We start from the raw sequence: 55,196 nt of genomic DNA on the forward strand, positions 1-55,196 counted from the left end.
TCTACAAATCTTTTGGGAGAACGCTTAGATGAAAAATAGCCAGATACCTAAATCTGTATCGCTGCGGTATTTCATTCCGTTAATGCTCGCCGCGGTTTCTTCTTGTGGCGCCAGCCAGACTCAGCAAACCAATGACCCCGCTCCTGAACCGGTTGCCATCCCGGAACCGGTCAGTACCAGCCATCAGCTAACCCTGCCGGTTGAGGTGCTGGGGGATGGCAACCCTGCCACCCCGCTGGTTAAAGACGTTGCCTTAAGCCTTGACAGCACGGGCCTTGCAACGGCGGATAAGCTCTGGTTTCAGTGCCACCGCTGCGGCAGCTATGGGGCGCCGGAGTATGAACATACCGATGGCCCGGTCAGTAACGTGATTGCCAGCGTCAGGGTGCTGGGGGGGATGGATGACAGCGCCGATATTCCCTGGGTTGATGTCACCGATGCCAATCTGGAAGTGGAAGATACCGTCAAGGTGCAAGGAGGTATTAACGGCGGCTTTTACACCGTTAATATGGCGCTGATTTTAGACAGTGCCATGCGCCAACGCCTGGTGGCGAGCCCGGCACTAAACCGGGTGCAATTTCGGTTTAATGGTACCGACGGCGAGTCAAACGGATTTCGTATTCTCAATATTGAAATGACCGATGCCAATAATGAAAAGGTATCAACTGATGAAATAACCAGGATAGATCCACAGCTTGAACGATCGGCTGACAATATCAATAAAGATGACGCGGATGCCGGTAAAGCCCTGTGGTATGGCAAAGATCTTTTGACCAAATCCAGTATCGTTAACCGGACTATTCATGCCAGCTGCTCGTCTTGCCACGCCGAGGACGGTTGGGATCTGCAATATTTCAATTACTCCAACAACGCCATTGTTCAGCGCAGCCGTTTTCATGGCTTGAGTGCCGAGCAGGGCCAGCAGATCGCCGACTTCCTGCGCTATTCCCTGACCCAGGTGCCTTATGTAGACAAGGCACGGCCCTGGAACCCTCCTTACCAGCCAGGCCCGGGGCTGGACTGCGACGACCCGCAGTGCGCTGTGGGTTGGTCGGCTGGTGCCGGCCTCGAGGCGGTTGCTGCTTCTCCGGCAGCGGCAGCGGCGGCGCTGTTTGGTAAAAATGCGCTGGCAGAGATCACCCAGGATGACGTAGACCAGGTGATGGACGCCAACGCTACCCTCAATGTGCGGGAAATGCCGGTACCGATGCAGTTTCCTGATTGGAATGCCTGGCTGCCCCAGGTGCATCCCTTGGATGTGTGGCCGGTTGCCACCAACACAGAAGGGGCTTTTGACGGCAGCGCCCAATTTGTTAACGGCCACTGGGACCCGAAAGGCCGCTATCAGGGGCTGATTGATTGGTTAACCGCCCACCAAAATGCCACCAACCCGGCGAACTGGAGCCAGCTGAGCGCCCTGGAGCGCGAGCAAATCATGGCCATGTTTACCCAGTTTGGCTGGGAATCCTACAGCTTCCTTGGCGGCGGCCGTGGCGACCATATCGCGCCTTACAGCCAGTACGGCGCGCAAGTAGGGGCGGCCAACCTCAGTAGCCGTATCGACGCCAATACCATTGCCGGTAAGCCCGCCAACGCCTTTGGTACCAATGCCTTTATCGAACGGGCCATGGGTAGCCTTTTGCATTGGAACAGTGTGCGCCAATGGGACTTGGCCCAGCACTATCACCTGGAAGGTAACCAGCAATGGTTTATTGGCGAGGTTGACCAGGCAACGGGCCAGTGGAAAGGCCGGGGCGAGGCCCATGGCTGGCCCTTCAATACCCCGAGCGTGTTTTACCTGGCCCCTCATATGCTTTATCAGGCCGACAAGGACAGTGCCGATAACTTAACCCGCGAGTGGTATCAAGCCTGGGAAGCGAACAACCTGATGGGCTCGTATTACCGCTCCAACCAGTGGTATCAGCTGCAAATGACCATCAACCCCGGCGCCCAGAGTGGCTGGGTGAACTTCCCCATGGACTGGCCCTATTTGACCTTCTTTGACGAACTGGCGGCCAATACCGTGGGCTCGGCAACGCCGGCGGCAAAGGCGGCCCAGCAAGAGCACAATATTCGTCTGCTGCAAGGGCGCATTAAATCAGCCCAGTATGTTAACAACGACATCGTGCTTTATGACCCTTCACAGAGCGACTTGATTGCCAACCAGGGGCGTTATGGCCGGGCTCAGGTCGTTAAACACCTGGCAGTAAATAACTTTATCGATAGCGACAGTGAGTTCGGCCACGGCGGATCGCCCTTTGCCTTCCTCGATGAGTTGACGCCGGGGTTGTATCTGAAGGTCGTGAACGGCGCCATCAACCAGTTCAACAGTCTCTATGCCGACACCAAGGCCGAAGACTGGCGCCGCTGTGACCCGAACAATACCCAACTGGGAGAGAGTGAACCTATTGCCGGGTTCCGCTACTGTCTCGACAGTGCCCGCACCCCGCTTGGGGTAAGGAGCGACGGCAGCCGCTACATGCACACCACGTCTTATGGCATCACCACCGAGCAGATTGAGCAGTATGGTCTGTGGCGGGCCACCGCCATGGGGGCCGAGCCGGTGCGTCTTGGTCTCTGGCAAGGCTGGATTGATGCAATGTGGCCAGCACCTGCTGCCCAATAATCCTCACTAACCGCGGCTGGCCAGAAACAGGCCGGCTGCGGCCATCAAGCTGGCAGCCCCCCGGTTAAGTCCCTTCATGGCTCGGTCCGAGCGAAACCAGAGCCTTGCTTTGGCAGCAAAAAGCGCCACTGTAAAGACCCCCAGCAGCAGGCCGCAAAAGGTCAGTGCCACCACCAGCGCGATACCTTGGTCGGTGAGGCTGGATAAATCCATAAAGGTGGGCAGAAAGGCCATATAAAAAAGGATGACTTTGGGGTTGGACAGCGAAATCGCCATCCCTTGCACGAAGCTCATCACCCCTTGGGTTTTGTTGTCGTCGGCATTGTCATCTAGGGCACTGACTGGCGCCGACCACATTTTATAAGCGAGATACAACAGATAAGCGGCGCCGGCAAAGCGGATAACCAGAAACAGGCTGGAAAAGTGTGTGGCAATGGCGGCCAGCCCAAAACAGGCAGCCAGCAGGTAAAGAATATCGGAGCTGATCATGCCAAGGCCCAGCCAGAAACAGGCGCCAGCGCCGCGGCTAAGGGCCCGAGACAAAATGGCAAAGACGCCGGGCCCTGGGGTCAGGCAGAATACATAAATAGCCAAAAAGAACGACAAAGCGCTGTGAAAGGTCATGAAGGGCTCCTTACTGAAGGCGCCAGTGTAAGGAAGGCCCGGGCGATAAAAAAGCGCCCTTAGGCGCTTTTTTGTGCTCAGTGCAGCGGCCCAGCTTTAGCTTCAACCTGACGTTTTAGCTCTTGGCGCAAGCCAGCGGCAAACAGCAGTTCGGCGACCACAAACAGCGGCCCGACAATCAGGCCGGCAATGTCGTCGACAAAGGCCGGCTTGCGGCCCTCAAAGTAATGGCCAATAAATTGAAAGGCCCAGCCAATAACAAAAAGCCCTATGCCCCAACCAAGCCAGGCGGCGGTATTAAGGGCGGCAAGGCGCTCACCACAAAAAAGGGCAAGGACCATCAGCACCGTCATTAAACTGCCCAGGCGCCATTCAAGGCGCAGATAGAAAAGGCAAGCCAGCAGGGTCAGCAAGCTGGCAGGGCTTATCGGCAATGGGCCTAGCCAAAGGGCAGGGCGGCTTAATAAGGCGTTGAGAGCTATCACAATCAAAGGAATTCCCACCAAATGGGTGAGGATGTTGCGTTTATCCCGGTGGTAACCTGCATATTGGGCTAGGTGCTGGGTTAAGGTTTTCATGGCGCTGCCTGCTGTCAATTGTTCTAAGGGATTAGTGACTTATCTTTATGAGTCAAAATAATGGAGAATAGATTTAAGTCCAGCCTGCATCGGGACGCTTTGCTAGATGCAGGGGAGCTCTTTTTCGTGAGTTTGGGAAGTAAATGCATGCAGGATAAAACCCTGGGCGGTCAGGGTAAGCGCTTTATAAAAGGCGCCGAGGCCGCACAATACCCACAGTTTGACCTGCTTGGTGAAAACCGGCGGGTGGCCGCGCTGTGCGCCACCCTCAACAGGTTAAATACCCACGTGGCCGATGCACTGAGTGTGCATTGCCGTCATCTCTTTAACGACACCGGTGTTCAAATCACCCTGTCGCCCTGGACAAACCAGGGCCAGGACGCCGAATGTTGGCTGGGCGCAGCCCCGGATCATAAAAGCGAACCACTGGTATCCATGGGCTTTGCTCATAGCGATTTATTCAGTCTTTCCGAGCTCTTTTTTGGCGGCCAGCTTGCACCGGTTAAAAAAATTGAAGGGCGTCAGGTATCGGAAACCGAAGAAAGGCTTGCCCAGAAAATACTGCACAGTATGCTTGGCGCCTTCTTTGGCAAGCTGGGTATCAAGCTCGAAGGCTGGCAAAGCCAATGGCACAACCGCTCGCCCCAGCAGCATCAAGTGCGCACTGAACTCACCATCAAGGTGGGGGAGGGGCAGCTTCGCTGGCAGTGCAGTTGGTCAACCGATTTTGACCCCAATCCCCAACCCCTGGCGGTAATGCCGTCTGCCCTCAAACCCCAGCTTGAGCAATGTGCCCATGCTATACCGGTGAAACTCAAGGTCACGGTGGCGCAGCTTTCCTTAAGTCTTGGCGAGCTTGGCAAGCTCAAGGCCGGCGATATTCTGCCTATCGAGATGGGTGAAACCGTTTCGGCTCGGATTGGCAAAGTCAGCTGCCTGCGTGGCCAGTTGGCAGAGCAGGGCGATCAACTGGTACTTCGTATTGGCGACGGCATTGGAGAAACAAAATGAGCGATAAGAAAAACGACATCCTGGACGACCTGAATTTCGACGACGACCACCTCGACGGTCTGCTGGAAGACAAAGCGCAGCCGGCCAAGGCCGCTGCCGAGCTTTCCTTGCTGCGCAACATCCCGGTCAAACTGACCCTGGAAGTGGACAGCGTGGAAATCAGCCTTGGCGAACTTTTAGGCCTTGGCAGCGGCGAAGTGCTGCCGTTGGATAAAAGCGCTGGTGCCCCTTTGGATGTGCGAGTCAACGGCACCTTGCTGGCCAAGGCCGAAGTGGTGGTGGTTGACGGTAAATACGGCCTTCGCCTCACCGAAGTTCTGGACGAACTCAGCCTCAAGCAACTGTCCAGCGGCTCATGAAAAAACTGTTCTGGCTTTTAGTCAGTTTGCTGCCGGTACCGGTACTGGCGGCAGACCTGCCTATTTTTAGCGTCAAGCACGGCTCGGACGCCGACGATTACAGCCTGAACGTACAGATTTTGCTGCTGATGACGGCGCTGTCGTTCCTGCCGGCCATGCTGCTGATGCTGACCAGCTTTACCCGCATCATCATTGTGCTGTCGGTGCTGCGCCAGGCCCTTGGCCTGCAGCAAAGCCCGCCGAATAGGGTGCTGGTGGGCATTGCTCTTACCCTCACCATCCTTATCATGCGCCCGGTCTGGACCGACATTTACGACAACGCCTTCGTGCCGTTTGATAATGACCAGATCACCCTCAAGGACGCCTTTGCCCGGGCCGAGGTGCCGCTTCGCACCTTTATGCTCAAGCAGACCAAGGAGCCCGAACTTGAGCAGATGCTGCGCATCGCCGATGAACCGCTGACCTTAAAACCGGGTGAAATCCCTTTCACGGTGCTGATGCCGGCCTATGTATTGTCCGAGCTTAAAACCGCTTTTCAAATCGGCTTTATGCTGTTTATTCCCTTTCTTATCATCGATTTGGTGGTGGCCTCGGTATTGATGGCCATGGGGATGATGATGCTGTCGCCGCTGGTTATTTCGCTGCCTTTTAAGCTGATGATCTTCGTGCTGGTGGACGGCTGGGCCATGACGGTCGGCAGCCTCACGGCCAGTTTCGGGTAGCGCCGCCATGACTCCTGAAATGGCGGTTTCGCTGATTTACGACGCTGTACTGAACATCATCCTCATCGTGTCGGTACTGGTGGTGCCGAGCCTTATCGTTGGCCTGTTGGTCAGCATTTTCCAGGCCGCCACCCAAATCAACGAACAGACCCTGTCGTTCCTGCCCCGTTTGCTGGTCACCCTTGGCATGCTGGTGTTTGCCGGCAACTGGATGCTCGAGCGCATTATGGATGTGTTTCATAACCTGTTTGTTGCTATTCCGGTGGCCCTGGGATGAGTTACATGACCTTGTCTGCCCCTGAACTGGTGGCTTGGCTTGGCAAGGTCTGGTGGCCTTTTTTGCGGATAAGCGCGCTGCTGTGGGCCATGCCTATCTTCGGCGATTACCTGCAAACGCCTCAGGTGCGTATCCTGCTGGCCTTTTTGCTGGCAGCGCTTTTGGCGCCTATGATGCCGGCCATGCCGGCGGTGGACCCCTTCTCCCTACAAGCCCTGGTGCTGGCCGGGCAGCAAATTCTGTTTGGCGGCCTGCTGGGGTTGATGGTGCAGATGCTGTTCACGGTAATGACCATGCTCGGGCAGATATTGTCCATGCAGATGAGCTTGTCGGCGGCGGTGATGAACGACCCCACCCACGGCGACTCGGTGCCATTGATGAGCCAGTTGATGTTTTTGCTGGCGGGCTTTTTGTTCTTCAGCCTCGATGGCCACCTGGTGGTGACTGACGTGCTGGTAGAGAGCTTTGTCACCTGGCCGCCGGGGGAGAGCGTTTTTTCCCTGGATCTCAACCGTATTCTCGGCCTCTTTGGCTGGATGTTCGGTAGCGCCCTTATCCTTGCCATGCCCGCGGTGATTGCCATGTTGATGGTCAACCTGTGCTTTGGCGTGATGAACCGCTCAGCGCCGTCCCTTAACATTTTTGCCCTGGGTTTCCCTCTCGGCCTGTTGCTGGGCTTGCTGTGTGTGTTGCTGACGGTGTCCGGCATTCCCGGCCGCTTTGCCGATTTTGCCAGCCAGGCCATGGACCAGATGCGGCTGATGGTGGCCGGAGGCGTGCGATGAGCGAAAGCAGCAGCCAGGACAAAACAGAAGCCCCCTCGGCGCGCCGCCTTGAAAAGGCCCGCGAAGAAGGGCAGGTCGCCCGTTCCCGTGAGCTGCAAAGCGCGGCTCTGGTGCTGCTGGGCGGAGTATTGTTGCTGTCGCTCTCCAAAGGTTTTGGCCACTTTGCCGATGCGATAATGCACCTGCAGTTTGAGCTCGAATACAGCGACAGTAACGACCCGGCGATGATGCTTAAACACCTCGGCGAAGCCGGGCGGCTTGCCATCAGCGCTTTTGCTCCGCTTTTTGTGATCATTTGGCTGGCATCGCTGGTCAGCGGCATGTTGCCCGGTGGCTGGTTGCTGTCCATCAAGGCCCTGGCTCCTAAATTCAGCAAGCTAAATCCGCTCACCGGTATCAAGCGGATGTTTTCGTCTCAGAGCCTGGTGGAGCTGCTCAAATCCATGCTCAAGGTGTCCCTGCTGCTGCTGGTGCTGGCCTGGATGCTGTGGGACAACTGGCTGGTGCTGATGGGGCTTAATCGCCAGCCGCTAGGCATGGGTTTGGAAAGCGGCCTTCGCCTGCTGGCGCTGGTTTTTATCTGGCTGGGGTTGGTGCTGCTGTTTGTCGCTATTTTGGACGTGCCCTTCCAGCGTTGGTCGATGCTCAAAAAACTGCGCATGAGCAAGCAGGAAATCAAAGACGAGCACAAGCAGAACGAAGGCAGCCCGGAAGTGAAAAACCGCATCCGCCAATTGCAGATGCAGATCTCGCGCCAGCGTATCGACCAGCGTGTGCCCAAGGCCGACGTTATCCTCACTAACCCCACCCATTACGCGGTGGCCATCAAATATGACCCGGATGCCGCCGAGGCGCCTTACCTGGTAGCCAAAGGCTCCGATCAGCTGGCCCTTCGCATCCGCGAAGTCGCCGGCCAGCACGATAAAACCATTCTTGAGCTGCCGGAGCTGACCCGGGCGCTCTATCATTCAACGCGGATAGACCAAGAAGTGCCGGCAGGGCTTTATAACGCCGTGGCCCACGTGCTGATGTACGTTATTCAGCTCAATGCCTTTAAGGCCAATGGCGGGCGCAAGCCGGCGCCGTTGCCGCAATTTAAAATTCCCGCTTCATTAAGACGAGATAGGTAAACCAAGGTGAAGTTGCCCTTTATCAGTTCTTACGCCGCTATTCCGCTGGTACTGCTGTCCGTACTGGCGATGATGATTTTGCCGCTGCCACCTTGGCTTATCGACACCCTTTTTACCTTCAACATTGTGCTGGCGGTGCTGGTGCTGCTGGTGGCGGTATCGGCCAAGCGGCCATTGGACTTCTCGGTGTTCCCGAGCATTCTGCTGATTGCTACCCTGATGCGCCTGACCCTGAACGTGGCCTCCACCCGGGTGGTGCTGCTAAACGGCCATAACGGCTCGGACGCGGCCGGTAAGGTGATCCAGTCCTTCGGGGAAGTGGTCATCGGCGGCAACTATGTGGTGGGGATGGTAGTGTTCGTCATCTTGATGATCATCAACTTCGTGGTGATCACCAAGGGCGGCGAGCGGATCTCCGAAGTGGCGGCCCGCTTTACTCTGGACGCCTTGCCTGGCAAGCAGATGGCCATCGATGCTGACCTCAACGCCGGGGTTATCGACCAAGGCCAGGCCAAGCAGCGCCGCCAGGACGTGGCCAGCGAGGCTGACTTCTACGGCGCTATGGACGGGGCCTCCAAGTTTGTGCGCGGCGATGCCATCGCCGGCTTGATGATCCTGGTGATTAACCTTCTTGGCGGCTTGGCCATCGGGGTGTTCCAGCATCATTTGTCAGGCAGCGATGCCTTCAAGCTTTATGCCTTGCTGACCATAGGTGACGGCCTGGTGGCCCAGATCCCCTCACTGCTGCTGGCAACCGCCGCCGCCATCATCGTGACCCGGGTCAACGACGAGTCGGAAATGTCCGACCAGGTGCACCAGCAACTGCTGGCCTCGCCACGGGTGATTTGGACCGCGGCGGCGGTAATGGTGATGCTGGGTATCATTCCCGGTATGCCCACCGCAGTTTTCCTCGGCTTTGGCGCGGTGCTGGCCTTTGCCGGCTGGCGCCAGGGTTTGGTCAAACCCGAGCAAACGCCGGCCCAAGACCTTGAAGAGCTGTCCGACAAGCTCACCCGTGAGCAGCCTCTGGCCTGGGGCGACTTGCCCTATGTCGATACCCTCTCTATCGACCTGGGGTATCGCCTGGTCACCTTGGTGGACAAAAGCCAGGGCGCCGAGCTCTTGGCCAGGGTCCGAGGCGTGCGCAAAATTCTCTCCGAGCAAATGGGCTTTTTGGTGCCGGAAGTGCGTATCCGCGACAACCTGCAACTGGGGGCCAGCGAGTATCGCATCAAGCTCGGCGGGGTGATGGTTAGCCAAGGCGAGGTGGACCCGGAGCGGCTGATGGCCATCCAGAACGGCGACGTTTACGGCAAACTCGATGGTGAACTGACCATAGAACCGGCCTACCAGATGGATGCAGTGCTGATCGCGGTGGACCAAAAAGCCAAGGCGTTGAACCTCGGCTACTCGGTGGTGGATAGTGCCACCGTGATTGCTACCCACCTTGGCAAGGTGATGCGCGAGCACTTAGAAGAAATCTTCAGCCATGACGATGTCATTGCCCTTGGCGACAGGCTCAAATCCCACTCCGAGAAGCTTTTTGACAGCCTCAATGCCCAGTTAACCCCTATCCAGCAGCTGCGGGTGTATCGCCAGTTGCTGGCCGACCAGGTCAGCCTGATGGACATTCGCACCATCGCCACCACGTTGGTAGACAGCTGCGAGCTCACCAAAGATCCCATCTTGCTGGCCGCCGATGTGCGTTATGCACTGCGCCGCAGCCTGATCAAGGCCGCCGTGGGCGACAAAGAGCAACTGGTGACCATGACCCTTGACGACAAGCTGGAACAGACCCTGCTCAAGGCCCTGAACCAAGCCCAAGCCGGTGGCAAGGTAGCGCTGGACAGCTTCCCCATCGAGCCGAGTCTGCTTGGCAAGCTGCAGCAGGTGATGCCGCAGCTCAAGGATGAAATGCAGCGCCAGGGCCATTCACCGGTACTGCTGGTGACGCCGCAATTAAGGCCCTTGCTGGCCCGTTACGCCCGCACTTTTGCCCGTGGGCTCAAGGTGCTTTCTTACAACGAAGTGCCAGAAAAGATGCATATTGATGTGGTCGGAACACTTGGGTAAGCCCCGGCTGGCGTGGGAGTTTCCGATTTAACCATTTGATTTTATGAGTCAATTTTGTTGCAAGAAGAAACATTAAATTTTTCATAATTTTGAAGGTAGGCACTTTACGCAGCCAGGATGTAAATATATGCTTACCCCGTGACGTTAATGTTCCGTTCAAGTTTTGGAAAATTGATGTCTCGACTTGGCTGCCGATAAGGGCAAACCATGGCGAAAGCCTGGGACGCAAAGCCTCCGGTCTAAGGAAGTTCACTTCTAAGATAGCGGGGTTGCCAGAGCTAAGGTGTTGTCGACAGTGGCAGACATGACGTTGCCGCTCTGTTCTAACGGGCAATCCTTTCTCGTAATAGTGCAAGAATTTGATTTTCAAGCGCTATTTCCTTATCCAGCTACTCATTTTAAAACTTTGAGTAGGCACGATCGATATGTACGCTGCAACTGGAACCAAGCTTTCCTCGACCCCCCCAGGTGGGTGATCAAGCTGCAGGTAGTGGGCTTTAGGCACTGCTTCACTTGTTTTTTGCTGGTTGAGGAAAGAAATGCACAGATCATTTCTGGCAATGCTAATGCTGGGTGGCTTGGCTTTTTCGTCCGCTGCTGCGGTTGAAACCTTCAGGCCACAAATGGACAACGTTGCGTGGCAATTTTCCGGGGATCATTTTGCTTGCACCCTGGCACTGCCCATCACCAATTTTGGTGAAGTGCGTTTTGTCCGTTATGCCGGTGAACCGCTTACCCTGGTGGTGGAGCCCAGTATTCATTTGTCATCAACCAAGGACATCGCGTTGTCATGGCATAACCCGCCTTGGCTTACGCCGCTGCAAAGTCCCCGTTATGACTCCACAGGCAAGCTGCCGCTGAACTTCGGTGAAGCGGAAAGCAAAGCACTGCTGGAAGCCATGGACAAGGGACTGTGGGGCAAGGTGTCCTTTCCTGCAGAAATCGTGGAGCTACCCAGTGTTAAATGGCAGCAGGCGGCCACCGCCTTTCGCCATTGCCTGGACGTGCTGGCCCCTATGTCTTACCGCCAGGCCAGGGACATGTCCCTGTTTTATGCTTCTGGCGCACGGGCTTTGACTTTGGAGCAGCGTCAGCAGCTTCGTAGCCTGAGCCGTTACGTGGCCCTTGATAAGGGCGTAGACAAAGTGTTGGTGGACGCTTTTACCGATGATACCGGTGACCACCTTGCCAACCTGCAACTGGCCAGAGAAAGAGCCGCGGATGTTAAAGCGGCCCTCCTTGAAGCCGGGATGTCCGCAAAGCTTATCCAGACCCGCGCCCATGGCGATCGTTATCCATCCACCAACAATCAGACTGCCCAGGCCCGTGAGCAAAATCGGCGGGTGACCATCCGGGTGATCAGGAACCGGTTAGGGAAACGATGATGGAAAAGACCATATTGCTTGTAGATCCGCGAGGGTCTGAAGATCCGGTATACCAAGAAATAAAACAAGCCGGCTATCGGCTGCTGGTGGCCGAGGATTGCGCCACGGCGCTGGTTTGCCTGCATCAGGGCAACCCGGCGCTGGTGTTGGTGGATGCGGATCTGGATACGCCCATCAGTGAGTTTGTGGCTCGTATCCGCCGCTCCCACCCCAAGAGCCCGGTAGTGGCGCTGGTGAGGGGCAACCAAAGCGCCAAGGCCAGCGATGCCATGCGCCAGGGCGCAATCGATTATCTGCTAAAGCCTTTCACCCGCCAGCAGCTGCTGGGCATGATTGACCATGTGGTGGATTTGCACGAGCCCATCCCCAACATGGTGGTAGCTTCCCAGGCCGGGCGTCAGGTGCTGCTGCTGGCCAAAAAAGCGGCCCAGACCAGCGCCTCTATCCTTATCAGCGGCGAGTCCGGCACCGGCAAGGAATGCCTGGCTCGTTACATTCACGAGCAATCGCCCCGCGCTGCCCAGCCCTATGTGGCGGTGAACTGCGCAGCCATTCCCGACACCATGCTCGAGTCCACCCTTTTTGGCCATGCCAAGGGCGCTTTTACCGGCGCGGTACAGTCGCAAACCGGTAAATTCGAACTGGCCAACGGCGGCACCTTGATGCTGGATGAAATTTCCGAGATGCCGCTGGACTTGCAAGCCAAGCTGCTGCGGGTATTGCAAGAGCGCGAGCTGGAAAAGCTCGGCTCCAACCAGAAGGTTAAGCTCAACGTTCGCATCATCGCCGCCTCCAACAAAGATCTGCGCGAAGAAGTGGCCAAGGGCCGTTTTCGTGAAGACCTTTTCTACCGCCTCGATGTGCTGCCCCTTTGCTGGCCGGCGCTTCGGGAACGGCCTGACGACATCCTGCCCCTGGCCCGGTACTTCTTGCAAAAGTACGGCGAAGGCACCGCCTTTGAACTGCACCCTGAAGCGGCCCGCAGCCTGGTTTCGCACCCTTGGCCCGGCAACGTGCGGGAGCTGGAGAACGTCATCCAGCGCGCCCTTATTTTGGCCCGGGGCCTGATGCTCCAACCTGAGGACTTGATGCTGCCACGGGCCCAGGAATCGGTGTTTGATATTCCGGTTACCTCCTTGCAGGCCTCCAAGAAATGCGCCGAGTTCCAGCATGTGCTGGATACCCTGCGCCGCTTCAACGGCCACCGCCAACGCACCGCCAACGCCTTAGGAGTAACCACCCGGGCCCTTCGTTACAAGCTTGCTGCCATGCGTGAGCAGGGCATCGACATCAACCAACTTGTCGTCACTGGCTAAGGACACAACATGAAGATCGATACCATCAGTACCCAGGCCAGTCTGCTGCAACAGCTCAGTAAAATGAGCGCAGAAGCCGACGGCATTGCCCCCAACAGCCTGAACATCGGCTCGGACTCCCAAGGCAGCTTTGTTGATGCCATGAAAGCCGCCGTCAATAAGGTGGACTTTGACCAGAAGACCGCCGGTAGCTTAATCACCGCCGTGGAAACCGGGCAAAGCGACGATTTGGTTGGCGCCATGGTGGCCAGCCAAAAGGCGGGCCTGAGCTTCTCGGCCCTGGTGCAGGTTCGCAACAAGCTGGCGTCGGCTTTTGACGACGTCATGCGCATGCCGCTGTAAGGAAGAGGGACATGGCTGAACTCATTAATGCCGCCCCTGGCGGCTTTACCCTGAACTCGGGGTTTAAATCCATTGCCGGGCGCTGGCGCCGGCTGTCCGGCGACTCGCGCTCGGTACTGGTGATTGCCCTGCTGGCTGCCATTGTTGCCGCCGCCATCGTGGTAATGCTGTGGACCAGCACCCGCCACTACGTGCCGCTCTACGGCAAACAGGAGCTGTACGACAAGGCCACCATCATCGACACCCTCGAGAAGGAAAACATCGATTTTCGCCTCGACGGCAGCAGCGGTAACGTGCTGGTGCCGGAAGACCGCCTGGCTGATGCGCGCATGCGCCTGGCCGCCAAAGGGGTCAAGGCGTCACTGCCAGCCGGTTTTGACGAGCTGAACAACATGTCCACCCTCGGCACCAGCCAGTTCATGGAGTCGGCCCGTTACCTGCACGCCCTGGAAGGCGAGCTGGCCCGCACTATTATTGCCCTCGACCAAGTGCGTAGCGCCCGGGTGCACCTGGCGGTGCCCAAGCGTACTCTCTTTGTGGGCCGTGAAGAGCAAAAGCCCAGCGCGGCGGTGATGGTGGACCTGGCGTCTCCCTTAACCCCCAGCCAGGTGGAAGCCATTATCAACCTGGTGTCCGGTTCGGTGCCGGGCATGAGCACCGGCGCGGTGTCGGTGGTAGACCAAAAAGGCGAGCTGCTGTCGGCCGGTATCGGTGACATGAACGACCCGGCCCGTCTTTCCGGCAAGCAGATGGATTACACCAGCAAACTGGAAGACCGCATGACCCAGCGCGCCAGCAGCATGCTGCAACCGCTCTTGGGCAGCGACAACTTCCGGGTTGAAGTGGCTGCCGACGTGGATTTCTCCTCGGTCAACGAAACCCGTGAAGACTTGAACGCCAACCCGGTGGTGACCCGCGAAACCTCCAAAAAGGATAACTCCACCGACTCGGTTGCCTTGGGTATTCCCGGTGCCCTCAGCAACAGGCCGCCGGTGCCGGCCAACCAGGCCAATGGCCAGAATAACCAAAACGATCCGCAAAAAGCGGTGAGCCAGCGCGAAGAAACCAGCCGTACCTTCGAGACCGGCCGCGCCGTGACCCACACCAAATATGCCGAAGGCCGCCTGAGCCACCTGTCGGTGTCGGTGCTGCTCAACAGCGCCAAGGCCCCCGAAGGCGGCTGGACCCAAAGCGACCTCGACAAGCTCACCCAGATGGTGAAAACCGCCGTCGGTTTTGATGATAAACGTGGCGACCAGTTCAGCCTCAACAGCTTCAGCTTTGCCCCGGCGCCGGCGCCCATCCAGATGCCCGAGCTTAAATGGTGGCAAGACCCCATGTGGCAGGATTACATCCGCTACGCAGTGGGCGGCTTGATGGTGCTGCTGCTGGTGCTGTTTGGGGTGCGACCTTTGGTGCGCCATTTGGTCAGGCCCCAGGCGAGCGTCGATAAATCTGCTGCCACCGCCGAAGCCCTGGCCCTTGCCGAGCAAGCAGCCCAGGCCGAGAGCCGCCAAGGCGAGCTTGAAGAGGATGACGAAAACGCGATGCTGGCAACCTTGCCGCCGCCCGGCTCCGAGTGGGATGTCCAGCTTAAACACCTGCAGCTTTTGGTAGACAAGGAAACCGTGCGGGTAGCCGAAGTGGTCAAACAATGGGTGAGCAACAATGAGCAGCATCATGAGCCAGCGTAACGATCTCGATAAGGCAGCCATCCTGCTGCTGTCCATGGGTGAAGCCAACGCCGCCAAGGTGATGGCCCGGATGAGCCGCGACGAAGTGACCGCCGTGTCCATGCGCATGGCCAAGCTGCGTGGGGTGTCCACCCAGGAAGCCAAGGATGTGATGCAGCACTTTTTCGACCACTACCGTGAGCACAGCGGTATCAGCAGTGCCTCGCGTCACTACCTTGAGCGCACCCTGGACCTGGCCCTGGGTAAACGCCTGGCCAGAGGCATGGTCGATAGCATCTATGGCGACGCTCTGCGCCAGGAAATGATGGCCCTGCAGTGGGTGCCGGCCGACACCCTGGCCCGGTTCTTCCGCAACGAGCACCCGCAGCTGCAAGCGGTGCTACTGGCCTTCTTGCCGCCGGAAAACGCTTCGGCGGTGCTGGCCGCATTGCCGGAAAACATGCACGACGACATCCTGTTCCGGGTCGCCAACCTCAAGGAAGTGTCCGACCAGGTGCTGGACGAGCTGCGGGTTACCCTGGGCCGCTGCCTGGCCTTTGTCTCCGAGCAGTCCACCGCCAAGGTGGACGGTATCCGCCAAGCGGCTGACATCCTCAACCGCTACCAGGGCGACCGCGCTGCCTTGATGGACATGCTCAAGCTTCATGACACCGACACCGCCGGTATGGTGGCTGACAACATGTACGACTTCATGACCTTGGCTCGCCAGTCCGACGAAGTATTGCAGGCGCTGGTGCAAGAGATCCCCACCGAAACTTTGGCATTGGCCCTCAAAGGCGCCGAGCCGGAAGTGCGCGACGCCCTGTTGGCGGCGCTGCCCAAACGGATGGCCCAAGGTCTCGAAGATGCCCAACTGGCCATGGGCCAGGTGCCGCTCAGCCGTGCCAACCAGGCGCGCAGCGAGATCATGCAGCTGGTGCGCACCCTGCACGAACAGCAGCAGCTTAACTACCAGCTGTTTGAAGAAAAAACGGTAGCCTGACCATGGAAAAGCTCAGAGGAAACTACCGGCGCCATCGCTTTATTTCCCTGTCGTCCCTTAACGCCAAGGAAAGCGGCCAGACCGACCCCTTCCAGCAGGGCTATGACGACGGCTTTGTGCAAGGCCAGGAAAAGGGCCTGCACCAAGGCCTGGACGATGGCCGCCGCCAGGGCCAGGAGCAGGGCTTTAGCGAAGGTTTTAAAGACGGCAACGCCAAAGGCGAAGCCAGCGGCCGCGCCACCTTTGAAGCGGCCTTGTCGCCGCTGATGGCGGTGCAGCAGCAACTGGAAGCAGCGCGTCAGCAGCAGCTGGCCGATAACACCGACAGCCTCTGCGCCCTGGTGGAGCAGGTGGCAAGACGGGTTATTCACGCCGAGCTCAGCCTCAACCCCCGGCAAATCCTGACCCTGGTGGAAGAAGCGGTGGGGCGCCTTGATAGCACCAAAGGGCCTATCAAGGTGTACTTGAGCAGTGATGACCACCAGCGCCTGGCCAAGGTTGGGGTCAACCGCTGCGGCGACTATCCGTTGCTGGCCGACAGCGCCCTGGCCATCGGCGATTGCCGCCTGGAGAGCGACCAGCAACAGCTGGTTATTCACAGCGAAGATCGCCTGCAAAATTGCATGGAGCAGGTGCGCGGCGAGTTGGAGAGCGAGCAGTGACAGCCCTTTCCGAGCGTCTCAGCCGGGCCGCCGGCAAGCTCGGTGAGGTAGAGCTTGGGGATGTGGCCGGCCGCCTGGTTCGGGTGACCGGCCTCACCTTAGAGGTGGTGGGCTGCCGGCTGGTGATAGGCCAGCGCTGCCTGGTAGACACCAAAGGCTCTGGCCCGGTGCTGGCCGAAGTGGTGGGGTTTGACAGAGAAACCGCCTTTTTAATGCCCTATCGTACCGTCTCCGGGCTCTATTCCGGTGCCAGCGTGCGCCCTTTGGAAGACGAGTGGCGCCTGCCGGTAGGCCCGGCGCTGCTGGGCCGAGTGCTGGACGGCATGATGCAGCCCTTAGACGGCGGCCCGCCGCCGGCCGGCGAGCTTATTAGCCTTCACAGCCAGCCCCTTAACCCCCTCGTTCGTGCCCCCATCAAAGCGCCATTGGATGTGGGGGTGCGCGCCCTTAACGCCTTGTTGACCCCTGGTAAAGGCCAGCGCCTTGGCATTTTTGCCGGCCCCGGGGTCGGTAAAAGCGTGCTGATGGGGATGATGACCCGCTACACCCAGGCCCAGGTGGTGATCGTTGGCCTTATCGGCGAGCGGGGCAGGGAAGTACGCGAATTCATTGAAGACGCGCTGGGCCCCGAAGGCCTTAGCCGGGCGGTAGTCATTGCTGCGCCGGCCGACCAATCGCCGCTCCTTCGCCTGCGCGCGGCAGAAGTGTGCCATCGCCTGGCCGAGTATTATCGCGACCAGGGCCAGGACGTGCTGCTGCTGATGGACTCGTTCACCCGCTACGCCCAGGCCCAGCGTGAGCTGGCCCTTGCCATTGGTGAGCCGCCGGCAACCCGTGGTTATCCGCCGTCGGTGTTTGCGGCGCTGACTCGGCTGGCCGAGCGGGCCGGTAACGGCAGCGGCAACGGCTCCTTGTCAGCCTTTTATACGGTGCTCTCGGAAGGGGACGACCAGCAAGATCCGGTCAGCGACGCCGCCCGGGCCATCCTCGATGGCCATATCGTGCTGAGCCGAAGCCTGGCCGAAGCCGGCCACTACCCGGCTATCGACATCAACGCCTCCATCTCCCGGGTAATGCAGCAGGTTACCGATGGCGAGCACCGCCAATGGGCGCTGCGCCTGAAAAGGCTGCTCTCTCGGTACCAGCAGGTGCGGGAGCTGTTGCCCCTTGGCGGCTATCAGCCGGGCCAGGACCCGGAGCTGGACGAGTCGGTGCGCCGCTACCCGGCCATAGCTGCGTTCTTGCAACAAGATACCCATCAAGCGGCCGATTTTGCCGGCGCCGTGGCGGCCCTTAAAGAGGTGTTTAACTGATGTTTGAACGCTTTTTAGAGCGCCAGCAGGCGCTTCTGGACGAATTGGGCCAGCAGAAAAACCACAGCCGCCAGCAGCTCGAGCAGCATCGCCAGCGCTTTGAGATCCTTTGCGAGTTCGACCAGAGCCTGGGCCAGGTACAAAGCCACAGCGCCCTTTTTCACCAAAACCGCCTGGCCCTTCGTGGCCAGTTGGGGGAACTGCTGGCCAGCCAACGCCAGGAGATGGAGCTGGCCCAACTGGATTTGAACTACCAGCAGCAAATGCTGCTGCGCCAGTTCGGCAAGGTAAAGGGGCTGGAAGGGGTACAGCAGAAAAAGGACAAGGAAGTGCTAAGGCAGAACGAGCGGCGCGAGCAGCAGCAACTGGATGAGTGGATCAGCGCCCGTGGCCGTAGTCAACGAGGCCCTGGCCGCTAAGCTCGCCCAATAGCTCACGCTGGCTGGCCAGAATTTGGCCGTTACGCTCGTTAAGGGTCTTGCAGTGGGCCAGTTGGCTGCCAAGTTGCTGCCAAAGGGGCGCGGCTTTGTCAGCCATGTGCGTTGGCAGCTTGGCAATCAACTTGGCCATGCCCTGCTCGTTGGGGTCGACCCCCAAGCCTTGTAGCAAGGCGCTGCGCTCACGGGCATGTTCGCCAAGGCGGGCAAGGCTTGCCATCACCTCGGTGTTGATTGCGGCCAGCGCTTTCGCATCGGCCTGGCTCAACAGTTTTTCCTGGCGCACCAGCAGAGCTTGAAGTGCCTGACATTCCAAGGTGTCAGCCTTGATGGCTTGCAGCAGGGTCAGGACAGCTTCTTTGGCGCTCATGGCTGATGGGTTGCCAGGATAGATTCGGCCAGGCCGTCGGCGTCAAAGCGAATTTGGCCGGCTTCCAGGGCCTGGCGCACGGCGTTGACTTTATTGACGTCCACATCGGAGCTGCCCTGCATCACGGCGGCCAGATCCTGGTTGTTTATCTCGGGGGCCTGGCTCTTGGCCGGCGCCGCCTTGGTGTTGGCCACAGGGGCCTCGCTTTTAGCGCGGGGCGCCAGGTTGTAGACGTTGGTACTGGAGTCGATTTTCATAAGCGCACCATGGCGTGAGTTACCGTAACAAGGGTAAACGACCGGGGCGGAAAAAAACTTTAAAAACGCGTTTCCACCACGCCTTTTTCTACCACCCAGGCGCTTAGCTCCTTGCCTGACGACAAGTTACGCACCCGAATGCTGTCGCCTTTGCCGCCGTCGCTAAGGGCCTGGCCCTTCATGCTGGCCGTCACCCCCTTGACCCGCACCCGGATCACCACATCCTCGCCCTTACGCACCAGCATGGGCGGCGCCACCATGTTGGCCGCCAACACCTGGCCTGAGCGCAGGTTACGCCGGGCCTCATAGCCCAGTAGCTGGTTGGCGTCGGTGATAAAACCGCCGTAGATATCATCCAGCACCACAGGCCGGCGCACCAGATCCCCCTGGCTGAGGTTGTCGCCGCGGCGTACGCTGCGCCGCGCTGTCCATACCGACAAGGTGACGGTGACCTCCACCCTGGCCCGCAATTGCCACTGGGGTGACTGGCAACTGACATCGTAGGGAATGCGGCCCCAGGGCTTGTCGTTGGCATTGCTGGGCGCAAAGGCAAAGCCCGTTTCGCAAGGGGGCAGCTCCTTGGCGCTGGCTGGCAGCCAGGCGCTGGTTCTGACCTTGTAATCGCGCGGCCAGGCGGCTTGGCGGGCATAACTGGCCAAGCGGGCCCGGGCGTCGCTGCGAAGCGCTTGGCTCAAATCCCCTGCCCAGCTCAAAACCGGCAGGGTGAGCAGAAAAAGAGGAAGGGTGGCCTTCCATGGCGGAAGTTTTTGCTTCCGCCTGGCCTTCCTTTTGACAGTGTGTTGTTTGTAATTCATTGTTTTTGCTTGTCTTTAAAGTTGGCACAAGCCTTGTTTGTCAGATCGTATCGACATTGAGGAAGAGTTGCCAATTATGGGCATTAGTGTGGACAAAGCCTTGGGGGTACATCAATACGCCCTGGCCATGCAGGTGGAAAGGTCCCGGGTTATCGCCGGTAACCTGGCCAACGTCGACACCCCCGGCTATCTGGCCCGGGACTACGACTTCAAAACCGCCCTCAAGGACGTGGCCAGCGGTGTAGCCAACATGAGCAGCCAAGACCGTCTGCCGGACGCGGATTTCTCCAGCGACCTGCGCTACCGGGTGCCCATGCAGCCTTCCGAAGACGGCAATACCTCTGAACTTGGGGTGGAGCAAACCCAGTTTGCCTCCAACGCCATGGACTTTCAGACCAGCCTGACCTTTTTGAATCTTACCCTTGGCGGTATCCGCAAAGCGATAGAGGGACAGTAACGTGGCCTTTAACAGCATCTACGAGATAGCCGGTAGCGCCATGCGCGCCCAGACGGTTCGCCTGAACACCGTGGCCTCCAACCTGGCCAACGCCGACAGCGTGGCCGGCTCCGAGCAGAAGGCCTACCACGCCCTAAAGCCGGTGTTTGCCACCCTCTATCAAAGCATGGACGTGAGCGGCGGCCAAACCGGCCCGATGCTCGGCAACGCCACGGTGCGGGTAGCCGACCTGGTGCAGTCTGACCGCAATGTTGACCGCCGCTATGAGCCCAACAACCCCATCGCCGACGGCAAGGGCTTTGTTTATTACAGCAACGTCAACGTGGTGGAAGAGATGGCCGACATGATGTCTGCCTCCCGTACCTTCCAAAGCGCCGCTGATGTGATCACCCGTACCAACAGCATGCAGCAATCCTTGCTGCGTCTGGGCCAGTCATAAGGACCCCCAATGAGCGTATCCCAGGTAGACGGCAGCGCCAGCAACAGCGGTAGCGCCAGTAACGCCATCGCCAGCAACAGTGCCGCTGGCCTGCAGGACGAATTCCTGCAGCTGATGGTGGCCCAGATCAATAACCAAGACCCGTTGAACCCCATGGACGGTACCCAGTACCTGTCACAGCTGGCGCAGCTGTCCACGGTGGAAGGTATCCAGAACCTCAATACCCTGCAAAGCCAGGGCAATACCCTGCTCGATACCCAGCAAGTGCTGCAAAGCGCCCAACTGGTGGGTAAGGAAGTGAGCGTACCGGTTGAGAACATCAGCCTGGATAAAGCCGAGAGCCTGCAAGGCAAGGTGCGCCTCAGTGAGAGTGCCCAGTCGGTGACGGTCAAGGTAACCGACATTAACGGCCAGGTGGTGCAGACCCAATCTCTGGGTACCCAGGCTGCCGGTGACGTAGCGTTCAATCTCGATGAGCTGCCGGCCGGTGTTTACAAGCTCGAAGTGGTGGCTGCCAACGGCGATACCACCCAAAACTACACCCCTTATCTCAACCGCCAGGTTGAGAAGGTCAGCATTCCTGCCGACGGCAGCGATATCCAACTGCAGGTCGCCGGAGTGGGCAGCCTGTCTCTGTTCAGTGTCAGTGAATTTCTTGGAGAACCCTCATGAGTTACAACATTGGCCTGAGCGGCCTGCGTTCCACTAACCAGGCGCTGGACGTTATTTCCCAGAACATTGCCAACGTGTCTACCGCCGGTTTCAAGGCGGCCCGTGCCGAATACGCCGCGCTTTACGCCGGTGGTGAAGCAGGCGGCGTGGAAATCGCCCAGGTATCCCAGGATTTCAGCAAGGATGGCTCCAAGGAGTTCACCGGCCGTAACCTGGACATGGCCATCTCCGGCCAGGGCTTTTTCGTCACCAAAAACGCCATGGGCCAAATGGCCTATACCCGCGCCGGTACCTTTAACAAGGACGCCAACAACTTCATTGTCAGTGCCGGCGGCGACAAACTGCAAGGCTACAGCGTGGATGCCAACGGCGCGCTGGCCACCGGTGTCGTAACCGATCTGAAAGTCTCCGCCTCCAACCTGCCGGCCAAAGCCAGCACCTCGGTGGCGTTCAAGGCCAATATGCGCGCTGACGCCGCTGTGCCTACCAACCCCACTTTCGACCCTACCGACGCCAACTCCTTTAACTACTCCTACACCAGCCGGGTGTACGACTCCCTGGGTACCGAGCACACCGTGACCCAGTATTTCGTTAAAGACAGCGCCAACAACTGGACCAGCCATTACTACATGGACGGCGCCGCCATGGGCACCCCCGCTACCCAGGCCCTGAGCTTTAACACCGACGGTACCTTGGCTGCCCCGGCTACCCCCGTGACCCTGACCATGGCCCCGGCCGGTGCCGACCCGATGACCGTGACCATGGATTACACCGGCACCACCCAGTACGCCGCCGATTTTAGCGCCAGCTATGACGCCGACGGTTACAGCTCCGGTGAGCTGGCTGGGGTGCGGGTAGATGACGACGGCTCGCTGTACGCGGTATTCACCAACGGTAAAGATTTGCTGCAAGGGCAGGTGGTACTGGCCAACTTTGCCAACCCCAATGGCCTGGATAAGGGTGACAGCACCTCCTGGACCTCCACTTTTGCCTCCGGCAACGCCACCCTGGGTAACCCTGGTACTGGCGGCATGGGCAGCCTGACTGCCGGCGCCTATGAAGGCTCCAACGTCGATTTGACCGGTGAACTGGTGAACCTGATGACCGCTCAGCGTAACTACCAAGCCAACGCCAAGAGCATCAGCACCGCCGACAAGATGACTCAGGTGCTGTTTAGCTCCTGGTAAGGATTGAGCCATGGAACGTTACCTCTACACGGCGATGGGCGGTGCCCTGCACACTCTGACGGCTCAGCGGATCCACGCCAACAACCTGGCCAACGCTGCCACCACCGGCTTTCGGGCCGACATGGAGTCGGTGTCGGCCTACCAGGTGCAGGGAGCCGGGTTTGCCTCGCAGGTACTGGCCCAGGAGCAGCGCCCCACCACCGACTTTACCCCCGGTGCCATGGAAGAAACCGGCCGCTCTTTGGACGTGGCTATCCGTGGTAGCGGCTTTTTGTCGGTACTGGATGCCAACGGCAATGAGGCCTACACCCGCGCTGGCAACTTGAACGTGGATGCCGACGGCCGGCTGCTTTCTGACGGCCATGAGGTAACCGGGGTCGACGGCCCCATCCAAGTGCCTGACTACCGCTCTATCACCGTGGGCCAAGACGGCACCATCACCGTGGTGCCGGTAGGGGGCAACGCCACCTTGCAGGTGGGCCAGCTCAAATTGGTCAACCCGCCCATCAGCGGTATGGATAAGGGTGAAGACGGCCTTTTTCGCCAGCAAGGCGGCGCCGCTGCCGCCGACCCCAACGTGGTGGTGGAGTCCGGGCACCTAGAGCGTTCCAACGTCAACGCCGTGGACGAGATGGTGAACACCCTGTCGCTGTCGCGCACCTTCGAGGTGCAGATCCGGATGATGAAAACCGCCGATGAATTGTCTTCCGCCGGCAGCCGCCTAATTCGCGGCTCTTAAGGGCAAAGGAGAATAAAAGATGCAAGCAGCTCTGTGGGTCGCCAAAACCGGTCTTGCCGCGCAAGATGCCAAAATGGCCACCATTTCCAACAACCTGGCCAACGTGAACACCGTCGGTTTTAAACGTGACCGGGTTGCCTTTGAAGACTTGTTCTACCAGCTTGAGCGCCAGCCCGGTGCCCAGCAGGACCAGCAAAACCAGCTGCCTACCGGTATCCAAGTGGGTAACGGGGTGCGCATTGTCGGCACCCAGAAGGTGTTTACCGAAGGTAACTTCGAAACCACCGGCCAGGATCTGGATATGGCCATCGTTGGCGAAGGGTTCTTCCAGATTGAAATGCCGTCCGGCGAGATTGCCTATACCCGCAACGGCCAGTTCAACCGCAACAGTGACGGGCTGATGGTCAACAGCGACGGCCTGCCGCTGGTGCCGCAAATCCAAATTCCCGAAAACGCCCTGGCTATCTCCGTGGGTACCGACGGCACCGTTACCGCCCAAGTGGCTGGTGACGCCCAGCCCCAGGAGCTTGGTCAAATCACCACCGTTAACTTCACCAACCCTGCAGGCCTTGAAGCCATGGGCGGCAACCTGTACCGGGAAACCGCCGCCTCCGGCCAGCCCCAGGAAGGGGTACCTGGTGATGAAGCCCTTGGCGCCATCAAGCAAAAGACCCTGGAAGGCTCCAACGTCTCGGTGGTGGAAGAGATGGTCAACATGATCGCTACCCAACGGGCCTACGAGATGAACGCCAAGGTGGTGTCGTCCACCGATCAGATGCTCAAGTTCATCAGTCAATCTGTGTAAGGGGAAGTCCAATGCGCGCTCTGGCGGTTTTATTCATGCTGACTCTGGCCGGTTGCCAGAGTGCCCATTACGACATTGCCGTGCCCGAGCCGGGGGAATCCGAGTGGGCACCGACCCTGGTGGAAAACCATGCCGAACCGGGGGAAGACGGCAGCCTCTATTCCCAGGCGCAGATGTTTACCCTGTTCCAGGACCGGCGCGCCTACCGGGTGGGGGACATCCTCACCATCGTGCTGGACGAGCAAACCCAGTCCTCCAAGAAGGCCGATACCAGCCTTGATAAGAAATCCGGTATCGGCATTGCCGCACCGGTGTTTGGCAACAAGACCCTTAACGACGCCAGCGCTTCTGTGGATGCCAACCGCAACTTTGCCGGTGGCGCCAGTGCCAGCCAGCAAAACTCTCTGACCGGCTATATCACCGTGACCGTGGCCAAAGTGATGGCCAACGGTGTGCTGGCGGTGCGGGGCGAGAAGTGGATCAAGCTCAACCAGGGCGACGAGTTCTTGCGCCTTCGCGGTTTAGTGCGGGTCGATGACATTGACGACAAAAACCGCATCTCTTCGCAGCGGGTGGCCAATGCCCAAATCGCCTACGCCGGGCGCGGCTCTCTGGCCGAGAGCAACCAGCCCGGCTGGTTGACCCGTTTCTTCCAGAGCCCGCTGTTTCCCTTTTAACTGGAGCTGACCCATGTCTCGTTTGCTGTGTGGGCTGCTGTGCCTGCTGACCCTGACCGCTCAGGCTCAAACTCAAACCCGGCCGCTGCTGGACATCGCCGATGTTCAGGGCCTTCGGGAAAACCAACTGGTGGGCTACGGCTTGGTGGTGGGCCTGTCTGGTACCGGCGATCGCAACCAGGTGAAATTTACCAGCCAGTCCATGACCAACATGCTCAAGCAGTTTGGGGTGCAGTTGCCGGCCAATATCGACCCGAAGCTGAAAAACGTGGCGGCGGTGGCGGTGCATGCCAACCTCTCCAGCGTGGCTGGCCGTGGCCAGACCGTGGATGTAACGGTGTCGTCTATCGGTGATGCCAAAAGCTTGCTGGGCGGCTCTTTGCTGATGACCCCGCTGCGCGGCGTGGACGGTGAGATTTATGCCGTCGCCCAGGGCAACCTGGTGGTGGGCGGCGTTAATGCCAGCGGCAATGACGGCTCCTCGGTAACCGTTAACATTCCTACCGTAGGGCTTATTCCCAACGGCGCCACCATCGAGCGGGAAGTGCCCGTGGCGGCGCACGCCAAACCGCAGGTGGTGCTGAACCTCAAAGTGCCCAATTTCAAGACCGCCCGTAACGTGGAGCTGGCCATCAACAAGGTGTTCGGCCCCAAGGTGGCGGCGGCCCAGAATGCTGGCCGGGTGTTGGTGCAAGCGCCGGTGGATAACGAACAGCGGGTGGTGTTTATGTCCATGCTCCAGGACATTCGCGTCGACATGGGCCGCCAGCGCCCGAGGGTGGTGTTTAACAGCCGCACCGGCACCGTGGTAATGGGCCAGGACGTGAAAGTACACAAGGCCGCCGTGACCCATGGCAGCCTGACCGTGACCATCACCGAAGACTACAACGTCTCCCAGCCCAATGGCGGCGGCTTCCGTTCCAATAACCCAGGCCGTACCGTGGTGACCCCCGATTCCAAGGTCAATGTGGATCAGGAGCACCCGGCCATGTTTGTCTGGCCTGACGGTACCTCCCTGGAAACCATAGTGCAGGCCGTCAACAGCCTGGGGGCCTCTCCTGGCGATATCATGTCCATCCTCCAGGCCCTGGATGAAGCCGGTGCCCTGGAAGGCGACCTGGTGGTGATCTGAGGAATATGACCATGAACAGCATCAACGCAACCGACAGCCATTTCTACCAGGACACCACCAGCCTTCGAAACCTCAAGGGGAAGGAAGGGCTGGAAGCGGCCTCCGGCGAATTTGAAGCCATGTTCCTGCAAATGGTGTTAAAGGAAATGCGCCAGGCCAACCAGGCCCTGGCCGACGAAGACAGCCTCTTTAACAGCCGCCAGCAGCAGTTTTACCAGTCCATGGCCGACAGCCAGATGGCGCTGGATATGTCCCACAAGGCCCATATCGGCATTGCTGATGCCATGACCCGCCAACTGGGGGGCAAGGTCACCGATAACGCCAGCGAGGTAACGGCGGCGTTAAAGAATTCCGAGGCCAGCGTCGCTTCTGGTTCTATAAGCACGGCGGCACTTCGCCAGCCACTGATCCGCACGGGTGACGGTAACTGATATGAGCATGTTGAATAACGGGCTGTCCGGCCTGCAGGCCTCTCAATACAGCCTCAATGTGGTGAGCCAGAATATCGCCAACATCAACACCCCCGGCTACAGCCGCCAGGAAGCGCTGCTGAGCGCCCGCAATGGTGGCGGTTTTGGCACCAGCAGTGCTGGCGACGGCGTGGAAGTGTCGTCCTTGCGCCGGGTGAGCGACGGTTACCTCAATGCCGCCCTGTGGCGCGCCACCAGCCAAAGCGGCTACGACAGCCAGTTCCAGACCATGATTGGCCAGATGGAATCGGTGTTTGGTAGCGACGAGCTCAGCATCAGCAACGGCCTGGACAGTTTCTTTTCCGCCTTGTCGGCGGCTTCTTCCTCGCCGCAGTCCATTGCGCCGCGCCAGCAAATTCTGGCCACCGCTCAGGCCCTGGCCAACCGTTTTAACCAGTTGTCGAGCAACCTCGATGTGCAGGAAAAGCAGCTCGACGAGCAGGCCGACGCTACCGTGACCGACATCAACACCCAGGCCCAGAGCATCGCCAAGATCAACCAGTCCATTATCGAGGTCAAAGCCAAAGGCGGTAATACCTCGGCGCTGGAAGACCAGCGCGATGAACTGGTGTTGGCCCTTTCCAAGGAAGTGTCGGTAAAGACCAGCAACCAGGCCGATGGCTCCATTACCCTGTCTCTGGCCGGTGGGCAGCCGCTGGTTATGGGTAGCCGCAGCGCCACCCTTAGCCGCAGCGGTGACGACATCAACCTTAAATTCGTCAACGACAGCTTTACCTTAAGCGACGTCGGCGGGTCACTGGGGGCTAACCGCGATTACAAAACCGGTGAGCTTAACGACCTTCGCACCAGCCTAAACGGCCAGGCCCAAAACCTGGCCGACAGCATCAACAGCCAGTTGGCTGCCGGTTTTGACCTAAACGGCAACCCCGGTACGGCGCTGTTTAGCTACGACCCTACAAGCCCTGCCGGCTCGCTGGCTGTCGACAGCAGCATGACCCCGGAAAACCTCGCCTTTATCGGCGACGACGGCACCGGTAACCCGGTTGGCGGCAGCGGCGACAACAGTAACCTTGGGGTTATTGTCGAGATGAAGGCCGGCTTTTACGACGATTACAGCAAACTGGTTGGCGACTTGGCGGTAAGTTCTGGCCAGGCCCAATCCTTGGCTACCGCCAGCGACAGCCTGCGCCTTGATGCCCAAAGCAAGCGCGACTCGGTCAGCGGCGTAAACCAGGACGAAGAAGCGGCCAAGTTGATGCAATACATGCAGGCCTATCAGGCCAATGCCAAGGTGATCAGCACCGCCGATAACGTGTTTTCCACTTTGATGGGGATGTTCTGATGCGGGTCAGCAGCGGTCAGCTTAATCAATATGTGCTGGCGGGCCTGAGCCGCCAGGGTGATGCCTACGCCACCCTCATTCAACAAATGAGTTCGGGCAACCGCATCACCAAGCCGTCAGACGACCCACTGGGCACCGTGACCCTGCTGGGCCTTAACCGCGAGCAAAGTAACCTCGACCAGTACGGCAAAAACATCGAAAGCACCTCCAGCTCTTTGGAGCAGGCGGAAAGTTACCTCGATTCCAGTTTCAACGTATTGATGCGGGTGCAGGACCTGGTGCTCTCTGGCAACAACGGCTCGGCCACCGATGCCGATCGCCTGGCCTATGCCTCTGAGCTTAAAAGCCTGCGCGACAACCTGGTGGACTTTGCCAATGCCCAGGATGGCGACGGCCATTATCTGATGGCGGGCAGCCAGGTCGACCAGCCGCCGGTGGTGGACGATGGTAGCGGCAACCTCATCTACCAAGGCGATGGCCTTATCCGCCAGGTGCAAGTGGCCAAAGGGGTGTCCATGGGCGCCAATATCTCGGTTGAAGGCATTTACTTTGACGCCGGTGGCAGCTTCTTCCAAGACTTGGACAGCTACATCACCGCTCTGGAAACCCCGGGCACTGACATGAGCACGGTGGGCGGCACCATGACCAACAGGGTCAGCCATACCGTCGACACCATCAACCGCAACCTGACCGATGTAGGCGGCCGTATCAGCAGCTTGCAAAGCCTTGATACCGCTCGCCAGGATGTTAGCCTTGCCAATGACAAAATCATTGGTGAGATCAAAGACCTCGATTATGCTGACGCTGCCGACAGGGCCAACCAAATTCAGCTGGCCCTGACTGCTACCCAGAAAACCTATAGTCAACTGAGTCAACTGAGCCTGTTCGATTATCTCTGATGGCCATGCAGATCTCCGCCCTTAACAGCAAGGACACCCGCCCCCAGACATTGGGGGTGGCAGCCGGCTCTGGCTATGACGAAGCCCAGGCCCCGGCCAAGGTGCAAAACCGTGACAGCGGCGGCGAGATAGGGGTTAAGGTGCAGCGCCACGGCCAGTGGGCATTGATGAGCCAGGCGCAAAGCCGATTATCGATGCTGCAATCGATGGAACAGAGCATCGTCAGCACCTACCGGCAACTGGTCAACCTCGCCCGGCAGCTAGACCAAAACGGCGGACAATCCCAGGCCCTGGCCAACCAAGCCAGGGCCTTGGCACATCAGGTCAAAAGCGACGGCTGGCTGGACGGGGAGCTAAGCCCTAACAGCAAGCAGGGCCAAAGCCACTACCTGATGAACCGGGTCGATTTATTGAGCCCCCGCAATCAGGGCGAGACAGTGCGTATTGGCCTACCTGGCGGCAATCATCTGTCACTGAAATTAGGGGCCCAGGCCAGCCAAAGCCGGGCCCTTGCAGAACTTGCCCCGCAATTTGCCAGACTGGGGATCACCGCCAGCTTAAGTGGCCAGGGTAAGCTGCAACTGACCGGCCCTGAGGCATTGTTCTCATCGCCCTGGACTTTCCAGGGCCAGGGTATCCGGGTGCCGGCCGGCAACCCCATTCCCATTGGCCTCGATGCCCAGCCCCAGGTGCTGGAGCAATTGGCTGACGGTCTTGAAGGCACCAATCTCGATTATGAGAAGGCCAGGCTCAGGGCTTTGCTGGTGGCACTTGAGCAGCACCGCAAGGCGCTGCAAGCCCAGCGCCAGCAACTGATGGCCCGTATGGAGGCGCTGCGCTCCGCCGCGCAATTGGCCAGCCAGGACCCAGACGCTTTGGGGAGTGAGATAAAAAGCTATATCAAGGGGGGCGATTTTGGCGCCCAGCTTCAGGCTTTGATGGCCCAGGCCAACCTTTCCCGCCAGTCAGTTGTCAGTTTGTTGTCGCTCTGATTGCCTGAATTTTCAGCAAATTGATTTTTGCGTTTCATTTTTCCTGCCAGCCCGTCGTTTTACTTTCCTGAAGCAATCACAAAGCCGCGCAGAGGCGGCCTTTAACCCTCAGGAGAATACTCATGGCCCTGTCAATCCAGACCAACTTTGCGTCCCTGGTTGCCCAGAACTCGCTGACCAAGAACAACAACATGCTGTCTACCGCCATGCAGCGTCTTGGCACCGGCCTTCGCGTTAACAGCGCTGCCGACGATGCCGCCGGCCTGCAAATTGCCAACCGTCTGACCGCGCAAACCCGCGGCATGGCCGTTGCCCAGCGTAACTCCCAAGACGCCATCAGCATGCTGCAAACTGCTGACAGCTCCTTGGACGAAGCCTCCAGCATCGTTTTTCGTATGAAAGACCTCGCCACTCAAGCGGCTAACGGTACCAACGGTACTTCTGATATCTCCGCCATGGATTCCGAATACGGCGAGCTGAAAAACGAGCTGACCCGTATTATGACCAAAACCACCTACGGTTCCGGTCAAACCCTGCTGTCCGGCGGTAAGTTGGACGGCGCTGTGAACTTCCAGATTGGTGCATCCTCCTCCGAAACCTTGGCCTTTGATGGCTCTGCCGAAATCGGTGCCATCACCACTGCTCAAGGTAGCTTGGTTGACCTGACTACCAGCGCCACTGCGGAAATGGGTAGCCTGGACACCCTGCAGGATGCCATCGGCGCTGCCCGTGCCAAGTTCGGTGCCAACATCAACCGTCTGGACCACACCATCAATAACCTGGCTTCCATCAGTCAGAACACCGACGCAGCTAAAGGCCGCATCATGGATGCCGACTTTGCTTCCGAGACCTCCAACATGACCAAACAGCAGCTGCTGATGCAGACCGGCGTGAGCGTACTGTCCAACGCCAACTCCGTTACCAGCCTGGTTGGCTCTCTGCTGCGCTAAGCGCTTGGCAGAAAAAGCCCCGCTTCGGCGGGGCTTTTTTATGTTCAGCACCTTTCAATCGTGGCCTTTGGCCCTGGCAAGCCGCCGGTACTTTTTGCGATCTCGCCCTTAAAAAATCCCCGCAGCTGTTTTAGTTTTTACTGTCTTGCGTCGTTTTAATTTCTTGAAGCAATCACAAATGGCCGCACCGGCGGCGTTTAACCTTCAGGAGAATACTCATGGCTCTGTCAATTCAGACCAACTTTGCGTCCCTGGTTGCCCAGAACTCGCTGACCAAGAACAACAACATGCTGTCTACCGCTATGCAGCGCCTGGGTACTGGCCTGCGCGTCAACAGCGCTGCCGACGATGCCGCCGGCCTGCAAATTGCCAACCGCCTGACCGCGCAAACCCGCGGTATGGCCGTTGCCCAGCGCAACTCCCAAGACGCCATCAGCATGCTGCAAACCGCTGACAGCTCCCTGGACGAAGCCTCCAGCATCGTTTTTCGTATGAAAGACCTCGCTACCCAAGCAGCTAACGGTACCAACGGTACTTCCGACGTAGCCGCCATGAGCTCCGAGTATGGCGAGCTGAGCTCTGAACTGACCCGTATCATGACCAAAACCACCTACGGTTCCGGTCAAACCCTGCTGGCTGGCGGCAAACTGGGTACCGGCGCTGTGACCTTCCAGATCGGTGCTTCCTCCACCGAGACCCTGAGCTTTAACGCCAGTACCGAGATCACTGCCATTACCGGTGGTATCACCACCGCTGGCACTGCCATCACCGGTGCGACCGCTTCCACCGCCATGGACAACCTGGACACTCTGCAGGATGCCATCGGTGCTGCCCGTGCTAAGTTCGGTGCCAACATCAACCGTCTTGACCACACCATCAACAACCTGTCTTCCATCAGCCAGAACACCGACGCTGCTAAAGGCCGCATCATGGATGCCGACTTTGCCGCCGAAACTTCCAACATGACCAAACAACAGCTGCTGATGCAGACCGGCGTGAGCGTACTGTCCAACGCCAACTCCGTCACCAGCCTGGTTGGTTCACTGCTGCGCTAAGCGCAGTCGCAAAGGCCCCTGCACGGCGGGGGCTTTTTCCCGTTTTTCTAATAGGATGCAACAATGGCAACAGTAAGCAGCAGCTCCTTTGACGTGCAAAGTCTCGCTTCTCAGTACGTGCAGGCCGACCGGGCCAAGATGGACTCGTATTTTTCCAGCCAGCAGACCTATTACAAAAACCGGCTCAGTGCCTATAACGCCATTTCCACCCAGTTGACGGCGTTTCAAGATGCGGTATCCAAGCTCTCAGGCAGCGATGCCTTCAAGGATTACGGCGTTACCCAATCTGACGACAGCTATGCCAGCATCACTGCCGATTCCAACGCGGTCGAAGGCCAGTACCAACTGCACGTGTCGCAGCTGGCCAGCGCCGATCAATACGCTTTGGATTTTGCCTCCGAAACCTCCACTGTGGGTAACAGCGGTACTCTGACCCTGGCTCTGGGCAGCGACAGCTTCAGCATTGATATGAGCAAGCTGCCTGCCGGCGCTACCGTGGCTGACCTGCGTAACGCCATCAACGGCGCCAGTGATAACACCGGTATCAAGGCCTCTTTGGTGCGTACCGGCACCAGCGTCAAACTGATGCTGACCAGTGAGAAAACCGGCGCGGACAATGCCATGAGCATCAGCACCGATGGCGATCCGGCCCTTAGCGGCCTGGACACGGCTATTGCCGGCAAGAGCCAGCTCAGCAAAGCGCAAGACGCCATAGTGCAGTTGGGCGCCGACCAGAGCCTGACCATCAACTCGGATTCCAACACTCTGGATAACGTTATTGACGGCCTGACCATCGATTTGAAAAAGGTGCAGACCGACCCGAGCGAGACCATTACCTTCTCGGTGGGCCGCGACATGGACGCCACAAAAAAAGACCTCAACAGTTTCATTGATGCCTACAACACCCTTATCGATACCATCAAGAAGTACACCACCGCCGCTGATGGCCAGTCGCCGACCCTGTCTGGCGACAGCACCTCGCGGATGCTGCAAGGACAGGTCCGTACGCTTCTTAATGGCGCCGACCTCTCATCCATGGGCATCAAGAGTGACCGTTACGGTAAACTGAGCCTCGACGAGGACAAGCTGGGTGATTATTTGGAAGCCAACCCCTCAGGGCTGAACCAGATACTGGGTAACAAAGACGGGCTGATGGACAAGCTCGACACCATGCTCGACAGCTATGTCAATGGCAGTGACTCGGTGTTCAAGACCACCATCTCCAGTACCCAGGCGAACCTGGATAGGCTTGGCGATCGCATGGATGCCTTCGATCTGCAAATGCAGCAGCAATACAACCGCTACGTTTCGCAGTTCACCCAGATGCAGACCATCGTCAGCCAAATGCAGCAGACCTCCGGTTTGTTCGGTTAATAGCGCGCAGGAGCAAGCATGTTTGATGATTCCGGCTTTGATGCCTACAAGCACACCCAACTGGATGCCAGGGCCGCCTCTGCCGACCCGCACCACCTGGTGCTGATGCTGATTGAGGGCTTTTTAGACGAGCTGGCCCGGGTAGAAGGCCATATCGAAGCCAAACAGTTTGACCGTAAGGCCAAATCCATTGCCAAGTGCCTGGATATCTTAAGTGGCTTGGACACGGCGCTGGACAGGGAAAAAGGCGGCCAATTGGCCGAAAACCTGCACCAGCTTTACGACTTTTGCGGCCGGCGCCTGTTTGAAGTCAGTGTCAGTAACGATTTGTCCGGTTTGGAGGTTATCTACAAGGTGATGGGAGACCTCAAAGACGGATGGGAAAACATTGCGGCCAGCTAGGCCGCTTTTTTTTGCCTTAAGTTTGTCTTTTTCCTCCGCTGCCGCCTTTTCCCCTTATTTTTCCCCATGCGGAAGTAACGCTTCCGCAATGACAACGGATTGGTTTTAACTGTTTGATTTTGTTTGGTTAAATTCTTGGCTTGGCATTTGCTTTGCTCTAGCTGGAGAAATGACAGGCAATAACCGGATGGCGTCAATTTCATCGCAGCAGGTGCTGGCTTTGGCCAAGGCCTTGTTAGACAGCGCGCAGCAGGGCAACTGGCAGCAACTGGCCCAATTGGACCGGCAAGTTGCCCGCCTGATGGGCCAGCTTGGCCACGAGCCCAAAGCGCTGGCGCCAGCGGTTGCGCAACTGGCCAGCGCCCATGGCCAGGCCAGAGCACTGGCCGAGCAGCAGATGCAGCGGTTGCAGCAAACGCTCAACAAACACCAGGACCGGCAGGAAGGCCTGAGGGCCTACCAGCAGCTAGAGGACTTTTGATGAAAACCCATAATTTTGCTGCACCGGTGAGTCAATTTGCCAAGGCCAGCGATATCAAGGCCAGTGGCGACAGCGCACCTAAGGGTTTTTTTGGTCGGCAGATGGCCGCTGTCAAAGCCGGAGCCGAGGCCAAGCCACAGACTTTTGCGCAGCCGCAGGTTAAGACAACCGACCTGCAGCGCGCCGGTGAGGATGCGCTGACGCCCAAAGAGATTGCCGCCGAGGACGCATCTAAAGCCACTGCCAAAGGCAAGGATACGAGCGAGCACGCAGATAGCTCACAGGACACTCCAACGGCGCTGGCGCTGGCGCTGCGCGGTTTTCGCGATATCAAGGTACCTGCCAAAGAGCAGAGCACCGCTGAACCTGAGGCCAAGGCGCCATTGGCTTTAGAGCCTGCTCAAGCTGCGCTGACCGAGGCTACAGCGAAACCCAAAGCGGATGATAAAGATCCACACAAAAAGACTGAGGCGCCGGATAAAGGCGACAGTGCTGCTGATGCGAAGGTACTGACCCTCAACCTGCCTTTTTCGCAAATCACCCTAAAAGTACCGGCCCATCCCAGCAAGGATGCCACCACTGCGAGTGCAACCGGCGCTGTTGACGGTATTGGCGGGGCCGGTGCCAAAGAGCCGAAGCTGGCTCAAGCAGGAGGCGACGCCCTCAAGCTCGACAAGCTGGAGCTGATGAGCAGTACCGATAAGAACCTCCATCTTGGCGCCCCCAGCCAAGACAGCTTGCTGGCAAGCCAGCAAGGCGGCACTGGCAAGTTAACGGCGCTGCCGGAATGGGCGCCTATCAAAATGGCTGCGGGTAATCCTGCTCAAAGCCAGCCGGGCCAATTGCAAAACGGCCAGGAACTGGCTGCGGCCCTTGGCGATCGCTTGCAACTGCAAGTGAGCCAGCAAATCAAAGAAGCCCGGGTCAGGCTGGACCCTCCGGACATGGGCCGGGTCGATTTGACGGTGCGCATGGAAGGCGATCGCCTGAGCGTGCACCTGCAGGCCAGCCAGCCCATGGTGCGGGACATGCTGCACCAGCAGCTCGACCGGCTGCGCCTGGATTTGGTGCAGCAACATGGTACCCAGGTGGAGGTGTCGGTGGGCCAGGACCGGGGCCAGTCCGGACGCCAGGGCGGCGGTGACCCCCGTTCCCAGGAACCTCAGATCATGGCCGCGCAGGTGACTGCCAGCGGCGATGAAGAACAACGTGCTCAGCCTGATCTCCCCCAAGGCTGGGTGAGCACCACAGCCTAAGGAGTCAACGCAGTGGCGAACGAAACGGAAAAAACGCCCCCATCGGGCAAGAAAAAGCGCCTGTTGCTGGCTCTTGCCGGGGTGTCGGTACTGGTGCTGGCAGGCGCCGGTTATGCCGTTTACAGCGGCATGCTGGATGTGAAAAAGTTGTTCGCTCCGGCGCCACCGCCGGCGGTGAAAATGAGCGAAAAGGCCATATTTCACCCCCTTGGCAAGTTCGTTATCTCCATTCCCGGCGACGACGTGCAGCACTACATGATGATGGAGCTGGCCCTGGTCAGCCATGACCCTCGGGTGCCCAAGGAAAGCGATGAACTGGAGCCGGTTATTCGTAACGCCCTGATGCAGTACTTTGCCAACCGCCAATACGATCAGGTACGCAAAGACATTCAGAACATCGAGCCGCTACAACAAGCGCTCAAAGGCAAGATCCTCGAGACCGTCAAGCGTTACGGCTATCAGCTGTCGCTGGATGAAGTACTGCTTACCAAAGTGGTTGTTCAGTAGGAGAACGGCAATGGAACCGTACCGCGCAGAAAGCCTCGACCCCGTTTCCCACAGCAGTGCCAGCAACGAAGCCCTGCTGATGCGGCGCTATGCCCACTTGGTCAAAAGGGCCTGTTCGCACCTTCGCAGCCAGGTCAGCGCCTCGTTTGGCATGGACGACTTTGAACAGGTGGGCCTGATGGGCTTGCTTGAGGCCATCCGCCGTTACGGAACACCTGACGAGGCCTTTGAAAGTTTTGCTTTCAAGCGGGTGCGCGGCGCCATCTTGGACGAGCTGCGCCGCCAGGACTGGCGGCCAAGACAGGTGCGCCAGGCTGCCCATGACTTCAACCACAATCATCGCAAGCTCTATAACCGCCTGGGCCGAGAGCCCTCCGAGCAGGAAGTTGCCGACGAGATGGGTATCACCATCGAGCAGGTGCGGGAGTTGGTGTACGCCAACCAGGCCTGCGAGATGCAGCACTTGGATGACTGGCTGGTAAAAGAGTTGGAGCCGGCCGGTGGTAACAGTGATGTGTTCGAGATCAAGCGGACCTTGGCCAAAGTGCTTTGCAAGCTCAATCCTCGTGAGCAGCTACTACTGACCCTTTACTACCAGCACGAACTGAACATGAAAGAAATCGCCCAGGTACTGGGACTCACTGAATCCCGGGTTTGCCAGTTGCACAAAGAGTGTCTGAGCAATCTCAATTCCTTTCTTGAGAGGCACTGAACATGCAAAAACTCATTGGTGTTGGCCTGGTCGCGCTCTGCGTCTTCGGCGGCTTTGTGATGGCCAACGGCAAACTCATTGCCCTGTGGCAACCTTCCGAGATGGTGATCATCCTCGGGGCGGCGCTGGGCTCGATGGTTATCGGCAACTCCACTACCGTGCTCAAAGAAGTACTGCACCAGCTCAAAGGGCTGCTGGCCAGCCGTAAGGGCGAGGCGCAGCTGGCTCGCGAACTGCTGATGATCATGCACACCCTGCTGGACGAAATTCGCCAAAAGGGCCTCAAAGTGCTGGATGCGCACATCGAAGCGCCCATGGCGAGCCCACTGTTTCAGCGTTTCCCCGAGATACTCAAAGAACCCATCTTGGTGAACTTCATCACCGACAACCTGCGGATGCTGGCCATGGGCAAAATCTCGGCCCACGAATTCGAGGCGGTGCTGGAGCAGGAGATTTTGGCCATCGAGGACGACCTGCTGCGCGCCTCCAAGGCCCTGCACCGCGCCGGTGAGGCCATGCCCGGCTTCGGTATCCTGGCGGCGGTAGGCGGTATCATCATCACCATGCAGCACCTTGATGGCCCCTTGGGGGAGATTGGCGTGCATGTGGCGGCGGCGCTAGTGGGTACCTTTATCGGTATCTTCGGCTGTTACTGTTTATTTGAGCCGGCTGGCGCCGCCATGGCCGAGCTGGTGCACCGCAAAATCTCCACGCTTGAATGTGTCAAGGCGGTGCTGACCTCCCACGTGGCGGGTAAATCGCCGCTGCTGGCCGTGGACGCCGGGCGCCGGGTACTGGAGATGGACGTCAAACCCAGCTTTGCCACTGTGGAACGCTGGCTCGATAGCGAGGCCATGTGATGCAGCGGACTCCGCACGAAACGGTCATCATCAAGCGTAAGCGCCGCTCTGGTCATGAAGAGCAGAGTGGTGGCGCTTGGAAGGTGGCCTTTGCCGACTTTACTTTGGCGTTGATGTCGCTGTTTCTGGTGCTGTGGCTGCTGTCGGTCACCAACCAAAAAGAGCGCAACGTGCTGGCGTCCAACCTGCGTGACTACTCGGTGTTTGACCAGTCCAAGAACCCCTTTGACTTGTCTAACAGTCCCTTTCCCATCGACCTTGAAGGCCAGCCGGCCATTGTTGAGCGAGTCGCGGCGCAGCTATTGACCAGCGGCGACCGTAAATCCGGCATCTCCATGTATAGCCAGGTGCCCAAAGGGGATGTGGAGCCGGGCAAAGGGCAGGGGCCCAAGCTCGACTCCATTATCGACGGGGATTTTCAGTCTCCTGAGTCCCTGGCGGTGCTAGCCGCTGTTATCAAGGAAATGGCCAAGCAGTTGACTGCCAGCAACAACCTGGACGTGGAAGTGGTGCCGCAAGGCCTTCGTATCAGTATTCAGGATGACAAAAACCGCCAGATGTTTGCCCGTGGTTCGGTGAACATGAGCCCGTTTTTTGAGGATCTGTTGATGGCCCTGGCGCCGGTGTTTCAACACGTCAAAAACGGCATGGTGATCTCCGGCCATACCGACTCCATCCCGTACCAGAGTAATCAATACAGCAACTGGGAACTGTCCGGTGACCGGGCCCTGATGGCCAGAAGGGTGCTGGAGGTTGGTGGTATGCCCAAGCAGCGGGTGTTGCAGGTAGCGGCCATGTCTGACCGTACCCCGGTAGATAAGTCTCACCCCGACGCCAGTGACAACCGGCGTATTGAGATCCTGCTATTGACCAAGAAGGCTCAGGCCAGCCTGTTGTCTATTTTTGACCGCCAACAACCGGGCAATGCCCTGACTCAGGCAGACAAGGCGGCCAAGGCCAATGAACCGGTAACCCGTTAGCCGTATGTAACAACAAAGCCCCCGGTGTGCTAAACATAGGTTCATTTTCGGTCGTTTAGTCTTAAAGACAGACTTGCTGAGCGAGATGGATTATGGCGATACCGGAGCGTAAGCGGCGTGTTGATGCTATCCAGAAGTTCCTGATGTACCTGATTTTATTAGATCTGGTCCTGGTGGCGAGTTACGGAATGAGCCAATCCCACCTGGTAGGCGCCTGGTCGCTATCAGTGCCGGTGATGCTGGTATTGTTTAACGTCATGTTGTGCAACATCACCATCAAAAGAGGCCGGCGTCGCCGCGACAGCTATTTGCTGTATCCGGTGGCGGTGTCGTCGATATGCCTGGGGTTTTTCGTACTCAAAGCCATTTTTGTCTGAATAAAAAAGCGCCCGAAAGGGCGCTTTTTTTAACCACGTTTCATGACCCGGGCTTTTTCCCGCTGCCAATCTCGGTCTTTTACATCATCCCGCTTATCGTGCTCTTTTTTACCGCGCGCGATACCAATGGCGATTTTCGCCCAGGCACGGCTCCAGTACATCTTCAGTGGCACAACAGTTTTTCCCTTCTGGTGCACTTGGCCATAAAGAACTTCCAGCTCGCGCTGGTTGAGCAGCAATTTACGGGTACGGGTCGGGTCCACCACCACATGGGTGGAGGCGGTATTAAGCGGCTGAATGGTGGCACCGAACAGGTAGGCTTCGCTGTCCCTGAGGACGATATAGGCCTCGCTGATGTTGGCCTTGCCGGCCCGCAGGCTCTTTACTTCCCAGCCTTGCAGGGCAAGACCGGCTTCGAAGGTTTCTTCGATAAAGTAGTCGTGTCGGGCTTTTTTATTCTGGGCGATGTCGGTGTCACCGCCTTTGAGGGCTTTTTTCTTGGTCATGCGCGCATTATACGCAAAGGCTGTTTGAATGCATGGCATTTTGCCCGGATGCCCAGCCAGATAACAAGTGATATCATTCGCTGCAAAGCCATAGTTAATGCAAAACGCCATGCCGCGCATTCAGCGACAAGCTCAAGTACCTTTTCCTCCCCAGGCCATGTTTGACCTGGTTAATGATGTGCCCAGTTATCCGGCCTTTCTGCCGGGCTGCGTGGCATCGAGGGTACTGGGCCAGACCGATAACGCCATGACCGCAACCCTGGACGTGGCCAAAGGACCGGTGCGTAAGTCTTTTACCACCCGCAACACCCTCTTTGCACCCGACCGTATCGCCATGGAACTGGTCAACGGGCCTTTTAAGTTCCTAAGAGGTAACTGGCATTTCCTGCCCCACGGCGAGAAGGGCTGCACCGTGAAGCTGGAAATGGAGTTCGAGTTTTCCTCTACCCTGGTGGGCATCGCCTTTGGCGGTATTTTCCAGCAGTTGACCCACGCCATGGTCAATGCCTTTTGCCAGCGCGCCATGGAGATCTACCGTGACTGAGCGCCTGCTAAATGTGGAAGTGGCCTATGCCGAGCCTGAGCGCCAGGCACTTATTGCGTTGAAGGTAGTGGAAGGAGCAACGGTGCAGGAGGTGATAGAACGCTCCGGCATCTTGGGCCGCTTTAGCGACCTTGATCTTGCCAAAAACGATGTCGGTATTTGGTCTCGCAGCTGCAAGCTGAGCGACAAGGTGCGGGAAGGGGACAGAGTCGAAATTTATCGGCCGTTGACCGCCGATCCTAAAGATATTCGCCGCCGCCGGGCCGAGAAGGCCAAAGAAGAGGGCCGCGCCGATAAAACCACAGGGGGCCGGCCCAACCCCCTGCGCGCCGAGACTTAACCGGCTTTAGCGTCGGTCTTGGTGGTGGCCTCCGGGCTGCCACCAAAAGCGGCGGGAATTTTAAAATCTTCCGCGCTGATGCTTTTGAGCTTATTGCTGGCATCAAACTGCACTATCACATCTTTGCTGACAGAGGTGCCGGTCCGGCCGGAGCGGTACAGGTACTTGTAATACCAGGTACCGCTTTTAAAGCTGTCTTTCAGCAGGGGAGTCCCCAGCACGTAAGTCACCTGCTCCTGGGTCATGCCCGGTTGCAGTTTGTCAATCTGGTCTTGTTCCAGGTAATTGCCCTGGGGCACATCGATGCGGTAAATCAGGCCGCAACCACTCAAACTCATCACACTCAGGCCCAGGGTCAGGGCCAGCAAGGCATTTTTCATTCTGTTATCCATCTCAAAACTTTCAGGCGCATGATAGCCTCGCCCGGCAACATGCAGCAACAGAGCCTTTATTGTGCCAAAAGTTCCCTGGCATTGGCACGGGTTGCCTCGGTTATCACATCTCCACCCAACAAACGGGCCAATTCGTCGATGCGTTGGTCACCGCTCAGAGCCTCCATCAGGGTCTCGGTGCTGTCTTTTTGGGTCTTCTTGGTCACCCGAAGCTGCTGATGCCCTTGACCCGCCACCTGCGGCAAATGGGTAACGCACATCACCTGGCTGTGCTCGCCAAGGCTTCTGAGCAATTTACCCACCACAGCGGCAGTGGGGCCGGAGATCCCCACATCCACTTCGTCAAAAATCAGGGTTGGGGTTTGCTCTTGTTTGGATGTCAGTACCTGCAGGGCCAGGCCGATACGCGACAGCTCGCCGCCCGAGGCCACTTTGGCCATGGCCGCCAGTGGCTGGCCGGGGTTAGTGGAAACCAGCATCTGCACCTTATCCAGGCCGTTACCGGCGCCGGGGGCTTGGGCATCAAAGGCGATGTCGATATCAAACTGGGCGTGGGGCAGGGCTAATTCCCGCACCACCTTTTGCACGGCTTTGGCCAAGGCTTTGCCGTGGCGCTCGCGGCTTTGGCTGAGCCGCTGGGCGCAGGCCAGGTAATCTTGCTGGGCTTTTGCCACTTCCGCTTCCAGTGCGGCCAGGCGGTCGTCACTGTCGGTGAGGGTTTTTAGCTCTTCAGCCAATTGCTGGTGCAGCGCTGGCAGTTCGTGGGTGGGAATTTTGTGTTTGCGCCCCAGGTTAATGGCGCTGCTGAGGCGCTCTTCGAGCTGGGCAAAACTTTCGGGGTCAATTTCCAGGCGCTGCTGGTAGCGGCTCAGCTCGTGGCTGGCATCGTCCAGCAAGGCGGCAGCATCAAACAAGGTAGCCACAATGGGCTCAAGGGCGGCGTCGTCGCCTTGCAGGCGGCCAAGGCGGTCAGTGACCTGGCGCAACATGTCGCTGACGTTGAGCTGGTCATCCTCGCACAGTACTGCCAAACACTGGCCCGATTCGCTGATGAGGTTGGCGGCATTGGCCTGGCGGTGGTGCTCTGCCTCGATTTTCTCAAATTCCCCTTCTTCCAGGGCGAATTGGTCCAGCTCCTGAACCTGGTATTCCAGTAGTTGGCGGCGGGCGTCGCGCTGGGCCTCGGTGCTTTGCAGCTCGCTAAGCTCCTGGCGCAGGGCCTTTTGAGCGCGCCAGGCGCTGCGCACCTCTTCTTGCAGGCTTTTGTGGCCGGCATATTGGTCCAGCAGCACCAACTGGTGGTCGGGCTTTAACAGGGCGTGGTGGGCATGCTGGCCGTGCACATTCACCAGCCTTTCCCCCAGTTGCTTGAGCTGGGATAGCGGCACAGGTTGGCCATTGATAAAGGCGCGAGAACGGCCTTCGCTGGTGACGGTGCGGCGCAAAATGCATTGCTGTTCGTCGTCCAGCTCGTTGTCTTTGAGCCAAGCCTGGGCCAGGGGCAAGGCACTGACATCAAAGCGGGCGGCCACTTCACACTTGTCGGCGCCAGGGCGCACCATGCTGGCTTCACTGCGTTCACCAAGGCAAAGACCCAGGGCGTCGATGGCGATGGATTTACCGGCGCCGGTTTCACCGGTGATGGCAGTCAGGCCCCGGCTGAACTCCAGTTCCAGAAAACGCACGATGGCAAAGTTACTGACGGTGAGTTGGACCAGCATTGAGAAAGCTCCTTACTGTGATTGCATCCAGTATAAGCTGGATTTTCATACAGTAAAGAGGGGGCTAGTAAAGTTTTGAACCCCAGCCCAATTTGCAGCGCAGCACTTGGTAGTAGTCGTAGCCCGGCGGATGCACCATGCGTAGCGGAAAGGCGCTCTTTTGGATGCGGATTTCGTCGCCAGGTTGCAGGCTCAGCACCACTTGGCTGTCACAGGTGATTTGCAAGTCGTCGGTGTTGGAAGTGACTTTCAGGGTAATAAGGCTGTTGCCTTCCACCACCAGCGGCCGGCTCGACAGGGTATGGGGGAACATCGGCAGCAACACGATGGCGTCCATCTTCGGGTGCACGATGGGGCCGCCGCCGGACAGCGAGTAAGCGGTGGAGCCTGTTGGGGTGGAGACAATCAGGCCGTCCGAGCGCTGGCTGTAGACATGCTGCTCGTCGATGCTCACCGAGAATTCGATCATGTGGGCAATCTTATCGGGGTGCAGCACCATCTCGTTGACGGCGGTATTGGAGGCCACCAGCCTTTTGTGGCGGTAGATCTGGGCGTCGAGCAAAAAGCGGTACTCGGTTTGAAAACGCCCGGCCAGCACCTCTTTTAGGGGCGCTTCGAAGTTGTCGGGAGCGAGATCGGTTAAAAAACCGAGGTTGCCGCGGTTAACGCCAATCACCGCCACGTCGAAACGGGCCAGCACCCGGGCTGCGCCCAGCATGTTGCCGTCGCCGCCCACGACTATGGCAAGCTCGGCCTCTTCGCCGAGGGAGGCAAGGTCGCGTAGGCACGCTTTGGGTACATCAAGACCCTCGGCGGTGCGCTCTTCCACCAGCAGGTGATATTGCTGGCCTGCCAGCCAACGATAAAGTGCCATCACGGTCTGATTGGCACCGTCATGGTTGGGTTTGCCAATTAGTGCAATGGTTTTAAAAGCTTGCGTCATTTATCTGCCCCTTTGGCCTTCTTCGGCAGTATAACCGAGCGCGTATCTCTTGAAACCCGCGTTATCACCCCCATAATAAGCCGCACGTTGTATTGAGGAGACAGGCAATGACCCACGAAACGGACAAGCCATTAGAGGAAGGGCAACAGCCCGAAGCCGCACAACAGCAGACCGAAGAACAGCTGCCTGAAGTCGATCTGGCCGCAGAGGTCGCCCGCCTGGAAGCGGAGCTTAACGAGCAGCGTGAAGCCGTGCTGCGGGCCAAGGCCGAAGTAGACAACATCCGCCGCCGTAGCGCCCAGGATGTGGAAAAGGCCCATAAATTCGCCCTGGAGAAATTTGCCGGCGACCTGCTGCCGGTGGCTGACTCTTTAGAGCGCGCCCTGGAGCTGGGCGATGTCAGCGACGAGGCCCTCAAGCCGATGCTTGAAGGCATTGAGCTGACCTTGAAATCCTTCCATTCGGCCACCAACAAATACGGCCTGGAAGTGGTAGACCCGGTGGGCCAGCCGTTCAACCCCGAACTGCACCAGGCCATGGCCATGCAGCCGAGCCCCGAGCACCCGGCCAACACCGTGTTGACCGTGGTGCAAAAGGGCTACAGCCTTAATGGCCGCCTGCTGCGCCCGGCCATGGTGGTGGTCAGCACCGCCGGTTAACGCGCTTTTGCTAAAAACCCGGCAAAAGCCGGGTTTTTTTCTTTTTTTGCCTTGAAAAGGGATTTGTCCCTCCCCACATAAGGGTCAAAGGCAATTCGTTGATAACGGACTTGAAAATTCAAGCAAGGCCCCCACGTTATCAACCATCAACTATCAAGCTGTTTAGTGGAGACTGATATGGGCAAAATTATCGGTATCGACCTGGGCACCACCAACTCCTGTGTGGCCATCATGGATGGTGACAAAGCGCGCGTTATTGAAAACGCCGAAGGTGCTCGTACTACCCCTTCTGTTATCGCCTACACCGACGATGGTGAGACCCTGGTTGGCCAGTCTGCCAAGCGTCAGGCGGTAACCAACCCGAAAAACACCCTGTTCGCTATCAAGCGTCTGATCGGTCGTCGTTTCACTGACGATGAAGTACAGCGTGACGTGAAAATCATGCCGTTCTCCATCATCGCTGCCGACAACGGCGACGCCTGGGTTGGCGTAAAAGACAAAAAACTGGCTCCGCCGCAGATCTCTGCCGAAGTGCTGAAGAAAATGAAAAAAGCCGCCGAAGATTTCCTCGGCGAGCCGGTAACCGAAGCGGTTATTACCGTGCCGGCTTACTTCAACGACTCTCAGCGTCAGGCCACCAAAGACGCCGGTAAAATTGCCGGTCTGGAAGTTAAGCGCATCATCAACGAGCCCACTGCGGCCGCGCTGGCTTACGGCCTTGACAAGAAAAAAGGCAACCAGAAGATCGCCGTATACGACCTTGGCGGCGGTACCTTCGATATCTCCATCATCGAGATTGACGAACTGGACGGCGAGCACACCTTCGAAGTACTGGCCACCAACGGTGACACTCACTTGGGCGGCGAAGATTTCGACAACCGCTTGATCAACTACCTGGTTGAAGAGTTCAAGAAAGAGCAAGGCGTTGATCTGACTAAAGATCAGCTGGCCCTGCAGCGTCTGAAAGAAGCGGCTGAGAAAGCCAAGATTGAGCTGTCTTCTGCGCAGCAGACCGACGTGAACCTGCCGTACATCACCGCAGATGCCACCGGTCCTAAGCACATGAACATCAAAGTGACCCGCACCAAGCTGGAATCTTTGGTAGAAGACTTCATCAACCGCACCATCGAGCCGCTGAAAGTGGCCCTGGCGGATGCCGACTTGTCTGTGTCCGATATCGACGAGGTTATCCTGGTCGGCGGTCAGACCCGTATGCCTAAAGTGCAGCAGGCGGTAACCGAATTCTTCGGCAAAGAGCCCCGTAAAGACGTCAACCCTGATGAAGCGGTGGCTGCCGGCGCGGCGGTACAAGGCGGCGTACTGGCCGGTGACGTAAAAGACGTGCTGTTGCTGGACGTATCCCCGCTGTCGCTGGGTATCGAGACCATGGGCGGTGTGATGACCAAGCTCATCGAGAAAAACACCACCATCCCCACCAAGCACAGCCAGGTGTTCTCCACTGCCGAAGACAACCAGTCTGCAGTGACCATCCATGTGTTGCAGGGGGAGCGTAAGCGCTCCAGCGACAACAAGTCCCTGGGCCAGTTCAACCTGGACGGTATCCAGGCTGCCCCGCGCGGTATGCCGCAAATCGAAGTCACCTTTGACATCGATGCCGACGGCATCCTGCACGTGTCTGCCAAGGACAAAACCACCGGTAAAGAACAGAAGATCACCATCAAGGCCTCTTCCGGTCTGTCCGACGACGAAGTGGCGAAAATGGTGCGCGACGCCGAAGCCCACGCCGAGGAAGACAAAAAGTTCGAAGAACTGGTGTCGGTGCGTAACCAAGCCGACGCGCTGGTACACGGTACCCGCAAGCAACTTGAAGAAGCCGGCGACCAGGTGAGCGGCGACGACAAGGCCAAAATCGAAGCGGCCCTTGGCGAGCTGGAAACCGCCATCAAAGGCACCGACAAAGCCGAGATCGAAGCCAAGCAACAGGCCTTGATTGAAGCGTCTGGCAAGCTGATGGAAATCCTGCAGCAAAAAATGCAGCAGGAACAAGCTGCCGGCGGTCAACAGGCCGGTGGCAACCAGGGCGGTGACGACGTGGTTGACGCCGAGTTCGAAGAAGTTAAAGACGACGATAAAAAGTAAGGCCCCGGCCTTATAAACACGGGCGCCCATGTGCGCCCGTCAATCGTTTCAAGCGGACCTGAGATTTATGTCGAAGCGTGATTACTACGAAGTGCTGGGCGTCGAGCGCGGCACCGACGAGAAAGACATCAAGCGGGCTTATAAAAAGCTCGCCATGAAATATCACCCGGACCGCAATCCTGGCGACGCTGAAGCCGAGGCCAAGTTCAAAGAGGTTAAAGAAGCCTACGAGATCTTGACCGACAGCGACAAACGCGCCGCCTACGACCGTTACGGCCATGCCGGTGTCGACCCGAACATGGGCGGCGGTGGCGGCTTTGGTGGAGGCGCCGGTGGCGCTGACTTTGCCGATATCTTCGGCGATGTGTTCGGTGACATTTTCGGTGGCGGCCGTCGTGGCGGTGGCCGGCAGCAAGCCAGGGGCGCCGATCTGCGTTACAACATGGAGCTGAGCCTGGAAGAGGCGGTCCGTGGGGTATCCAAAGAGATCAAAGTGCCCACCTTTGCGCCTTGTGATGTCTGTGACGGCAGCGGCGCCAAGCCCGGCACCAGCGCCAAGACCTGCTCTACCTGTAACGGTATCGGCCAGGTGCAGATGCGCCAGGGCTTTTTTGCGGTTCAGCAGACCTGCCCTACCTGTGGCGGCTCCGGTAAGGAAATTACCGACCCTTGCGATAAGTGCCATGGCCAAGGCCGGGTGCAAAAGACCAAGACCTTGTCTGTGAAGATCCCCGCCGGGGTCGACACTGGCGATCGTATTCGTCTGGCAGGAGAAGGGGAAGCGGGCCAGTTTGGCGCGCCGGCCGGGGATCTCTACGTGCAGGTGCATGTCAAAGACCACGGCATCTTTGTGCGTGACGGTAACAACCTCTACTGTGAAATGCCGATAAGCTTCACCACCGCCGCCCTTGGCGGCGAGATTGAAGTACCGACCTTAGATGGCCGGGTCAAGCTCAAGGTGGCTGAAGGTACCCAAACCGGGCGTATGTTCCGCCTGCGCGGTAAAGGTGTGAAATCGGTGCGTAGCGGCGCCATTGGCGATCTGATGGTCAAAACCGTGGTAGAAACCCCGGTCAGCCTGACCAGCGAACAGCGTGAGCTGCTTGAACAGCTGGAAAAGACCCTCGCCGGTGAGTCCGCCAAGCGTCACAAACCCAAGGCCGAAGGCTTCTTTGACAGCGTTAAACGCTTCTTTGATGACTTATCGAGCTAAGGCTTAAGCCATTGAAAAAGCGCCCATAGGGCGCTTTTTTTATGCCTGCGGCTCAGTGATGGCCGGCGTTGGTGAGAAAGCGGTGAGTGGTTAAATGATTCTATGAAATAGAATGATATTGCTGATTTTATGGTGTTTTAGTTCTAAATTAAAAGAGGATAATGCTCTCCATCAACTCAACACGATTTGGAAGCAACCATCATGAAAACCGAAATCATCAAATTTAACCCCAACTCTACCCTGGCCGGCGTCTTTACTCTGGGTGCCCGCGTACTGCTTATTCTGCTCTTTATCCAGGCCGGTATCGGCAAGATTGGCGCCTACCAAGGCACCGCTGGTTGGATGGAATCCATGGGCGTACCCGGTGCGCTGCTGCCGCTGGTTATCCTGCTGGAAGTGGGCGGCTCTCTGGCCCTGCTGGTAGGCTACCAAACCCGCCTTGTGGCTCTGGCCATGGCTGTGTTCAGCGTTGTCTCCGCCTTTATCTTCCACTCCAACCTGAGTGACCAGGCGCAGTTTTTGAACTTCTACAAAAACATCTCCATGGCCGGTGGTTTCCTGGCGCTGATGGTCCTGGGGGCTGGCCGCTTCAGCATCGACGCCAAACTCAAAGGCTAAGCCTTGGCAATAAAAAAGCGCCCTTGGGGCGCTTTTTTGCGTTGTGGGCGTTACAAGGTTTTGGCCATGCAAATCTCGCAGTCGCCATGGCCGGTTTCCCCCATGGGGTGGGTGAGCTGCTTGAACCCCAAAGCCTGGTAAAGCCCCAGCGCCTCGCCAAGGGCGGCAGTGGTTTCGAGGTAGCAGAGCTTAAAGCCACTTTGCCTTGCCTCTGCCATGGCGAGTTCGGCCAGCGCCTTGCCGGCACCCTGGCCGCGAAGCGAGGGTAGAAAGTACATCTTTTGCAGCTCACAAACGGTGTCGCTGGCGCCGCTGAGTGGCGCCATGCCGCCGCCGCCCTGAATGTGCCCGTCAAGCTCCACCACCCAATAGCGCCCGCCAAGCTCCCGGTAGTAGTCAAAAAGGTTATCCAGGTGCGGGTCAGACACCCCATAACCTTTGTCGGCGCTCAGGCCATATTCGGCAGAGACGTCGCGGATCACCTGGGCGATGGCGGCGTTGTCGGCCGGTTTCATGGGGCGAATGTGATAAGGCACCTTGGATACTCCTGCAACAAACCGGCCCATAACTTAACACAAGGCAGGCGCAGGCCAAGGGCTGTTGCGCTCAGCGGCGACTGAGGAAACAATAGGGAAAACTCCAGGAGGAGCAACAAGATGAAGAAGACCTTCAGCCTGGCCATGGTGGCATTGCTGATGAGCGCCTGTACCCAAAGCCCCACCGGCCGTGAGCAGTTGTTGTTTAACAACGAGTCGACCATGGCCCAGATGGGTACCCAGTCTTTTGACGAGCTGAAAAAGAAAGAGAAGATTGATACCGATCCTAAAACCAACCAGTACGTGCAGTGCGTGGCCGGTGCCATCACCCGGGTGCTGCCTGCCGAGCAGCAAGGGGATTGGGAGGTGGTGGTATTTGATTCCAAAGAAGTGAACGCCTTTGCCTTGCCGGGCAAGAAGATTGGCGTGTACTCGGGCCTGCTGAAAGTGGCGCAAACCCCAGACCAGCTGGCCGCCGTTATCGGCCATGAGGTTGGGCACGTATTGGCTCACCATTCCAACGAGCGGCTCACCCAAAACCAGATTTATTCGGGTGTCTCGGTGCTGGCTGCCGTGGCTCTTGGTCTCTCTAATGTCGACAACAAGGGGCTCTATATGGCGGCCCTTGGGGTGGGGGCGACGGTGGGGGTACTGCTGCCTTATTCGCGCAAGCATGAATCGGAAGCCGACCAAATCGGCCTGGAGCTGATGGCCAAGGCCGGCTTTGACCCCAACCAGGCGGTGGTGCTGTGGCACAACATGGAGCAGAACGCGGGCAAAACGCCGCCGGAGTTACTGTCCACTCACCCCAGCCCTGCCAGCCGTATTCAGGCGCTGTCAGACGAGGTGCCCAAGGTGATGCCTTATTACCAAAAGGCAGCCATACATCCGCAGTGTAAAAGAGCCACCAACTAACTAAAAAGGCGCCTCTGGGCGCCTTTTTAGTTAGTTACAAGGAATTTCCATACCAACTACGTAGTAGGGCGTTTTCACACCCCATGAGGTGTGAGCCGAAAATGTACAGCCTTGAAAGAAGTAGCCAACAACTTCTTTCATTTCTGGGGTTGCGTAGTAGGTACGCTCTACTGTTGCCACTGGCAGCGCAAATACCACGGAAGAGACCAGTGCCATCAATCCCAAAAGAATTTTCTTTTTCATCGCAATCTCCATTTCTTTTGATGTAACGTCATTGTTACCTTTTATTTTTATCCTTTGATGGCCATGATGTGTGGTGATGTAACTCACAAAATTTTCAAGAAATTAAAATTGAGTTTTAGCATTTAATTTGTTTTTTATTGGCAACTGTCTTTTCCTACAGGTTGTTGAAAATAAAAAGCCCCGGCGGGGCTTTTATTTTATTGGACATTATAGGTTTCAAACTCCGCCACCGTCGGGGTGCCGTTGCTGCTGGTGATATTGAAATTCACCTTATGGGTACTGACACTGTTAAAGGTGATGGTGCCGGCGCCGGTGCCGCTGGCCAGGGTGTTGCCGGTATCGTTGTCCACCACTGTCCAGTTTTGAATATGGCCTTCAAAACCGGCTGCTTCGCGGATAACAAGGGTGTTAATGCTGGTGGCACTGCTCCATTTGATGGAGATACGGCCGGTGGCGCTGCTGGGGGCCCAGTAACTTGCCATGTCGCCGTCGCGTACATCGCCATAGCTGCCGCTACCTTTGCTGGAGCCGTCGGAGCCGGCGCCAAGGGAGAGGTTGCTGCCCAGCTCGCCGCTGCCGCCACCGTTATCGCCGCCCGAACCATCGTCACCACCGCCGCCGTTATCGCCCCCTGAGCCGTTGTCGTCGCCACCGCCCTGGGTGCTGCAACTGCCGTCCGAGACATGCAGGCCGTTATTGACCCCGGCGCTGGCCAGCACTATGGCTTTGACGCAATTGGCGTCATCCAACTGGTAGCTGTAGGGGATGCTGATACTGGTGGTGGACACCGGGTTGGGGCCGGCCGGGTGGTTGGTGTCGTTATCCAGCCAGGTAACATTGGTGAAGATATTGCCGCTGACATCCCAAAAGCCCATGTCGTCGGTGTAGAAGGTGCCGATGGGGTTTTGGGCGTCTTCAAAGACGTTGTTCTCGGCTTTGATCTGCCCGCCGATGCGGGGGTTCATGCCGGACTTGCTGATGTGGTTGTAGTAGTTGTTGTAGGCGTGGGCGGTGCCGTGGCGCAGCAGCGGCATGCGCGAGTCGACGTTTTCGTACCAGTTGTGGTGGAAGGTCACATAGGTGTTGTCGGTATCGGAATCGCTTGAGCCCATCAGGCCGCCCCGGCCGGAATGATGCAGGTAGTTGTAGGACACCGTCACGTACTGGGTGGTGGCCTTCATGTCGATAAGGGCGTCGTAGCCGTCGCTTTCGCCCCCCGAGGCTTCCAGTTCGTTGTGGTCTACCCAGATATTGTGCACGTCGCTTTCCATGCCGATGGCATCGCCGCCGTTGGACAGGGGCGAACCGGACTTTTTCACGTTACGCACATGGATATTGCGGATGATGATATTGGACGCTTCGCGGATATGAATGCCTATCTGGTCAAACAGGGCGCCCTGGTCAGTACCGATAAGGGAAATGTTGCTGACCCGCTTGAATTGAATTTCGCTGTCGGTGGTATCGCAACTTCCCGATACTTTACTGGTGTTGCCGTGGTTGATGGTGCCGGTCACATAAATGATAAGCGGGGTGTCGTCGGCGGCCCGGCTGCACATGGCCTGGTTGATCTCTGTGCCGGTGCTGGCATAGACCACATTGCCGCCGGCGCCGCCGGTGGTGCCGCCGTTTAAGGTGGCATAACCTTCAATGGCAGCCAGGGCCGGATGGCTGGCCAAAAGGCTCCCCAGCAGCCCGAGGGTTAAACCCGGGCCGTTTTTTTTAACGGTGAACATATTTTATTCCTCGGTGTTTTTATCTTTATGATGAAACATCTTGTCGATGTACTCGCTGCATAGCGTTGCCGAGTATAGGTAGTGAGAAAATTCCGGTGTTTTACATTTGAAACTTTCCCTCAATGAAAAAGCACGAGGTAATAAAGTGAAAAAGTCATTTGCTGTTATTTTTTGTTTTTCTTTTACTTTTTAACCTCCTATAAAAAGACCCCGTATTTTCATACAGGGTCTTTTGGTCAGGGTGTTTTTATGCGGTGTTAGCTGTTTTCTGCGCTTTCAACAGTGCCGTTATCCACCCCGTAATAGGACTCGGCTTCCACAAAGACCCGTTTGACGGTGGTAAATTGGTTTTTAATGGCTTTATCCAGGCGGGCAATGCACTGCTCGATTTGCACGGCGCTGCTTTGGCTGTCGAAACGCACACTGATATTGACCAGCACGAAATCGGGGCCCATATGCATGGTCAGCAGCTCATGAACGGCCTCAACCAGCGGCTCTTTCTCGGCCAGGCGGCGAATGCCGTCCACCACCCTTTTGTTGGCACTTTCGCCGATCAATAGGCCCTTGGTCTCGATGGCCAGCCAAATGGCGGTGCCAGCCAAAATCAGGCCGATAACGATGGAGGCGGCGCCGTCAAAGACCGGGTTGCCGGTGACCTGGCTAAGGGCCACCCCGCCCAGGGCGACAAAAAGCCCCAGCAGCGCCGCCGAGTCTTCGAACACCACCATGAACATGGACGGGTCCTTGCCGCGCTGCACCGCTTCCATGTAAGTCCATTTCCCCTTGGTTTTGCGAAACTCGTTAAGGGCAAAGGCCCAGGAGGCGCCCTCAAAGACGATACCAAGCGCCAGCACGACGTAGTTCACCATCGGCGAGGTCATGGGCTCTGGGTGCAGCACATGGCGTACCCCCTCATAGAGGGAGACCCCGGCACCAATGCTGAAAATCAGCATCGCTACCACAAAGCTCCAAAAGTACACCTCCTTGCCGTAGCCGAAGGGGAAATTGGCATCGGCGGGGCGCTGGGCCCGTTTTAGGCCAAGCAGCAGCAGGCCCTGGTTGCCGGTGTCTACCACCGAGTGAATGCCTTCCGACAGCATGGCCGAGGAGCCGGTGATGCCCCCGGCGATGAATTTGGTGACGGCGATAAGCAGGTTGCCGGCCATGGCGGCGTAGATCACGGCCTTGGATTGAGATGCCACGGAATAACAGGTCCTTTACTGATGCAAAGCGTTAAGTGTGACACGCCAAACGGGGTGGGCAAAGCGTGGCGTCAGGTCGCTGCCATGGGGATTGCTTCGATAAATCCGCACTGTTTTTAGCGCTATTTTTGGCGGTAACGCCTGTAGGCGTCCTTTCCTCATCCTTTTGTTTTTATTGGGTTAAATGTGCGTTGGCAGTAAGCTGATAACAGATCCAACACTATTGTAGTATTAAATTACTTATTGAGGTTTTAGCGCCAAAGCTTTATCTATGTCGGGGTAGGTTTTCCGTAGACGTAAAGGTACTGCCATTACTGGCTCGTTCGCGTAATGGCGTCTGCGCCCTAGATTTTGACAATAGGTACTTGTGGTTATGTTCAGCAGAAAGCGCATCGTAACAATCGCTGCCGCCCTGGCCGGGTTACTCTTCGGCCTGGATATCGGCATCATCGCCGGGGTCTTGCCCTTTATCACCAGCGAGTGGCAAATAAGCTCGCAAGACCAAGAATGGATAGTCAGCACCATGATGTTGGGGGCCGCTTTGGGGTCGGTGTCCAACAGCTGGTTGTCGTCGCGTTTCGGCCGGCGCACCAGCCTTATCGGCAGTGGCGTGCTGTTTGCCGTTGGCACTCTGGGCTGCGCCTTTGCCACTAACCTGACCACCATGTTGGTGTTTCGGGTTATCCAGGGCTTTTCCATCGGTATTGCCTCTTATTCGGCGCCGCTGTACCTGTCGGAAATGTCCCCCAAGGAAGAGCGGGGCAAACGCATTGCCATGTATCAGGTGATGATCAACTCCGGCATCGTGCTGGCCTTTTTGTCCGACACTTATTTCGGTTTAACCGGCAACTGGCGGGCGATGTTTGCGGTGCTGGTTATCCCGGCCGTGCTGCTGATTTGGGCGGTGATGATGATGCCCAAAAGCCCCCGCTGGCTGGCCTCTCGTGGCCGCATGGACGAAGCCAAAACCGTGCTGCACGGCATTCGCGAGTCCGAGCACGAAGCCCATAGCGAGTACTCGGATATCGTCGACAGCCTCAAGATCAAGCAGTCTGGCTTTGAGCTATTTAAAACCAACCGCCATTTTCGCCGCAGTGTTGGCCTGGGGATGGTGCTGCAGTTTATGCAGCAATTTACCGGCATGAACATCCTGATGTACTACGCCCCCACCGTGTTCAAGCTGGCCGGCTTTACCAGCCACCTTGAGCAGATGATAAGCACCGTGCTGGTGGGATTGGCCTTTGTGATCACCACTGCCATCCTGGCGCCGTTCATTGACACCTGGGGCCGTAAACCGGCGCTGAAAATCGGTTTTGCCATTATGGGCGCCGGTATGTTCTGCCTGGGGCTGCTGCTGAAGATGATTGAGGGTGGCAACCACGCCCCGGTGCTGGCTTACTTGGCGGTGCTGATGGCGATTATCTGCATCATTGGTTATGCCATGAGCGCCGCGCCCATGGTGTGGATCTTGTGCGCCGAAATTCAGCCGCTTAAGGGCCGCGATTTCGGGATCTCCTGCTCCACCACCACCAACTGGGTGGCCAACATGATCCTGGGCGCCACCTTCCTGACCCTGATGGAGAGCATTGGCACCACCAACACCTTCTGGCTCTACGCCTGCCTCAATGCGGTCTTTATCGTGGTGACCATCCTCTTTGTGCCCGAAACCAAAGGGGTGGCCTTGGAGCGTATCGAAGCCAACCTGATGAGCGGGGCCAAGCTCAAGGCCATAGGCTTGCCAAGCTGATTTGAAAGGGGCCTTTGGCCCCTTTTCTTTTGGGGCGCGAAAAGGTGACCGGGGCCGCCTTTTGGGCAGGTGATAAATGGAAGTGGCTGTTTATCCAGTGGTAGTATTGCCGCCCAGTCAGAATTCGATGGCATGGAGGCCATGGATGAATACAAAAAGAAGCGCCTTTGATGTTGTCCTTGTTTAAGCGCCACAAGCATCTGCAATACCTCGAAAACCTGCCCAGGTTGTCGCAAGACGCTGCCGGCATCACCGTGCTGCACGGCGCTCGCCAGTTTCACCAAACCCTGCTTGAGTGCATCGCCAAGGCCGAACGCCGCATCTGCCTGTCGGCCCTCTATCTTGAAAACGACGATGGTGGCCGCAGCGTGCTGGCCGCGCTCTATGCCGCCAAGGCGGCGCGGCCGCAACTGGAGGTGTCGGTACTGGTGGACTGGCACCGGGCGCAGCGCGGGCGTATCGGCGATGCCAAATCGGCCACCAATGCCGATTGGTATTGCCAGGAGGCGATGGCCCACCCAGAGCTTGATATCGCCGTGTACGGGGTGCCGGTCAACACCCGCGAAGCGCTGGGGGTGCTCCATCTTAAGGGCTTTATTATCGACGACACCCTGCTCTATAGCGGCGCCAGCCTCAACGATGTTTACCTGCAGCAACACCAAAAATACCGCTATGACCGTTACCATCTGCTGCAAAACCCGGCCCTGGCCGATGCCTTTTACCACTGGATAGCCAGCCACCTGATTGGCGGCCAGGCCGTCAACCGCTTGAATCTGGCAGACCGTCCCTCCAGCCAGCAGTTGAAAAACGCCATGCGCCGCTTCAGAAAGGAGCTGCAGGGCAGGGGGTATGAATACTCTGACAACAGCCGCAGCGGCGAGCTGGCGGTCATCCCCCTGGTGGGGCTCGGCAAAGGCAACGCCCTTAACAGCACCATTAGCCACCTGCTCAGTGCCACCGAGCAGAGCCTGACGCTGTGCACTCCCTATTTCAATCTGCCGGGGGAGCTGGTTAAGCGCATTATCCGCTTGTTGCGCCAGGGCAAAACCGTGGAGATCATTGTCGGCGACAAGACCGCCAATGATTTTTTTATCCCCCCGGACCAGCCATTTCGGGTGATTGGCGCCTTGCCTTATCTCTACGAGATAAACCTGCGCCGCTTTCTGGCAAGGCTGCAAACCTTTGTCGATAACGGCCAACTGGTGGTGCGGCTTTGGCAGGACGGCGACAACAGCTATCACCTCAAGGGCATCTGGGTCGACGAGCGCTGGACCATGATCACCGGCAACAACCTCAATCC

The 55,196-nt window shown here is 57.9% G+C and carries 61 protein-coding genes and 1 riboswitch (1 of these 62 only partly in view); of the genes, 48 read left to right on the plus strand and 13 right to left on the minus strand.

Annotated features, from left to right (window positions below; all coding sequences use genetic code 11):
- Positions 1-28: 28 nt before the first annotated feature.
- On the plus strand, positions 29-2,626 hold the full coding sequence (locus EDC28_RS10680; RefSeq protein WP_211355736.1) for a hypothetical protein: 2,598 nt from the start codon (positions 29-31) through the stop codon (positions 2,624-2,626).
- A gap of 6 nt (positions 2,627-2,632) precedes the next feature.
- Here EDC28_RS10680 and EDC28_RS10685 read toward each other — a convergent pair whose 3' ends face one another.
- Both EDC28_RS10685 and EDC28_RS10690 read right to left on the minus strand, forming a co-directional pair.
- On the minus strand, positions 2,633-3,250 hold the full coding sequence (locus tag EDC28_RS10685; RefSeq protein WP_050658405.1) for a LysE family translocator: 618 nt from the start codon (positions 3,248-3,250) through the stop codon (positions 2,633-2,635).
- Positions 3,251-3,327: 77 nt separating this feature from the next.
- Positions 3,328-3,828 carry an Mpo1 family 2-hydroxy fatty acid dioxygenase gene (locus tag EDC28_RS10690; RefSeq protein WP_123421594.1) on the minus strand — a complete coding sequence of 167 codons (501 nt, stop codon included), beginning with the start codon at positions 3,826-3,828 and terminating at the stop codon, positions 3,328-3,330.
- Positions 3,829-3,975: 147 nt separating this feature from the next.
- On the opposite strand from EDC28_RS10690, the gene EDC28_RS10695 reads away from it, so the two are divergent.
- The 15 genes from EDC28_RS10695 (at position 3,976) to EDC28_RS10765 (ending at position 18,298) form a co-directional block, all read left to right on the plus strand.
- Entirely contained in the window at positions 3,976-4,839 is an 864-nt protein-coding gene (locus EDC28_RS10695; protein WP_170164095.1) for a FliM/FliN family flagellar motor switch protein, read from the plus strand.
- Positions 4,836-5,198 carry a flagellar motor switch protein FliN gene (gene fliN / locus EDC28_RS10700; protein ID WP_050658408.1) on the plus strand — a complete coding sequence of 121 codons (363 nt, stop codon included), beginning with the start codon at positions 4,836-4,838 and terminating at the stop codon, positions 5,196-5,198. Before EDC28_RS10695 ends, fliN begins: the two co-directional genes overlap by 4 nt.
- A complete protein-coding gene (fliP, locus tag EDC28_RS10705) occupies positions 5,195-5,920 on the plus strand; it encodes a flagellar type III secretion system pore protein FliP (protein WP_123421596.1) in 726 nt (241 codons plus the stop codon). Before fliN ends, fliP begins: the two co-directional genes overlap by 4 nt.
- A gap of 7 nt (positions 5,921-5,927) precedes the next feature.
- Positions 5,928-6,197, plus strand: a complete 270-nt coding sequence (gene fliQ, locus EDC28_RS10710; protein ID WP_050658410.1) for a flagellar biosynthesis protein FliQ — start codon at positions 5,928-5,930, stop codon at positions 6,195-6,197.
- On the plus strand, positions 6,194-6,982 hold the full coding sequence (fliR, locus tag EDC28_RS10715) for a flagellar biosynthetic protein FliR (protein ID WP_170164096.1): 789 nt from the start codon (positions 6,194-6,196) through the stop codon (positions 6,980-6,982). The genes fliQ and fliR overlap by 4 nt, the downstream gene beginning before the upstream one ends.
- Complete coding sequence (flhB, locus tag EDC28_RS10720; protein WP_123421597.1) at positions 6,979-8,112, plus strand: flagellar biosynthesis protein FlhB; 1,134 nt, start codon at positions 6,979-6,981, stop codon at positions 8,110-8,112. Before fliR ends, flhB begins: the two co-directional genes overlap by 4 nt.
- 6 nt (positions 8,113-8,118) lie before the next feature.
- Complete coding sequence (flhA, locus tag EDC28_RS10725) at positions 8,119-10,185, plus strand: flagellar biosynthesis protein FlhA (protein WP_123421598.1); 2,067 nt, start codon at positions 8,119-8,121, stop codon at positions 10,183-10,185.
- A 189-nt stretch (positions 10,186-10,374) separates the two neighbouring features.
- Positions 10,375-10,462, plus strand: a riboswitch (cyclic di-GMP riboswitch).
- A gap of 346 nt (positions 10,463-10,808) precedes the next feature.
- Positions 10,809-11,570, plus strand: a complete 762-nt coding sequence (locus EDC28_RS10730; protein ID WP_170164097.1) for a MotY family protein — start codon at positions 10,809-10,811, stop codon at positions 11,568-11,570.
- Complete coding sequence (locus tag EDC28_RS10735) at positions 11,570-12,886, plus strand: sigma-54-dependent transcriptional regulator (protein WP_336391528.1); 1,317 nt, start codon at positions 11,570-11,572, stop codon at positions 12,884-12,886. Before EDC28_RS10730 ends, EDC28_RS10735 begins: the two co-directional genes overlap by 1 nt.
- Before the next feature lie 9 nt (positions 12,887-12,895).
- The gene (fliE, locus tag EDC28_RS10740) at positions 12,896-13,228 is read left to right on the plus strand and encodes a flagellar hook-basal body complex protein FliE (protein WP_123421600.1); all 333 of its coding nucleotides are present in this window, start codon (positions 12,896-12,898) and stop codon (positions 13,226-13,228) included.
- An 11-nt stretch (positions 13,229-13,239) separates the two neighbouring features.
- Positions 13,240-14,922 (plus strand): flagellar basal-body MS-ring/collar protein FliF, encoded by a 1,683-nt coding sequence (gene fliF / locus EDC28_RS10745; RefSeq protein ID WP_083445806.1) that lies wholly within the window; start codon positions 13,240-13,242, stop codon positions 14,920-14,922.
- Positions 14,909-15,904, plus strand: coding sequence for a FliG C-terminal domain-containing protein (locus tag EDC28_RS10750; RefSeq protein WP_269750680.1), 996 nt, complete (start codon positions 14,909-14,911; stop codon positions 15,902-15,904). Before fliF ends, EDC28_RS10750 begins: the two co-directional genes overlap by 14 nt.
- Positions 15,905-15,906: 2 nt before the next feature.
- The gene (locus EDC28_RS10755) at positions 15,907-16,566 is read left to right on the plus strand and encodes a FliH/SctL family protein (RefSeq protein WP_123421601.1); all 660 of its coding nucleotides are present in this window, start codon (positions 15,907-15,909) and stop codon (positions 16,564-16,566) included.
- A complete protein-coding gene (locus tag EDC28_RS10760) occupies positions 16,563-17,879 on the plus strand; it encodes a FliI/YscN family ATPase (protein WP_123421602.1) in 1,317 nt (438 codons plus the stop codon). The genes EDC28_RS10755 and EDC28_RS10760 overlap by 4 nt, the downstream gene beginning before the upstream one ends.
- Complete coding sequence (locus EDC28_RS10765; protein ID WP_123421603.1) at positions 17,879-18,298, plus strand: flagellar FliJ family protein; 420 nt, start codon at positions 17,879-17,881, stop codon at positions 18,296-18,298. Before EDC28_RS10760 ends, EDC28_RS10765 begins: the two co-directional genes overlap by 1 nt.
- On the opposite strand, the gene flgN is transcribed toward EDC28_RS10765, so the two are convergent.
- From flgN to flgA, 3 genes are read right to left on the minus strand one after another with little or no spacing between them, the layout of a single operon-like run.
- Positions 18,258-18,686: a flagellar protein FlgN gene (gene flgN / locus EDC28_RS10770; protein ID WP_050658420.1), complete on the minus strand. Its 429-nt coding sequence runs from the start codon at positions 18,684-18,686 to the stop codon at positions 18,258-18,260. The two genes, EDC28_RS10765 and flgN, sit on opposite strands and share 41 nt — an antisense overlap.
- On the minus strand, positions 18,683-18,943 hold the full coding sequence (locus tag EDC28_RS10775; RefSeq protein ID WP_050658421.1) for a flagellar biosynthesis anti-sigma factor FlgM: 261 nt from the start codon (positions 18,941-18,943) through the stop codon (positions 18,683-18,685). Before EDC28_RS10775 ends, flgN begins: the two co-directional genes overlap by 4 nt.
- 59 nt (positions 18,944-19,002) lie before the next feature.
- Entirely contained in the window at positions 19,003-19,638 is a 636-nt protein-coding gene (gene flgA / locus EDC28_RS10780) for a flagellar basal body P-ring formation chaperone FlgA (RefSeq protein ID WP_170164098.1), read from the minus strand.
- A 196-nt stretch (positions 19,639-19,834) separates the two neighbouring features.
- On the opposite strand from flgA, the gene flgB reads away from it, so the two are divergent.
- The 23 genes from flgB (at position 19,835) to EDC28_RS10895 (ending at position 38,484) form a co-directional block, all read left to right on the plus strand.
- Complete coding sequence (flgB, locus tag EDC28_RS10785) at positions 19,835-20,215, plus strand: flagellar basal body rod protein FlgB (protein ID WP_050658423.1); 381 nt, start codon at positions 19,835-19,837, stop codon at positions 20,213-20,215.
- Between the two features lies 1 nt (position 20,216).
- Positions 20,217-20,654 (plus strand): flagellar basal body rod protein FlgC, encoded by a 438-nt coding sequence (gene flgC, locus EDC28_RS10790; protein ID WP_123421605.1) that lies wholly within the window; start codon positions 20,217-20,219, stop codon positions 20,652-20,654.
- Positions 20,655-20,663: 9 nt separating this feature from the next.
- The gene (locus tag EDC28_RS10795; protein ID WP_123421606.1) at positions 20,664-21,326 is read left to right on the plus strand and encodes a flagellar hook assembly protein FlgD; all 663 of its coding nucleotides are present in this window, start codon (positions 20,664-20,666) and stop codon (positions 21,324-21,326) included.
- Positions 21,323-22,513, plus strand: coding sequence for a flagellar hook protein FlgE (gene flgE / locus EDC28_RS10800; RefSeq protein ID WP_123421607.1), 1,191 nt, complete (start codon positions 21,323-21,325; stop codon positions 22,511-22,513). Before EDC28_RS10795 ends, flgE begins: the two co-directional genes overlap by 4 nt.
- A gap of 10 nt (positions 22,514-22,523) precedes the next feature.
- Positions 22,524-23,252, plus strand: coding sequence for a flagellar basal-body rod protein FlgF (gene flgF, locus EDC28_RS10805; protein WP_123421608.1), 729 nt, complete (start codon positions 22,524-22,526; stop codon positions 23,250-23,252).
- 19 nt (positions 23,253-23,271) lie between these two features.
- The gene (flgG, locus tag EDC28_RS10810) at positions 23,272-24,057 is read left to right on the plus strand and encodes a flagellar basal-body rod protein FlgG (protein WP_050658428.1); all 786 of its coding nucleotides are present in this window, start codon (positions 23,272-23,274) and stop codon (positions 24,055-24,057) included.
- An 11-nt stretch (positions 24,058-24,068) separates the two neighbouring features.
- On the plus strand, positions 24,069-24,734 hold the full coding sequence (flgH, locus tag EDC28_RS10815) for a flagellar basal body L-ring protein FlgH (RefSeq protein ID WP_050658429.1): 666 nt from the start codon (positions 24,069-24,071) through the stop codon (positions 24,732-24,734).
- Positions 24,735-24,747: 13 nt separating this feature from the next.
- Entirely contained in the window at positions 24,748-25,866 is a 1,119-nt protein-coding gene (locus EDC28_RS10820) for a flagellar basal body P-ring protein FlgI (RefSeq protein WP_050658430.1), read from the plus strand.
- Between the two features lie 11 nt (positions 25,867-25,877).
- Positions 25,878-26,297, plus strand: coding sequence for a rod-binding protein (locus EDC28_RS10825; protein ID WP_170164099.1), 420 nt, complete (start codon positions 25,878-25,880; stop codon positions 26,295-26,297).
- A 1-nt stretch (position 26,298) separates the two neighbouring features.
- Positions 26,299-27,639, plus strand: a complete 1,341-nt coding sequence (flgK, locus tag EDC28_RS10830; protein ID WP_050658432.1) for a flagellar hook-associated protein FlgK — start codon at positions 26,299-26,301, stop codon at positions 27,637-27,639.
- Entirely contained in the window at positions 27,639-28,538 is a 900-nt protein-coding gene (gene flgL / locus EDC28_RS10835; protein WP_050658433.1) for a flagellar hook-associated protein FlgL, read from the plus strand. Before flgK ends, flgL begins: the two co-directional genes overlap by 1 nt.
- Positions 28,538-29,530 carry a hypothetical protein gene (locus EDC28_RS10840; protein ID WP_050658434.1) on the plus strand — a complete coding sequence of 331 codons (993 nt, stop codon included), beginning with the start codon at positions 28,538-28,540 and terminating at the stop codon, positions 29,528-29,530. The genes flgL and EDC28_RS10840 overlap by 1 nt, the downstream gene beginning before the upstream one ends.
- Before the next feature lie 122 nt (positions 29,531-29,652).
- Positions 29,653-30,480 (plus strand): lateral flagellin LafA, encoded by an 828-nt coding sequence (gene lafA, locus EDC28_RS10845; RefSeq protein ID WP_050658435.1) that lies wholly within the window; start codon positions 29,653-29,655, stop codon positions 30,478-30,480.
- 218 nt (positions 30,481-30,698) lie between these two features.
- Complete coding sequence (lafA, locus tag EDC28_RS10850; protein WP_123421610.1) at positions 30,699-31,535, plus strand: lateral flagellin LafA; 837 nt, start codon at positions 30,699-30,701, stop codon at positions 31,533-31,535.
- A 63-nt stretch (positions 31,536-31,598) separates the two neighbouring features.
- A complete protein-coding gene (fliD, locus tag EDC28_RS10855; RefSeq protein ID WP_123421611.1) occupies positions 31,599-32,909 on the plus strand; it encodes a flagellar filament capping protein FliD in 1,311 nt (436 codons plus the stop codon).
- A gap of 18 nt (positions 32,910-32,927) precedes the next feature.
- Entirely contained in the window at positions 32,928-33,311 is a 384-nt protein-coding gene (gene fliS / locus EDC28_RS10860; RefSeq protein WP_050658438.1) for a flagellar export chaperone FliS, read from the plus strand.
- A 187-nt stretch (positions 33,312-33,498) separates the two neighbouring features.
- A complete protein-coding gene (fliT, locus tag EDC28_RS10865) occupies positions 33,499-33,792 on the plus strand; it encodes a flagellar protein FliT (protein WP_050658439.1) in 294 nt (97 codons plus the stop codon).
- Positions 33,792-35,048: a flagellar hook-length control protein FliK gene (locus EDC28_RS10870; RefSeq protein ID WP_123421613.1), complete on the plus strand. Its 1,257-nt coding sequence runs from the start codon at positions 33,792-33,794 to the stop codon at positions 35,046-35,048. The genes fliT and EDC28_RS10870 overlap by 1 nt, the downstream gene beginning before the upstream one ends.
- A gap of 12 nt (positions 35,049-35,060) precedes the next feature.
- A complete protein-coding gene (locus EDC28_RS10875) occupies positions 35,061-35,555 on the plus strand; it encodes a flagellar basal body-associated FliL family protein (RefSeq protein WP_050658441.1) in 495 nt (164 codons plus the stop codon).
- A 10-nt stretch (positions 35,556-35,565) separates the two neighbouring features.
- Positions 35,566-36,267, plus strand: a complete 702-nt coding sequence (locus EDC28_RS10880) for a FliA/WhiG family RNA polymerase sigma factor (protein ID WP_050658442.1) — start codon at positions 35,566-35,568, stop codon at positions 36,265-36,267.
- A gap of 2 nt (positions 36,268-36,269) precedes the next feature.
- On the plus strand, positions 36,270-37,127 hold the full coding sequence (gene motA / locus EDC28_RS10885; protein WP_050658443.1) for a flagellar motor stator protein MotA: 858 nt from the start codon (positions 36,270-36,272) through the stop codon (positions 37,125-37,127).
- Positions 37,127-38,107 (plus strand): flagellar motor protein MotB, encoded by a 981-nt coding sequence (locus tag EDC28_RS10890; RefSeq protein WP_123421614.1) that lies wholly within the window; start codon positions 37,127-37,129, stop codon positions 38,105-38,107. Before motA ends, EDC28_RS10890 begins: the two co-directional genes overlap by 1 nt.
- Positions 38,108-38,250: 143 nt before the next feature.
- Complete coding sequence (locus EDC28_RS10895; RefSeq protein ID WP_050658445.1) at positions 38,251-38,484, plus strand: hypothetical protein; 234 nt, start codon at positions 38,251-38,253, stop codon at positions 38,482-38,484.
- Positions 38,485-38,513: 29 nt separating this feature from the next.
- Here the strand turns inward: EDC28_RS10895 and smpB are convergent, their stop codons facing one another.
- Positions 38,514-38,990, minus strand: a complete 477-nt coding sequence (smpB, locus tag EDC28_RS10900; protein WP_050658446.1) for an SsrA-binding protein SmpB — start codon at positions 38,988-38,990, stop codon at positions 38,514-38,516.
- A gap of 109 nt (positions 38,991-39,099) precedes the next feature.
- Here smpB and EDC28_RS10905 point away from each other — a divergent pair, with 109 nt between their 5' ends.
- Both EDC28_RS10905 and EDC28_RS10910 read left to right on the plus strand, forming a co-directional pair.
- Positions 39,100-39,534, plus strand: a complete 435-nt coding sequence (locus EDC28_RS10905) for a type II toxin-antitoxin system RatA family toxin (protein WP_050658525.1) — start codon at positions 39,100-39,102, stop codon at positions 39,532-39,534.
- Positions 39,494-39,874: an RnfH family protein gene (locus EDC28_RS10910; protein WP_050658447.1), complete on the plus strand. Its 381-nt coding sequence runs from the start codon at positions 39,494-39,496 to the stop codon at positions 39,872-39,874. The genes EDC28_RS10905 and EDC28_RS10910 overlap by 41 nt, the downstream gene beginning before the upstream one ends.
- On the opposite strand, the gene EDC28_RS10915 is transcribed toward EDC28_RS10910, so the two are convergent.
- From EDC28_RS10915 to nadK, 3 genes are all read right to left on the minus strand, one after another.
- Entirely contained in the window at positions 39,871-40,254 is a 384-nt protein-coding gene (locus tag EDC28_RS10915) for an outer membrane protein assembly factor BamE (RefSeq protein WP_123421615.1), read from the minus strand. The two genes, EDC28_RS10910 and EDC28_RS10915, sit on opposite strands and share 4 nt — an antisense overlap.
- A 68-nt stretch (positions 40,255-40,322) precedes the next feature.
- A complete protein-coding gene (recN, locus tag EDC28_RS10920) occupies positions 40,323-41,987 on the minus strand; it encodes a DNA repair protein RecN (RefSeq protein WP_123421616.1) in 1,665 nt (554 codons plus the stop codon).
- A gap of 64 nt (positions 41,988-42,051) precedes the next feature.
- The gene (gene nadK / locus EDC28_RS10925) at positions 42,052-42,930 is read right to left on the minus strand and encodes an NAD(+) kinase (RefSeq protein WP_050658450.1); all 879 of its coding nucleotides are present in this window, start codon (positions 42,928-42,930) and stop codon (positions 42,052-42,054) included.
- A gap of 107 nt (positions 42,931-43,037) precedes the next feature.
- Between nadK and grpE the strand changes: the two genes are divergently transcribed.
- From grpE to EDC28_RS10945, 4 genes are all read left to right on the plus strand, one after another.
- Positions 43,038-43,589: a nucleotide exchange factor GrpE gene (gene grpE / locus EDC28_RS10930; protein WP_123421617.1), complete on the plus strand. Its 552-nt coding sequence runs from the start codon at positions 43,038-43,040 to the stop codon at positions 43,587-43,589.
- A gap of 177 nt (positions 43,590-43,766) precedes the next feature.
- Positions 43,767-45,689 (plus strand): molecular chaperone DnaK, encoded by a 1,923-nt coding sequence (gene dnaK / locus EDC28_RS10935; protein WP_123421618.1) that lies wholly within the window; start codon positions 43,767-43,769, stop codon positions 45,687-45,689.
- A 67-nt stretch (positions 45,690-45,756) separates the two neighbouring features.
- Positions 45,757-46,902, plus strand: a complete 1,146-nt coding sequence (dnaJ, locus tag EDC28_RS10940; RefSeq protein ID WP_050658453.1) for a molecular chaperone DnaJ — start codon at positions 45,757-45,759, stop codon at positions 46,900-46,902.
- 201 nt (positions 46,903-47,103) lie between these two features.
- Positions 47,104-47,520, plus strand: a complete 417-nt coding sequence (locus EDC28_RS10945; protein ID WP_050658454.1) for a DoxX family protein — start codon at positions 47,104-47,106, stop codon at positions 47,518-47,520.
- 50 nt (positions 47,521-47,570) lie between these two features.
- Here the strand turns inward: EDC28_RS10945 and EDC28_RS10950 are convergent, their stop codons facing one another.
- Positions 47,571-48,086 (minus strand): GNAT family N-acetyltransferase, encoded by a 516-nt coding sequence (locus tag EDC28_RS10950; protein ID WP_123421619.1) that lies wholly within the window; start codon positions 48,084-48,086, stop codon positions 47,571-47,573.
- A 90-nt stretch (positions 48,087-48,176) separates the two neighbouring features.
- On the opposite strand from EDC28_RS10950, the gene EDC28_RS10955 reads away from it, so the two are divergent.
- Positions 48,177-48,971 (plus strand): M48 family metallopeptidase, encoded by a 795-nt coding sequence (locus EDC28_RS10955; protein WP_123421620.1) that lies wholly within the window; start codon positions 48,177-48,179, stop codon positions 48,969-48,971.
- Between the two features lie 30 nt (positions 48,972-49,001).
- Here EDC28_RS10955 and EDC28_RS10960 read toward each other — a convergent pair whose 3' ends face one another.
- The 3 genes from EDC28_RS10960 to EDC28_RS10970 form a co-directional block, all read right to left on the minus strand.
- Positions 49,002-49,301: a hypothetical protein gene (locus tag EDC28_RS10960; RefSeq protein WP_148049842.1), complete on the minus strand. Its 300-nt coding sequence runs from the start codon at positions 49,299-49,301 to the stop codon at positions 49,002-49,004.
- 110 nt (positions 49,302-49,411) lie between these two features.
- Entirely contained in the window at positions 49,412-50,947 is a 1,536-nt protein-coding gene (locus EDC28_RS10965) for a pectate lyase family protein (RefSeq protein ID WP_123421622.1), read from the minus strand.
- A gap of 257 nt (positions 50,948-51,204) precedes the next feature.
- Positions 51,205-52,149 carry a cation diffusion facilitator family transporter gene (locus EDC28_RS10970; RefSeq protein ID WP_050658459.1) on the minus strand — a complete coding sequence of 315 codons (945 nt, stop codon included), beginning with the start codon at positions 52,147-52,149 and terminating at the stop codon, positions 51,205-51,207.
- A gap of 373 nt (positions 52,150-52,522) precedes the next feature.
- Between EDC28_RS10970 and EDC28_RS10975 the strand changes: the two genes are divergently transcribed.
- Both EDC28_RS10975 and pssA read left to right on the plus strand, forming a co-directional pair.
- Entirely contained in the window at positions 52,523-53,896 is a 1,374-nt protein-coding gene (locus EDC28_RS10975; RefSeq protein WP_123421623.1) for a sugar porter family MFS transporter, read from the plus strand.
- Between the two features lie 170 nt (positions 53,897-54,066).
- A protein-coding gene (gene pssA / locus EDC28_RS10980; RefSeq protein WP_123421624.1) for a CDP-diacylglycerol--serine O-phosphatidyltransferase crosses the window boundary here: on the plus strand, positions 54,067-55,196 show its 5' portion. It continues 226 nt past the right edge of the window; 1,130 of the gene's 1,356 nt are visible here — the first part of the coding sequence; the start codon lies at positions 54,067-54,069; its stop codon lies off the right edge, out of view.

Source organism: Gallaecimonas pentaromativorans, from assembly GCF_003751625.1.
GTDB classification, from domain to species: Bacteria; Pseudomonadota; Gammaproteobacteria; order Enterobacterales; family Gallaecimonadaceae; genus Gallaecimonas; species Gallaecimonas pentaromativorans.

Coding starts and splice junctions, on each gene's coding strand:
- EDC28_RS10680 (WP_211355736.1), top strand. CDS start 29: ATGAAAAATAGCCAGATACCTAAATCTGTATCGCTGCGGTATTTCATT.
- EDC28_RS10685 (WP_050658405.1), bottom strand. CDS start 3,250: ATGACCTTTCACAGCGCTTTGTCGTTCTTTTTGGCTATTTATGTATTC.
- EDC28_RS10690 (WP_123421594.1), bottom strand. CDS start 3,828: ATGAAAACCTTAACCCAGCACCTAGCCCAATATGCAGGTTACCACCGG.
- EDC28_RS10695 (WP_170164095.1), top strand. CDS start 3,976: ATGCAGGATAAAACCCTGGGCGGTCAGGGTAAGCGCTTTATAAAAGGC.
- fliN (WP_050658408.1), top strand. CDS start 4,836: ATGAGCGATAAGAAAAACGACATCCTGGACGACCTGAATTTCGACGAC.
- fliP (WP_123421596.1), top strand. CDS start 5,195: ATGAAAAAACTGTTCTGGCTTTTAGTCAGTTTGCTGCCGGTACCGGTA.
- fliQ (WP_050658410.1), top strand. CDS start 5,928: ATGACTCCTGAAATGGCGGTTTCGCTGATTTACGACGCTGTACTGAAC.
- fliR (WP_170164096.1), top strand. CDS start 6,194: ATGAGTTACATGACCTTGTCTGCCCCTGAACTGGTGGCTTGGCTTGGC.
- flhB (WP_123421597.1), top strand. CDS start 6,979: ATGAGCGAAAGCAGCAGCCAGGACAAAACAGAAGCCCCCTCGGCGCGC.
- EDC28_RS10730 (WP_170164097.1), top strand. CDS start 10,809: ATGGACAACGTTGCGTGGCAATTTTCCGGGGATCATTTTGCTTGCACC.
- EDC28_RS10735 (WP_336391528.1), top strand. CDS start 11,570: ATGGAAAAGACCATATTGCTTGTAGATCCGCGAGGGTCTGAAGATCCG.
- fliE (WP_123421600.1), top strand. CDS start 12,896: ATGAAGATCGATACCATCAGTACCCAGGCCAGTCTGCTGCAACAGCTC.
- fliF (WP_083445806.1), top strand. CDS start 13,240: ATGGCTGAACTCATTAATGCCGCCCCTGGCGGCTTTACCCTGAACTCG.
- EDC28_RS10750 (WP_269750680.1), top strand. CDS start 14,909: ATGAGCCAGCGTAACGATCTCGATAAGGCAGCCATCCTGCTGCTGTCC.
- EDC28_RS10755 (WP_123421601.1), top strand. CDS start 15,907: ATGGAAAAGCTCAGAGGAAACTACCGGCGCCATCGCTTTATTTCCCTG.
- EDC28_RS10765 (WP_123421603.1), top strand. CDS start 17,879: ATGTTTGAACGCTTTTTAGAGCGCCAGCAGGCGCTTCTGGACGAATTG.
- flgN (WP_050658420.1), bottom strand. CDS start 18,686: ATGAGCGCCAAAGAAGCTGTCCTGACCCTGCTGCAAGCCATCAAGGCT.
- EDC28_RS10775 (WP_050658421.1), bottom strand. CDS start 18,943: ATGAAAATCGACTCCAGTACCAACGTCTACAACCTGGCGCCCCGCGCT.
- flgB (WP_050658423.1), top strand. CDS start 19,835: ATGGGCATTAGTGTGGACAAAGCCTTGGGGGTACATCAATACGCCCTG.
- EDC28_RS10795 (WP_123421606.1), top strand. CDS start 20,664: ATGAGCGTATCCCAGGTAGACGGCAGCGCCAGCAACAGCGGTAGCGCC.
- flgE (WP_123421607.1), top strand. CDS start 21,323: ATGAGTTACAACATTGGCCTGAGCGGCCTGCGTTCCACTAACCAGGCG.
- flgF (WP_123421608.1), top strand. CDS start 22,524: ATGGAACGTTACCTCTACACGGCGATGGGCGGTGCCCTGCACACTCTG.
- flgG (WP_050658428.1), top strand. CDS start 23,272: ATGCAAGCAGCTCTGTGGGTCGCCAAAACCGGTCTTGCCGCGCAAGAT.
- flgH (WP_050658429.1), top strand. CDS start 24,069: ATGCGCGCTCTGGCGGTTTTATTCATGCTGACTCTGGCCGGTTGCCAG.
- EDC28_RS10820 (WP_050658430.1), top strand. CDS start 24,748: ATGTCTCGTTTGCTGTGTGGGCTGCTGTGCCTGCTGACCCTGACCGCT.
- EDC28_RS10825 (WP_170164099.1), top strand. CDS start 25,878: ATGAACAGCATCAACGCAACCGACAGCCATTTCTACCAGGACACCACC.
- flgK (WP_050658432.1), top strand. CDS start 26,299: ATGAGCATGTTGAATAACGGGCTGTCCGGCCTGCAGGCCTCTCAATAC.
- flgL (WP_050658433.1), top strand. CDS start 27,639: ATGCGGGTCAGCAGCGGTCAGCTTAATCAATATGTGCTGGCGGGCCTG.
- EDC28_RS10840 (WP_050658434.1), top strand. CDS start 28,538: ATGGCCATGCAGATCTCCGCCCTTAACAGCAAGGACACCCGCCCCCAG.
- lafA (WP_050658435.1), top strand. CDS start 29,653: ATGGCCCTGTCAATCCAGACCAACTTTGCGTCCCTGGTTGCCCAGAAC.
- lafA (WP_123421610.1), top strand. CDS start 30,699: ATGGCTCTGTCAATTCAGACCAACTTTGCGTCCCTGGTTGCCCAGAAC.
- fliD (WP_123421611.1), top strand. CDS start 31,599: ATGGCAACAGTAAGCAGCAGCTCCTTTGACGTGCAAAGTCTCGCTTCT.
- fliS (WP_050658438.1), top strand. CDS start 32,928: ATGTTTGATGATTCCGGCTTTGATGCCTACAAGCACACCCAACTGGAT.
- fliT (WP_050658439.1), top strand. CDS start 33,499: ATGGCGTCAATTTCATCGCAGCAGGTGCTGGCTTTGGCCAAGGCCTTG.
- EDC28_RS10870 (WP_123421613.1), top strand. CDS start 33,792: ATGAAAACCCATAATTTTGCTGCACCGGTGAGTCAATTTGCCAAGGCC.
- EDC28_RS10880 (WP_050658442.1), top strand. CDS start 35,566: ATGGAACCGTACCGCGCAGAAAGCCTCGACCCCGTTTCCCACAGCAGT.
- motA (WP_050658443.1), top strand. CDS start 36,270: ATGCAAAAACTCATTGGTGTTGGCCTGGTCGCGCTCTGCGTCTTCGGC.
- EDC28_RS10890 (WP_123421614.1), top strand. CDS start 37,127: ATGCAGCGGACTCCGCACGAAACGGTCATCATCAAGCGTAAGCGCCGC.
- EDC28_RS10895 (WP_050658445.1), top strand. CDS start 38,251: ATGTACCTGATTTTATTAGATCTGGTCCTGGTGGCGAGTTACGGAATG.
- smpB (WP_050658446.1), bottom strand. CDS start 38,990: ATGACCAAGAAAAAAGCCCTCAAAGGCGGTGACACCGACATCGCCCAG.
- EDC28_RS10905 (WP_050658525.1), top strand. CDS start 39,100: ATGCCGCGCATTCAGCGACAAGCTCAAGTACCTTTTCCTCCCCAGGCC.
- EDC28_RS10910 (WP_050658447.1), top strand. CDS start 39,494: ATGCCTTTTGCCAGCGCGCCATGGAGATCTACCGTGACTGAGCGCCTG.
- EDC28_RS10915 (WP_123421615.1), bottom strand. CDS start 40,254: ATGAAAAATGCCTTGCTGGCCCTGACCCTGGGCCTGAGTGTGATGAGT.
- recN (WP_123421616.1), bottom strand. CDS start 41,987: ATGCTGGTCCAACTCACCGTCAGTAACTTTGCCATCGTGCGTTTTCTG.
- nadK (WP_050658450.1), bottom strand. CDS start 42,930: ATGACGCAAGCTTTTAAAACCATTGCACTAATTGGCAAACCCAACCAT.
- grpE (WP_123421617.1), top strand. CDS start 43,038: ATGACCCACGAAACGGACAAGCCATTAGAGGAAGGGCAACAGCCCGAA.
- dnaK (WP_123421618.1), top strand. CDS start 43,767: ATGGGCAAAATTATCGGTATCGACCTGGGCACCACCAACTCCTGTGTG.
- dnaJ (WP_050658453.1), top strand. CDS start 45,757: ATGTCGAAGCGTGATTACTACGAAGTGCTGGGCGTCGAGCGCGGCACC.
- EDC28_RS10945 (WP_050658454.1), top strand. CDS start 47,104: ATGAAAACCGAAATCATCAAATTTAACCCCAACTCTACCCTGGCCGGC.
- EDC28_RS10950 (WP_123421619.1), bottom strand. CDS start 48,086: ATGGGCCGGTTTGTTGCAGGAGTATCCAAGGTGCCTTATCACATTCGC.
- EDC28_RS10955 (WP_123421620.1), top strand. CDS start 48,177: ATGAAGAAGACCTTCAGCCTGGCCATGGTGGCATTGCTGATGAGCGCC.
- EDC28_RS10965 (WP_123421622.1), bottom strand. CDS start 50,947: ATGTTCACCGTTAAAAAAAACGGCCCGGGTTTAACCCTCGGGCTGCTG.
- EDC28_RS10975 (WP_123421623.1), top strand. CDS start 52,523: ATGTTCAGCAGAAAGCGCATCGTAACAATCGCTGCCGCCCTGGCCGGG.